The organism is Paraburkholderia sp. EG304, assembly GCF_046543485.1.
Lineage (GTDB): Bacteria > Pseudomonadota > Gammaproteobacteria > Burkholderiales > Burkholderiaceae > Paraburkholderia > Paraburkholderia youngii.
The window spans coordinates 1-56,255 of the sequence record NZ_JBKGUA010000039.1; the positions used below are offsets into that span (position 1 = coordinate 1).

Genomic DNA, 56,255 nt, shown 5'->3' on the forward strand with positions numbered 1-56,255 from the left:
CGGCCGGGTCTGTTTGCTCACTGGATTCTGGCGCAGAACGGTGGGCAATAGGAGCCGGATGAATTGAGAGATTCACGTCCGGTTCTGAGAGGGCCTGCGGGTGCGATTCCCGCGGGCTACTCACCTAATGCAAGGTTGACAGCCATTAGTGGCGAGGACGCAGATGAAATTGCTGATTGTTGAAGACGAGCACAAGGTAGTGGACTACCTGCGCTCCGGTTTGACAGAGCAGGGCTGGGTCGTCGACGTCGCGCTCGACGGCGAGGAGGGTACGCATCTGGCCACCGAATTCGATTACGACGTGATCGTCCTCGACGTGATGCTACCCAAGCGCGACGGCTTCAGCGTGCTGAAGGCGCTTCGCATGCGCAAGTCGACGCCGGTCATCATGCTGACCGCGCGCGACCACGTGAACGATCGCGTGCGCGGCCTGCGCGAAGGCGCCGACGACTACCTGACCAAACCGTTCTCGTTCCTCGAACTCGTCGAGCGCCTGCATGCGCTTGCGCGCCGCACGCGTTCGCAGGAGTCCACGCTGATTTCGGTCGGCGATCTGTTCGTCGATCTGATCGGACGCCGCGCGACCCGCGACGGCGTGCGCCTCGACCTGACCGCGAAAGAGTTTCAACTGCTCAGCGTGCTCGCGCGCCGCCAGGGCGACATTCTGTCGAAGACCGCGATCACCGAGCTCGTATGGGACGTCAATTTCGACAGCCACACGAACGTCGTCGAAACCGCGATCAAGCGGCTGCGCGCGAAACTCGACGGCCCGTTCCCGTCGAAGCTGCTGCACACGGTGCGTGGCATGGGCTACGTGCTCGAAGTGCGCGAAGAGGCCGAGTCATCATGAACCGCTCGATTGCCCGCCGCCTTGCGTCGATGTTCGCGCTGGTGGCGCTGTTCGTTTTTACGCTCGTCGGCAGCGGGCTCTTTCTGGTGCTGCGCTCGCAGCTCGAACATCATCTGCGCGAGTCGCTCGACGATCGCACGCAGATCGCGCGCATCATCGTCTCTCACGCGGTGACGCCGGAAAAATGGCGGATGGCCCGCGAAAAACTCGCCGACATGACGCCGCACGACAGCAGCACCATGTACTCGGTGACGAGCGCGGAGCCGAACTTCCACTTCGGCACCCCGGTGCAGGGGGCCGTCAGGAAGAGCTGGCCCGGCGGCTACGCGCGCATCGCGCCAGAGGGCGGCGGCCCCGACATGCTGACCTCGACGGTGATCCTGCCCGCCAATGGCGCGCGGCCTGCGGTGCAGTTGCAGGTCGCGGCGAGCTATTCGCCGAACCTGCGCACGATGCGCGTGTTCGGCTCGGCACTCGCGGCGCTGTCGGCGCTCGGCAGTCTCGCGGTGCTGCTGCTCAGCTACTCGGTTACGCGCATCGGCCTCGCGCCGCTCACGCGTCTGACGCGCGACGCATCCGCGGTCAGCCCGAACAACCGCTCGCAGCGGCTCAATACCGCGTCCTTGCCGCTCGAACTGAACGATCTCGCCAACTCGTTCAACGGCGCGCTCGAACGGCTCGACGGCGCCTACGGCCGCCTCGAATCGTTCAACGCGGACGTCGCGCACGAACTGCGCACGCCGGTGACGATCCTGATCGGCCAGACGGAGGTCGCGCTGACGCGCAACCGCTCGGTCGACGATCTGCGTCACACGCTGCAATCCAACCTCGAAGAATTCGAGCGGATGCGCGCGATCATCAACGACATGCTGTTCCTCGCGCGCGCCGACCAGGGCGAACGCGCGACCGGCCTGATCGAGGTGTCGCTCGCGGCGGAAGTCGCGCATACGCTGGAGTTTCTGGAGATTCCGCTCGAAGAGGCGCGCGTGCATGCGAAGTTGCAGGGCGATGCGTACGCGCGCGTGAACCGCTCGCTATTCGGCCGCGCGTGCGCGAACCTGCTGATGAACGCGATCCAGCACTGCGAGCCGGGCGCGACGATCAGCGTGACGATCGCGCGCGGCGAAGGTGCGATGCGCGACCAGGTGCGCGTCGTCGTGGCGAATCCGGGGCAGCCGATCGCGCCGGACGTCCTTGAACATCTGTTCGACCGTTTTTATCGCGCGGAAGTCTCGCGCACCAATAGCCGCGAAAACCACGGGCTCGGACTCGCGATCGTGAAGGCGATCGCCGAGATGCATCGTGGCACCGTATCCGCGCACAGCGCGAACGGCATCAACACGTTCTCGTTTTCGGTGGCGGCGTCTGTGATCTCCACGTCCGGCGATATACCGGCCGCGCGTGCGAACGCGAGCGCGAATGCCAATGCCAATGCGGCCGGCGTCGCCGCCGATACCGCCTACTCGTCGCTCGCGAAAGGCAAGTCGGCCTGAACCGGCAGGCGCGGCTTCAGCGCCTGTTCGCTGGCCGAGCTCAGCGTGCTGATGCGCACGCCCAATAGCCGCAGCTTGCGGTTCAACTGCACGCGTCGCAAACATTCGGTCGCGGCGCGGCGGATTTCGGTTGCGTCGGCGGTCGGTTCGTCGAGCGTCAGGTCGCGCGTGACGGTGCGGAAATCGTCGTAACGCAGCTTGATGCCGATCGTGCGGCCCACGTAGCCCTTACGCACCAGATCGTCGGCGACCCGCACGCACAGCCCCGTAAACGCGCTGGATAACGCCGGCCGATCGTGACGCGGATGCAGATCGCGCTCGAACGTGGTCTCGCGGCTGATCGACTTCGGCTCCGATTCGACCACCACCGGCCGCTCGTCGTGACCCTGCGCGACTTCCATCAGCCACGCGGAATAGCTGCGCCCGAAATTGTCCTGCAACAGCCCGGCGTCGGCGGCGGCCAGATCGCCGACCGTCGCGAGGCCGAGCGCGGTCAGCTTCTCCGCCGCCTTCGGGCCGATGCCGTTGACCTTGCGCACCGGCAGCGGCCACACGCGCAGCGGAATGTCGGCCGGCGTGAGGATCGTCAGGCCGTCGGGCTTGTCGAGTTCGGAGCCGATCTTCGCGAGCAGCTTGTTCGGCGCGACGCAGATCGAACAAGTGAGACCAGTGGCCTGATGAACGGCCTCCTTGATGCGCCGCCCGATGTCGGCCGCTTCGCCCGGCAGCTCGGTCAGGTCGATATAGATCTCGTCGATGCCGCGATCCTCGATACGGTCCGTGAACGTCCGGACGGCCGCCTTGAAGAGGCGCGAGTAGTGGCGATACGAATCGAAGTCGGTCGGCAGCAGGATCGCGTCGGGCGCGAGCGCGGCGGCCTTCATCATGCCCATCGCCGAAAACACGCCGAGCGCGCGCGCCTCGTACGTCGAGGTGGTGACGACGCCGCGGCCCGCGTAATCGCGCAGCTTCGCGAAGCGCTTGCTGCCGTCTTCGAGCAGTTGCGGCGCGCTGTTGCGGCCGCCGCCGATCACCACCGCGCGGCCGCGCAGTTCCGGATAGCGCAGCAGTTCGACGGACGCGTAAAACGCGTCCATATCGAGGTGCGCGATGCGGCGGGATGGCGAATTCATGGGAATCGAAGCGGGCGATGGTAATGAACGAAAGCGGTGACGGCGCGCGTCGCGACGCCGCCAGGCCGTAATGGTACCTTGCCGGGCGCGCCACTGGTCGGGCTCGCCGCGGCTGGCCGCATGTGTGGCATTCAACGCAATGTTGAAAAAGCGGCTCCAGTAACTATTCTTCACACTGAAATCCGCAGGTTGCGTGGCGGGTCCACGCGGGTCCGCGACCGCTGCAGCCGATTTCGCCGCGACCGTTCACCACCGGGCTCGACAGATGATCAAGCGCATGTCGCTGATTTCGGCGTATATCGCACTCGGCTGCGCCGCAACGGTGCTGCCGGTCCTGATCAGCATCTATATCGCGAACGAAGACGTCGGCCGCCGCGAGCAGAGAGACTTGAACCTTTACGCGGAAAAGGCCGTGATGCGCACGGAACTGGTCACGTATCAGGGCTTTGCCGCGATCGCGGACCTGCAGGCCGAGCACGCCGAGCCGTGCTCGCCGGAATATCTGAGACGGGCTGCCCACGTGATCTTCAACTACCGCTACGTGCGGGACGCGGGCGCGTACGGCGACGGGCGCTATCTTTGCTCGCCGTTATTGGGCGACGTTCGCGCGCAGAATGTCGAACTGCCGCCGCCGCGCTGGCGCAGCAACGACGGCTACCTGATCTGGTTTCAGCAAAAGAATCCGCTCAGCGACTTGCGCGAGGATATCCAGATCGGGCGCAACGGCGAGTACGTGTCGATCGATCCGCAGTCATATGTCGATGTGATGGACCCAGCGGGACGGCCAATCGCTACGATCAACACGGAGATAAATTCGATCGTTGCACTGTCGACCGGCGCGGACCCCGACGAGATGCTGCATGCATGGAAGCAGGCGGGGCGCGTCGATAGCGATGAATGGAACTACGCGGTGGCACGCTCGGAGACTCGCGCTCTCGGTGTCGTCGTCAAAGGCCGGCGCACCAGCCTGCTCAGGGACTGGCCCGGCCTGCTGGCGACGTGGCTATCGATCGGCGTCGCGATGGGCGCCGCGTTCGGCTGGTTCGCATTCAAACGGATCTCGCGGCAGGTGTCGTTAGAGGCCTCGCTCGAATGGGCGATCTCGCAGAAAACCATCGACGTCGTCTATCAGCCGATCATGAATCTCGCGACCAGTGAATGCGTCGGCGTCGAAGCGCTGGCCAGATGGAATCTGAACGGACGCGATATCTCGCCGAATATCTTCGTTGCATTGGCCGAACAGCACGGCCTGATCCAGTCGCTGACCGACCTCGTGTTCGATGAAGCGCTGCAGGATCTGACAGAGCTATTGCGTTCGCGGCCGTCGTTCTACGTGTCGATCAACGTCAGCGGCGAGGATCTGCGCACGCCGCGCTTTCTGAACCTGATCAACGCGAGGCTCGCCGGAACCGGCCTGCGTCCCGCGCAAATCAGGATCGAAGCGACCGAGCGCAGTTTTCTGAACGCCGATGTGACCCGGCAGACGATTGCGGCCTTCCGAAGCGCCGGCCACCCGGTCTATATCGACGATTTCGGCACCGGCTATTCGAGCCTCGCCTATTTGCAAACCTTCATGATCGACGTGCTGAAGATCGACAAATCGTTCGTCGACACGATCGCCCAGGACGCGGCGTCGAGCATCGTCGCGCCGCATATCATCGAGATGGCGCACGAATTGGGGGTGGAAATCGTCGCGGAGGGGGTCGAGCGCAGCGAGCAGGTCGAGTATCTGGTGCGCCGGGGCGTTCAGTACGGGCAGGGGTGGCTGTTCGCGAAGGCGATGCGGCGCGAGGAACTGCTCGCGTGGCTCGAGGCGCGCCGCGCGTCGCACGCGCCGGCGCAGCCCGCGATCCAGTAGTTCGGCGCCCGGCCGGGCCGGGCGCGATGCGCTTACTGCTTGATGCCTTCGGCCTGGATATGCAGCGTGGTCTTCATGTTGAAGCCGTACGCCTTGCCGAAGTCGATGCCGAAATCGTCGCGATTGAACGTCGCGACCGATTCGGTGCCGCACACTTCGCGCTTGAGCATCGGGTGCTGGATGCACTTGAACGATTCGATCTTCAGGTTGACCGGCTTGGTGACGCCGTGCAGCGTCAGCGTGCCGATCACTTCGACCGGCTTGTCGCCGTCGAAGCGGATCTGCGTGCCCTTGTAGGTCGCGGTCGGGAACTTCGCGGTGTCGAAGAACTTGTCGCCGACCAGCTCCTCGTTGAGCTTGTCGTTGCCGATGCCGACCGAGCTCAGATCGATCGTCGCCTCGACCGTGCCGGTCTTCGCCGCGCGATCGAGCACGACGGTGCCGTTGGCTTTCTGGAACTTGCCGCGCCAGATCGACAGGCCGCCGAAGTGGTCGGTCTCGAAGCTCGGCGACGTGTGCGTCGGATCGAGCAGATAGGTCTCGGCGGCAGCCATCGCGTTGAACGAGCATGCGGCGGCGAGCGCGCCGGCGGCGAGCAGGAGGGATTTCTTCAAGTTGGACTCCAGGGGTCTAAAGGTAATGCGGTGCTGCTGTGTTGAACGTTATTTCTTTGCCGCGACCAGGTGAAATTTGATGACGACTTCGTCGGCGACCACCGACGTGTCCTTCCATTCGCCGGTGCCGACGTCGAACTGCGTGCGCTTGATCGGCAGCGAGCCGTCGAAGGTTTGCGTGGCGCCCTGGCTCGCGATCACGACCGGCACGACGACCGTTTGCGATTTGCCCTTGATGGTCAGCTTGCCGGTCACCTTGTACTGATTGCCGCCGGCCGGCGCGATCGAGCTCGACACGAAGGTCGCGCTCGGGAACGCGCCGCTGTCGAACCATTCCTTGCCTTGCGCCTGCTTGTTGTAGTCGTCGGCGCCGAGGTCGTAGCTTCCGGTGTCGATCGACACGTTGGCGCTGCCCGCGGCCGGCTTCGCCGGATCGAAGTTCAGCTGCGCGGAGAACTTCCTGAACTTGCCGTCGACCGGCACGTTCATCTGTTTGGTCGTCGCGATGACGCTGCTTTTCGCGAGGTCGACGTCGGCGTGCGCGAGGTTCGCGCCGATGAGCGCAAGCGCCGCGAAAGAAGCGAGCGCCGCGCGATGAGCGGAGAGATAAAAGGGTGTCTTCATGATGGTACGCATCCTATCCGAGCTTCGCGGCCTGATTGCACACCGCGAGGAATTTGATTGCCAACCAGTCGTAACCAATCGACAGGCGTTATGCCTTTCTTCAAGCTGTCATGTCGTTATGCATGGGGCTTCAGAAACGGCACCATGCGCGCGAGCAAGCCGTCGCGATCGACGAACTGATGCTTGAGCGCCGCGAGCACATGCATCAGCACGAGCGCGAGCAGCGTGTAATTGAGCAGCACGTGCACGGTGCGCAGCGTGGCCTTCAGCGCCTGATCGGGACCGATGATGGTCGGCAGCGGCACGATGCCCAGATACACGACCTGAATGCCGGCCGCCGAGCTGTAGAAGTAGCCGGACAGCGGAATCGCGAGCATCAGCAGATACAGCAGGCCGTGCACCAGATGCGCGGCGGCCCTCTGCCATGCGGGCGTCGCGGCATCGAGCGCGGGCGCGCGGTGCGTCGCGCGCCACAGCACGCGCAGCAGCGCGAGCGCGAACACGGTCACGCCGATCCATTTGTGCCACGAGAAGTATTTGAGCTTCGTCGGCGTGAAGCCTGGGATATCCGTCATGATCCAGCCGATGTAGAAGCCGCCGATCATCAGCGCGGCAATCAGCCAGTGCAGCGCGATTGCGGCGCCGTGGTAGCGCGTGGGAGCGTGAGCGTGTGTTCGCATCGTGGTTTGTCTGTTGCTGGCGAGTAGCCGTGTGGGAATGCGGATGGTAGGGAGGTCAATAGAAACTGAATAGGGGGTGCGCGGGAACAGATTGTTTCCTCGTTGATGTTAATTGTGTTGAAAGACATGCGCGTGGCAACGCACGCCGGCTGCTATGGTCCGGTTGCTGCGACAACCGCTGTGGTAACTTGTTGCGCCGAAATAACAAGGTTGCGCGTGCTTTGCGCGGCCATCGACCCAACCCATTGTCAGGGCTCAAGCTGTGAATCCTGTTTTTCTTTCCTGGGGCATTGCCGTGCTCGCCACCGCCGGGGTGATCACCCGGCCGTTCAAATGGCCCGAAGCCGTGTGGGCCGTCGCCGGCGCGGTGCTGCTCGTCGTGCTCGGCCTGTTGCCCTTGCATCTCGCGATCGAAGCGATCGGCAAGGGCACCGACGTCTATCTGTTCCTGATCGGCATGATGCTGCTCTCAGAAGTTGGCCGCCGCGAAGGGCTGTTCGACTGGGTCGCGGTGCTCGCGGTCAATCATGCGCGCAGTTCGCCGCGCAAGCTGTTCGTGCTCGTGTATCTGTTCGGCGTGGTGATCACCGCGTTTCTTTCCAACGACGCCACCGCCGTCGTGCTGACGCCCGCCGTGTTCGCGGCGGCGAAGAAAGCGAAGACGCCGCCGCTGCCGCTGCTGTTCGTCTGCGCGTTCGTCGCCAATGCGGCGAGCTTCGTGCTGCCGATTTCGAATCCGGCCAACATCGTGCTGTACGGCAATCACACGCCGCCGCTGGGACCGTGGATGCTGCGCTTCGCGCTGCCGTCGGTGCTGTCGATCGGCGCGACCTTCGTGATGCTGCGCTGGACGCAACGCGACGCGCTCGCTGGCGTCTGCGAGGCGAATCTCGACGCGGTCGAGCTGTCGGCAAGCGGCAAGGTCGCCCTCGCGGGCATCGCGGTGACGGCCGGCGCGCTGCTGACGGTCTCCGCGTACGACATCCAGCTCGGCATGCCCACCGCGATCCTCGGCACGCTGACCGCGCTCGTCGTGCTGATCAAGGAGCGCAAATCACCGCTGCCGATGATCCGCGAAATTTCGTGGAACGTGTTGCCGCTCGTCGCCGGGCTGTTCGTGCTGGTCGAGATGCTCGATCACACCGGCGTGATCAGCACGTTCGCGGGTGCGCTGCGGCGCGCGACCGAACACAACGAAATGGAAGCGGCCGCGTGGGCCGGCACGAGCATCGCGGCGCTCAGCAATCTGATCAACAACCTGCCGTCCGGACTGATCGCGAGTTCGACCGTGATGCAGGCGCAGAGCCCGGAACGGGTGATCGACGCGTTCCTGATCGGCGTCGACCTCGGCCCGAACCTGTCGATCAGCGGCTCGCTCGCGACCATCCTGTGGCTCAACGCGATTCGCCGCGAAGGCGAAGACGTCGGCTTCATGAAGTTCCTGAAGGTCGGCGTGCTGGTGATGGTGCCCGCGCTCGTGCTGGCGCTTGGGGCACGGATTCTAACGGGCTGACGGGACGCCGGACCGGCCCTCGATCCGCGGGCTCGCGCGGGAGCCAACGCGTGTCGCGCCGGCGAGCTGGTCCAGTTGCGCGCCGACCGAGCGCAGCCTCGCTTCGAGGTGAGCGACGCGCTGACGTTGCGCGGGCACCATCGACGACCGGTTCAACGCATGCAGCCGGCGATGCCAGTACGACAGCGGAAAGCGGTCGCGCGCTGAAAGCGCATTGAAAACGACTTCGAGGTGGGCAATTTCCCTGTCGATATCTTGGTAACTCATCGCAAAGGTCCAGGAAAAGATTGGGGATAGAGGCGCGCGAACCTAAAAAGGGAGCAAGCTCCGTTCCATCCCGCCTTAATCTAGTCAAAATCAGCCGTGACGGCGCGAAGCGGCAGATCGGGCGCGCGCCTCGCGCGCTGCGCGATGGTAAGAAGCGGCAAACTCCATGCAAGCTTTACGCGCGACGCCCCACGCGCCGCGGCGGCGCTCTACCTTTCAACCAGACAACGGGAATTCACCAGGCGTGTGCGCCAGGCGCGTGTCCTATGCTGAGTCAACGGCGTGGCCCGGCCGTGGGCGATCGGAACCGCCCGCGCGAGGACCCTGAACGCATTTTCAATGCGGCACGATCACCAGCGGTTGCGCATAGCTGACCGTCGGTGCGGGCACCACCGCATAGTTGGGCGCGGGCGGCACGACCGCAGCGGCGGCTGAGGAGTTCGCCGGTTGTACGGGCGGCGCCGCGACGATGGTCGCGGCCGCCACCGGAACGGCGACAGGCGGCGCCGACACGTACACGGGATTGATCGGCACCGGGTAGTAGACCGGCCGCGGCGGCGGCGCGTAGACCACGGCGGCGGGCAGATACACGACGACTCTCGCGTAGGCAGCGGAAGAACAGGCGAGACCGATGGCGGTGAAAGTCGAGGCACAGGCGAGGCGGATACTCATTTGGGACTCCTGATGCGGGAAAGCCGACGGACGGCAGACGGAACGATACGCAGCAGGCCCGCGAAACGAAACCGCAAACTCATTTCATTCGATGTCACGCTGCACCGGCACCCGGCGCCGTGACATGATTCGACATGATTCTTGAATTGCGATCGCGTGGCGTCTGACCAAGAATTCGGCCTGTCATCGAAACGGATCGCGGCACCCAGCCAGGCGACGGTCGATGTTCCAACCGAAGGAGTCAGTCATGAAGAAGTTGCTCGCCACCGTGCTGCTGTGCTGCGCGTCCACCGTCACGTTCGCTCAGGCCGCCGCGCCGCAAGGTATCACCCCGCAGCGCGTGGAGCGCATGGAGCAGCAGTTGCAGATGCGCTTTTCAACCGCGAACACCACCCACGACGGCAAGCTGACCCGCGACCAGGCGGCGGCTGGCATGCCGATGCTCGCGCGTCATTTCGATGAGATCGACACGCAGAAGGCCGGCTACATCACGCTGCCGCAGATCGAGGCGTTCATGCAGGAACGCGGCGCCGCACACTGAGCGGCTCGGACAGGAGCATTCGAATGGAACGCCCCGCCAGGATCATCGTGCTCGACGACGAAGCCGAGCTGCGCAACATGCTGCTGCGCTTCCTGCGCGGTCACGGTTTCGACGTGCGCGCGGCCGAAGACGGCAAGCGTCTGAACCGCTACCTGGAGCGCGAGCCGTTCGATCTGCTGATCCTCGATCTGATGATCGGCGAAGAGGACGGCCTCGAGATCTGCGCGAAGCTGCGCGCGCAAGGGCAGACCTTGCCGATCCTGATGCTGACCGCGAAGGGCGATCCGCTCGATCGCGTGACCGGCCTCGAAACCGGCGCCGACGACTACCTCGCGAAACCGTTCCTGCCGCGCGAGCTGGTGGCGCGAATCAACGCGCTGCTGCGCCGCCAGAAGATGGCCGCCGGCGACGTCACGGTGACCTCGCAGCGCGTGCGTTTCGGCGACTTCACGCTCGACGTCGGCAAGCAGGAGCTATCGCGCGCGGGTGAGCCGCTCGAGATTCATTCCGCGCAGATGCTGCTGCTGGTCGCGCTCGCGTCGTCGCCGAATCGCGCGGTGAGCCGCGACAATCTGCTCGCGCGAGCGCGAGGGCGCGACCATGACGCGCTCGATCGCAGCATCGACGTGCAGGTGCTGCGGCTGAGGCAGATCGTCGAGGACGACCCGTCGAAGCCGCGTTTCATTCGTACCGTCTGGGGCGTCGGCTATATGCTCGTCGCCGATGTCGAATCATGATGCGCTCACTGTCACGCAGGCTGCTGCCGCGCACGCTGCTCGCGCGCAACATCGCGCTGTTGATCGCGCTCGTGATGCTGAGCCAGATCTGCTCGATCGTCGTGCTGCTGCATTACGTGCAGCGGCCGCGCGTCGAGCGCGCGGCGGCCGTGTTCGCGACCTACGTGACGACGCTCGACAACCTGCTCGCGGCCACTCCGCCCGCCTCGCGCGCGGCGCTGACCGCGCGTCTCGACGCGCGCGAGCAGTTGCCGCCCGAAGCGACCGACACACCGCCGCACGATCTGTTGCACGCGTATCGCACCTATCAGCGCGGCGTGTTCATCGATAGCCTGCAGAAGCACCTGCCCGCGGATATGCCCGCACGCTGGCAGACCGAGGGCGCTCAGCGGCTGTGGATTCGCATGCATGGATCGCTTGCCGGCGCCGGCAACGCGGCGGGTTTGGCGAGCGCGCCGTACTGGATTGCGCTGCCGGTTCCCGAGGACGCGCAGGGCAGCGGCCTCGAAGCGGCGATCTTTCTGTCGTTGGGTCTCGGCGTGCTCGCCGCGCTCGCCGGCTACGCGATCCAGTTGCATCTGAATGAACCCTTGCACGAGCTCACGCAAGCAGCGCGGCGCGTAAGCGCCGGCGATCTGCCCGCGCCGCTGCCGACCGACGGCCCCGCAGAAATCGCCGCCGTGGGCAGCGCTTTCAATCAGATGACGCGCGCGTTACAGGACGCCGAAGCGACGCGCGCGTTGATGCTCGCGGGCATCTCGCACGACATCCGTACGCCGTTGACGAAGCTGCGCCTGTCGATGGCGATGGCGATGCCGCAGGGGGCCGACAGCAGCTTCGTGATCGCCGCCGAATCGTATCTGGATCAGATCGAGACGATCCTGCAGCAGTTCATGGACTACGCGGGCAGCGGCGAGCGCGAGGAAGCGCAGCCCGGCGATCTGAATGCGCTGATCGAACGGCTCGCGGGCGACTTCGCTGGGCTCGGGCACGAGTTCGAACTGACGCTGGGCAGTTTGCCGGCGGTTCCCTATCGGCCGATCAGCATGATGCGGCTGCTGATGAACCTGATGCAGAACGCGATCGTCTATGGCGGCAGCGGGCTTGCGGTGCGCACGTGGGCGACGCAGGACGCGGTGACGGTCGCGGTCGCCGATCGCGGCAAGGGTTTGACGGCAGAGGAACTGGAAAAGCTGAAGGCGCCGTTCCAGCGCGGCCGCAATGCGCGTGCGCACAGCGGCGGCACGGGGCTGGGGCTGTCGATCGTCGAGCGGATCGCACGGCTGCACGGCGGCGGCCTGCAGTTTCATCCGCGCGAAGGGGGCGGCCTCGAAGTGTGGGTCGTATTGCCGGTCAAGACGGCATAACCGCGCAACGGAGGGAGGGTGCGGTGTTGTTGCCGCTCACTCGCGATCAAGCCACGCGTCGAGCCCAACGCGAAACGCGACGCCCGCGATCACCGGCACGGTCAGCATCAGGATGATGCCGAAGTTCGGGATCTCGTCGCCGTACATGATCGGGTTGTACAGCACGACGCCCGACACGATCGCGAACATCGCCACGCCAATGGCGACCATCAGGAGATTGCGCACGGACAGGGACAGCGTTTTCCGCTTCGGCTTGTTGTTCGTGTCGTGAGCGCCGGGTGCTTCGTCGTGTTGGGCAGGCATGATGGTTCTCGTGGCAAAAGATGCGGCATCGGAAGCGGCCGCGGTGGATACCGCGCCCGGCATCATACCCGCGCGCACGGCTGATGCAGTTGGCCGCGCCGTCGCGGGTACCCATCCTTACCCACAATATATGCCATTCCAGGCCACGATTTCAGGCGTCGGCTTGCGGCCCCGCCGAAGGCGCCGCGTGCGCGCACGATGCCGATGCGAGCGCGCAAGCGCTCAGGCCGAGCTCGTCGAGAATCGCGCTCATCAAGCCGGTGCGGCGCCATTGCAGCCACCTGATGTAGCACGTCTGCGACGGCGGAAACGTGCCGGGCAGCCGATGCCATTTCTCGTTGCGCGTGACGATCCACAGAATCGCGTCCAGAATCTCGCGCGGAGGACGCGCGGGCCGGCCCAAACGTTTCTTCGGGTCCTGCTGGAACAGATGACTGATGCGCGCCCACGCGTCATCGGAAAGAGGAAGATCTAACATGCCGCCAACGCCTAACTGACCGGTTCCCGGCGATCTTACGGTTTGGGCGGTTCCTTCTAATTCCGGATTTACGCGTGGTTTGGCCCGCTGAACCGCCAATTGCTTCGCCTCCGATGATGCTAGCGTTGCCTTCGGCGGCCTACACCCGCAGCCCGCGACTCTTCAGCCGATAAACCAGCTGCGGCCGCGTAATCCCCAGCGTGCGCGCGGCCGCCGACAGATTGCCCTGCGCGCGCTGCACCGCGCTTTTCAGCAGCGCGGTTTCGATATCGTCGAGCGAGGTCGGATCGATGTCGCCGCTCGCGCCCAGCAGTAGATCGTTCACTTTTCTGACCACGCGTTCCGCTTCGCCGCTGCCGCCCGCCTGCTGATCGAGCAGCGAGCCCGACGGCATCAGCGAGCCGTTGGTGCCGAGGCCGAACATCTGCGCGTCGATGGTTTCGCCGCTCGTGAACAGGTGGCCGATGTCGATCGCCCCGCCGTCCGGCGCGAGAATCACGCCGCGCTCGACCAGGTTCTCCATCTCGCGGATATTGCCCGGCCAGCCGTAGCTCAATAGCGCATCGAGCGCGCGGCCGGTGAAGCCGGTCACGTCGCGCCCGTGACGTTCGCGGAATTTGTGCAGCATGTGATTGAGCAGCACCGGCAAGTCCTCGCGCCGCTCGCGCAGCGACGGCACGCGAATCGGAAACACGTTGAGCCTGAAATACAGATCTTCCCTGAAGCGTCCGGCGCGAATCTCGTCCTTCAGGTCGAGGTTCGTCGCCGCGATCACACGCACGTTGACGCGGCGCGTCTGCGTATCGCCGACCCGTTCGATCTCGCCTTCCTGCAACGCGCGCAGCAGCTTGCCCTGCGCGGTCAGGCTCAGAATGCCGATCTCGTCGAGAAACAGCGTGCCGCCGTCGGCACGTTCGAAGCGGCCCGGCCGGCTGTGTGTCGCATCGGTAAAGCCGCCGCGCTCGACGCCGAACAGCTCCGACTCGACCAGCGCCTCCGGGATCGCCGCGCAATTGACCGCGACGAACGGACCGTCGCTGCATGCGCTGATCCGATGCAGCGTGCGCGCGCATACCTCCTTGCCGACGCCGCTCTCGCCGAGAAACAGCACGGTCGCGCGCGTGCTCGCGACGCGCCGGATCATATGGCAGACGGCATTGAAACCGGGCGACGCACCGACCATGTTGTCGTCGCCGAATGCGGTCGGCGTGGGCGGCGGGGTGCCGCCGAGCAGGGCGACGGCTGGGGCGTGCCTGGCCTCACGTTTGACCGCCGCGGCCGACAGCCCCTGCGTGAAGGACTGCGCCTGCATGAAGCGCAGATCGTCGGCGGCTTCGTCGCCCCATTCCTCGACCGGCTTGCCGACGATCCGGCATTGCGATTGCCCGAGCGCGCGGCACTCGACCTCGCGATAGATGACCGGGCGTCCAATGAACACGCTCGTATAGCCCGACGCATAACCGATCTGCGTCCAGCACACGGGCTCCGCACCGATTCCGTAGATACGGATGTGCTCCTCGTCTTCCGCGCAGTTCTTCCAGATGAACTCGCCGTAGTACTGGCCTTTCTCGACGTCGATTTCGAGCCGCACCGGCTCGACCACGGTCATGCCTTCGAGCATGTGCAATTGCGGGCCGACCGCGAACATTTCGGTAATCGAACTATCCGGACGCGCCTTGCGCGCGAGTTCGGCGTCGCGTGCACCCGAGTTGTAGCCCATGCGCGTGAGCAGGCCGCGCGCCGCGTCGATACCGAGACTGTCGATCAGCTCGCGACGCATCACGCCGACCGAGCCCGTGTGCACGAGCAGCATGCGCTGATCGCCGAGCCAGATGCGCCCGTCGCCGGGCGCGAAGTGCAGCCGGGACATCAGGTCCGCGATGTCTGGATAGCGCAGGCTGTCCACACAGTCGCCCTTGGGCGAGACCATCGACATGCGCGGGCTCGCCGCGGGCTTGCTTCGGGTGGCCATCTGAATTCGTCTCCAACTGCTTGTCTATGTGGATTGCCGGCAAATGCCGGCCGTCAGTATGCAATGCCACGCGCGGTGCTGTATCGCGAATCGCGCGACGAGCGCCTCCGGGTGTTCCCTGATAACGAATTGATCGGTTACGCAACGCGTGCAAGCGGCCGTTTCGATCATTTGATCGAGCCCGCGCCCGCGCGCGTTTCGCCGCGCCTGCGCCGCGCGAATCGCCGCTCTATGTTTGGGCATTGATTCACAAGGGATTGTGCGCCTTTCGCCGCACGGAGCGCGGTCTTTCCGGGTTCGTTGGCATAGCAGTTGCGTTAATAGGCGCGCTGCCGCCGATTTGAACCAAAACGTGCAGTGACGGATAACGCAAAACCATCTGGAGACACTGATGCCCTCGCATACACCCCACGCCGAACCGGTCTCGCGACCCTTCGACGTCACGCGGCGCTATGTCCGCGTGCGCGAGCAGCGCGACGACGGTTTCGTCGAGTTCGATTTTTCGATTGGCGATCCTGGCCTGAGCGTCGAGCTCGTGATGAGCGCTCACGACTTCGCGTCTTTTTGCGCGAATCATCGCGTGTGCCAATTGAGCGACGACGAAGCCGCGGCGCTCGATCTCGAACAACTGAAGTGGCGCTACGGCGAGCCGGGTGTCAGCGAATGAAGCGCGCATGACCGTCGAAGGCCCCGCATAACAGACAAGGAGACACCGCATGCAGATCGACATCAAGACGTCCTCGGTTCAGCAGATCCGCCAGACTTTCTCGCACGTCGCGAGAAGGCTCGGCGCGGATAAACCAGCGTCGCGCTATCAGGAAGCGACGCTGGAGCTGCAGCCCGAAGACAACTTTCATTATCGCCCGCTGTGGCAGCCGGACTTCGCGCTCTACGACAAAGGCCGCACGGCGATCCGCATGAACGACTGGTACGCGTTCAAGGACCCGCGCCAGTACTACTACGGCGCGTACACGATCGCGCGCGCCCGGCAGCAGGATGCGATGGAAAAGAATATCGAGTTCGTCACGCGGCGGCGTCTGCTCGCCGACTTGCCCGACGACGCGAGAGCGCGGATCGCCGCGCTGATGGTGCCGCTGCGCCATATCGAATGGGCGGCCAATACCAATAACTGCTTCGTGACCGGTTACGGCTGGGGCACCGCGATCACGCAGGCGACGATGTTTCATGCGATGGACCGGCTCGGCATCGCGCAGTACCTGTCGCGTATCGGTCTGCTGCTCGATGGCAATTCGGGCGCGTCACTGGTCGTTGGCAAGGCGCATTGGCTCGACGATCCGCTGTGGCAGGCCCTGCGCCGGCTGGTCGAGGACACGATGGTCGTGCAGGACTGGTTCGAAACCTTCGTCGCGCAGAACGTCGTGCTCGATGGTCTGCTGTATCCGCTCGTGTATCGGCATATCGACCAGCGTCTGTCGCGCGACTACGGCGCGGCAATCGGCATGTTGAACGAGTTCGCGAGCACCTGGTACGACGAAACGAGCCGCTGGGTCGATGCGACGTTGAAGACCGCGGTGGCGGAGTCGACGGATAACGCTGTGCTGCTCGGCCGGTGGATCGCGCAGTGGCGCTCGCGCGTACTCGATGCGCTGTGCCCGCTGGCAGTGGAAGCGCTCGGCGCGGACGAAGCCGAGGCGGCGTTCGCCGATATCGCCCAGGCGTTCGATGCGCGTATGCAGAAGCAGGGTGTGCCGCTCGTGGCGGAGCACGCAGAACAGCAAGCCGGGGAGGCCAAACATGGCTGATTCCGTATTCATCGCATTTCAGGCCAACGACGACTCGCGCCCGATCATCGAGGCGATCGAGGCGGACAACCCGCACGCCGTCGTCAACGCGTTTCCGGCGATGGTCAAGATCGACGCGGTCGGTCGGCTCGTGATCCGGCGCGAGTCGATCGAGGAGCGCATCGGCCGCGACTTCGATCTGCGCGAGCTGCAACTCAATCTTATTTCGCTCGGCGGCAACATCGACGAGACCGACGACGAATTCATTCTCGAATGGAAGGCCTGAGCGGCCGCGATCAATCGCATGGGAGACGCACGATGAGCACCACGAATACGACGCCGAAAAAGCTGAGCATCAAGGAAAACTACGCGATGCTGACGCGCGGCCTTGGCTGGGACACGACCTATCAGCCGATGGACGAGGTCTTTCCATACGACCGCTTCGAAGGCATCAAGGTCCACGACTGGGACAAATGGGAAGACCCGTTCCGTCTGACGATGGACGCCTACTGGAAATATCAGGGTGAAAAGGAACGCAAGCTGTACGCGATCATCGACGCGTTCCAGCAGAACAACGGCCAGTTCAACGTGACGGACCCGCGCTATATCAACGCGCTGAAGCTGTTCCTGACCGGCGTGAGTCCGCTCGAATATGCGGCGCACCGCGGCTTCGCGCTGGCCGGCCGCAACTTTCGCGCCGCCGGCGCGCGTATCGCGTGTCAGATGCAGGCGATCGACGAGCTGCGTCACGCGCAGACACAGGTTCATACGATCAGCCATTACAACAAGTTCTTCAACGGCTTTCACGACTTCAAGCACATGCACGACCGGGTCTGGTATCTGTCGGTGCCGAAGTCGTATTTCGAAGACGCGATGAGCGCCGGCCCGTTCGAGTTCGTTACCGCGATCTCGTTCTCGTTCGAATACGTGCTGACCAATCTGCTGTTCATGCCGTTTATGTCGGGTGCCGCCTTCAACGGCGACATGGCGACGGTGACGTTCGGCTTCTCCGCGCAGTCCGACGAATCGCGCCATATGACGCTCGGACTCGAAGTGGTGAAGTTCCTGCTCGAACAGGACCCGGGCAACGTGCCGATCATCCAGAAGTGGATCGACAAATGGTTCTGGCGCGGCTACCGGCTGCTGACGCTCGTCGCGATGATGATGGACTACATGCAGCCGAAGCGGATCATGTCGTGGCAGGAAGCATGGGAAACCTACTTCGAGAAGAACGGCGGCGCGCTGTTTCACGACCTCGAACGCTACGGCATTCGCATGCCGAAGTATCACGAGGTCGCGTCGAAGGAGAAGGATCGCATTTCACACGAGGCGTGGGGCATCTTCTACAACTACACGCACGCGGCGGCGATGCACACATGGATTCCGTCGGATGACGAAATGAACTGGCTCGCCGAAAAGTATCCGGCGACGTTCGACAGGCTGTATCGTCCGCGCTTCGAGTACTGGCGCGAGCAGCAGCAAGCGGGCAAGCGCTTCTACAACAACACGCTGCCGATGTTGTGCCAGGTCTGCCAGGTCCCGATGGCCTTCACCGAGCCCGACGATCCGACCAAAACCTGCTACCGCGAAAGCGACTATCTCGGCAACAAGTATCACTTCTGCTCGGACGGCTGCAAGGACATCTTCGACAACGAGCCGGAGAAATACGTTCAGGCCTGGTTGCCGGTGCATCAGATCTATCAGGGCAACTGCTTCGAGAAAGACGCGGACCCGAGCGCCGCCGATTTCGATCCGCTCGCCGAAGTGCTGCGCTATTACCACATCAACGTCGGCGCGGACGGCCACGAATTCGAGGATTCGCCCGACAGGAAGAACTGGCTGCGCTGGACCGGCAAGCCGAGTCACGGCGGCGAAGGGACCAAGGAAAGCGCAACCGATACCGCATCGCAAAGCACGCCGGCCGCGCAGGCTGCGTGATTCGCCCACGCCAACCGAATACCAAGGAGACACACCATGTCAGTTATTGCGCTCAGAGAAGGCTACACGGGCGAAGTGAAAGACCGGGAGGAGAACTTCCACGGCAACCGGCTGCTGTTCATCGGCTGGGAAGATCATTTGATGTTCTGTGCGCCGCATTGCATTCCGGTGCCGCCGACAATGACGTTCGCGACGCTCGCGAACGACGTGCTGCCCGGCATCTATTCCGCGCATCCCGACTGGGAGAAGGTGATGCTCGACGATATCGAATGGTTCCGCTCGAACGAGCGCTTTACGCCCGTGTTCGATCGGACGCTCGAAGAAAACGGCTTGCGTCACAAGGCGCTGATCCGTTTTCGCACGCCGGGTCTGACCGGCATTCGCGGATCGTGCAGCTAGGCCGCGGGTTCACCGGATCAGAGAAACAGGAGACGCTGACATGAGCTACCAGCTAACCATCGAGCCGATCGGCCATACGATCGAGATCGCCGAGGAACAGACCATTCTCGACGCCTGCCTGCGCGCCGGCGTCTGGCTGCCGCACGCGTGCTGCCACGGTTTGTGCGCGACCTGCAAGGTGCAGGTGGTCGACGGCGAGATCGAGCACGGCAATGCGTCGCCGTTCGCGTTGATGGATTTCGAGCGCGACGAACGCAAGTGCCTCGCGTGCTGCGCGACCGCCCAATCGGATCTGACGATCGAAGCCGATATCGACGAGGACGCCGACGCGCGCCACTTCCCGGTCCGCGATTTCACCGGCCGCGTGAAGGACAGCATCGATCTGACGCCGACGATCAAGGGCATCTTCGTCGAACTGGACGGCGACGGCATCGAATTTCAGGCGGGGCAGTACGTGAACGTGCAGATTCCCGGCGAGGACACGCCGCGCGCGTTTTCGCTCGCCGGCAAACCGGGTTCGTCGACGCTGATCGAACTGAACGTGCGGCGCGTGCCGGGCGGCAAAGGCACCGGCTATCTTCACGAAGCGCTGAAGCCCGGCGACGCGCTGCGTTTCAGCGGTCCGTTCGGCCGCTTCTTCGTGCGTGCGTCGGACCCGCAGCCCGTGATCCTGATCGCGGGCGGCTCGGGATTGTCGAGTCCGCGTTCGATGCTGCTCGATCTGCTCGAACAGGGCGACACGCGGCCGATCACGCTGGTGTACGGCGCGCGCGATCGCGCGGAGCTGTACTACCACGACGAGTTCGCCGAGCTTGCCGAGCGGCACGCGAACTTCACCTATGTGCCGGCGCTGTCGAACGAGGCCGAAGGCAGTGCATGGGAGGGTTTTCGCGGCTTCGTCCACGAGGCCGCGAAGGCGCATTTCGGCGGCGATTTTCGTGGCCACAAGGCGTATCTGTGCGGACCGCCGGTGATGATCGAAGCGTCGATCCGCGCGCTGATGCAGGGGCAGTTGTTCGAGCGCGACATCTACACGGAGAAATTCCTCAGCAATGCGGACGGCGCCGAAGCGCTCGCGAAAAGCCCGTTATTCAGGTCGATCTGAAGCATCATGAAGACACCTACGCCACGGCGGCAGAGGTTCGGTATTTAGATCAGGACGTCGCTTCGGTGTGATCGAGCCATTGCGCGAACTCGTGCCGCAACTGCGCGATATCGAGCGGCTTGCCGAGCAGCCGCGCACCCGGAATCGCCGCCCCGATCTCCGCGCTGCGACCGTAGCCCGACACCAGCAGCACGCGGATTGCGGGCTGCACTTGCCGCACGGCGCGCGCGAGTTCGTCGCCGGACATACCGGGCAGCGTGAGGTCGGTCAACAGCACGTCGTAGTGTTGCGCGGTCGCGAGCGGCAGCGCTGCTTCCGCGCTCGCGACCGCGGTGCACGCGAGACCTAGCGCGCCGAGCAGTTCGCCAAGCGCCTCGCGCGATTCGCTGTCGTCCTCGACGAACAGCACGCGTGCGGCTTCCTGGGCCGCGCGCGGCTGGGTCGCCTTTGGCGGCTTTTTCTTCGGCTCTTTTTTCGACGTTTTCTGCGGTGCATTCGTGACGCCGTACGTGTTGACGGCTTCGTACGCCGCGGGCGGAACGCATGCGGCGATACCCGCTTCTCGCATCTCGGCCGCGCGGTCCGCGCTGGCGGCGCCCGCACGTAGAACGTTACGCACCATGCGGGCGAGATCGTCGCGCCGGTACGGCTTCGACAGCAGCGTGATACCCGCGTCGAGCTTGCCGTGGTGGACGATTTCGTCGCGCGTATAGCCCGATGTGAACAGCGTGGGCAGAGGCGGCGTGCGCGCGGCCGCGCGTTGCGCGAGTTCGACGCTCTTCAGCTTGCCGGGCATCACGACGTCGGTAAACAGCAGATCGATCGGCATGTCGCTGTCGATAAACTCGAGCGCCGCGTCGCCGTTCGATGCGGTCAGCACCTTATAGCCGAGCTGCGCGAGCATTTCGACGGCGGTCAGCCGCACGTCGGCATCGTCCTCGACGACGAGTATCGTTTCGCCGCCGCCGACCGACGCCGCGGCGCCGTCGACGGTCTCCGGCGTCTCCGCCTCGCAGCAGCGCGGAAAGAACAGCGACACCGTCGTGCCGCGTCCCACTTCGCTTTCTATCGACACCTGTCCGCCGCTTTGCCGCGCGAAGCCGAACACCATGGACAGGCCAAGGCCGGTGCCGTGGCCGTCGGGCTTGGTCGTGAAGAACGGTTCGAACACGTGTTGCAGCACTTCGGGCGGCATCCCCGAACCGGTGTCGGCAACCGAGAACTCCACGTATTCGCCCGGCGACAGGTCGGGTTTGCCGCGGCAGAACGCGGCGTCGAGCGTGCGGTTGGTCGCGCGCACGGTGAGCACGCCGTCGGCGCGCATCGCGTCGCGTGCATTGATCGCGAGATTGAGCAGCGCGTTTTCGAGCTGGTTGCGGTCGACCTGCACGTTCCACAGATCGTCGCTGAGCACCGTGTCGATCCGCACCGTTTCGCCGAGCGCGCGGTGCAGCATCTCGCTCATGCCGGTCAGCAGGCGGCGCGGATTCAGCACGGTCGGCGACAGCGGCTGACGCCGCGCGAACGCGAGCAGATGCGCGGCGAGCTTCGCGCCGCGTCTGACGGCATCGGTCGCGGCGGAGAGACGCCGCTGGGTGACGGGGTCGTCGTCGGCGTCGGCGGCGAGCATCTGCAGATTGCCGTTGATCACCTGCAGCACGTTGTTGAAGTCGTGCGCGACGCCGCCCGTCAGGCTGCCGATCGCTTCCATCTTCTGCGCCTGGCGCAGCTGCTCCTCGGCGAGCGCGCGCGCCGCGATCGAATCGGCGACGCGCTGCTCGAGTGTTTCGGTCAGCTGAAGAAGCTGCTGTTCGGCGATCTTGCGCTCGTGAATGTCGATCAGCACGCCCGGAAAACGCGTGGGTTCGCCGTGTTCGTCGAACTGGCAGCGGCCGTTCGCCTGCACCCACATATAGCCGCCGTCGGGACGCCGGATCCGGTACTCGGCGCGAAACGGCTCGCCGCTGCGGATCGCTTCGGCGGTCAGGCGGTCGTTGAGCGCCTGGTCGTCGGGATGGATGATCTGCGTGGCGGCATCGCGCGCGACGCCTTTCAACGCTGTATCGCGCCCAAATGAAAAGGTGCGCGCGAAGCGTTCGTCGCCGGTGACCTCGCCCGTGCGCACGTCGAGCACCCAGGTGCCGAGCACCGCGCCGGTGTTCAGCGCAAGCTGCAGGCGTTCGTTGGTCTCGTGCAGTTCGGTTTCGGCTTGCTGGCGCAGGCGCTCGGTGAGCACGCGCCCGGTGGTTTCGACGACCATCGAGAGCACGCCGGCCGGCGCGCCGCTGTCGCCCGCGACCGGGCTGTAGTACAGATCCATCCACACGTCTTCCGGCTTGCCGTCGCGCAGCAGCACGAGCGCCTTGTCGCGATACGACAGCGTGCCGCCGGCGAGACAGGTGACCATGACGTGACGGTTGAAGTCGGCCACTTCCGGCCAGCCGTCTTCGACCGGACGGCCGAGCAGATACGGATGCCGGCCGCCCGCGAAGACCGCATAGGCGTCGTTGTAGATCATGTAGCCGGGCTCGTCCCACAGCAGCACGAGCGGCATCGGCGACGCGAGCATCGTCAGGACCGTCGAGTTCAGACTGCGCTGCCAGTTTTCGATCGCGCCGAGGCTGGTCGCACGCCAGTCGAATTCGCTGATGCGTCGCGCCATCTCGCCGCGCCAGCCGGCGCAGCCGTAGTCTTTTGCCGGAAAAGGCATGCAGCGCTCCACCTGAATTCACGTCGAAAATGGTCGGCTCGGGACCGAAGCTTCGAGGGCTTCGGACAGCCTCGCGAGCTGCAATTATTGTATGGCACATCGCCGTACCGTTGATGCTTCGAGAACGCTATTCGGGGTTTTGCCGGGTAAGCAGCCATGTCCGAAAACGTACCGATTCGGCACGTCGTTCGATGCATGGGCAACATTTACCGCGAGGCGCGTTTGCAGCGCAGCGAAAGCGGAAGAAGCGCCCGCTTTTCCGGCGTGGATCGATACGCGACGTACGCGCTATGCGAGGCAGTGCGAATGAACGCGGGGCGTCAGTTAGACAACGACAGATACTGCGAGGTCAACGGCACCGGCGGGAACGGCTGCAAACCGGTCTGCTTGTTGAAGCTATAGCGCACGTACACGGCCGCAAGCCACTCGCGATATTCATAAGCGTTGCCGAACGACGCGGTTGCCCCGACCGCGAGCTGCGGCGCGAGCTGATATTCGCCAACGCCGCTGATCGAATACGACACGCCGGTCTTGCTCTGCCCCGGGTAGACGGCGGTCAGACCGTTGCCGAGGGCTTGCGCGGCGGCGGCCGCGTCGCCCTGGCGCGACGAGCCGTCGTTCAGCGGGAAGTAGTTCGACGCATCCTCGCGGTAATGCTGCACGCCGATCGAGCCTTTCACGTCGTACGTAAACAGGCCTGCGCGGCCCGACCATTCGACCGGCAGATTCAGGATCACGTACTGCTGCGGACTGAAGTAGCCGCCCTGGCCGTACGTGAAGAACGACAGATTGCGGTTGTAGCCCATGATCGTCGTGTTCACGCCGACCGTCAGCGTCTGGTCGGCGTCTTTCAGCAGACGCGTGTAGACGCCGCCGCCACCCTTGACCGCGTTGTTGCTCGGCACGTTGTTGCCCATGTAGTGCTGATACGACGCGTTCACGTACAGGCCGCTCGTGCCGTCGTCCCACGCGAGGCTGGCGCGCGCGCCGGTCGACGTGACGCCGCCCCATTCGAGGCCGGCGGCCGCATCGCGCGCGCCCGCATACGACAGCAGGCTGTCCGTCACCGCGCGCCGCGCGACCGCGATCGAGTACGAGACCTTGTCGGTGATGCCGCCGTTGTATTGCGCGCCGCCGACGATGTTGGTCTCGCGAAAGCCGATCGGCGTCACGCCGATATCGCCGCTGATGCTGCGGCTGTCGTAGCCGACCGACAGGCCCACACCGCTCGCGGTCTGGCTGCCGTAGTTGTTGGTGCCGTTTTGCGCGGCGTTCTTTGACGAGTCGGTCGAAAGCCCCGCGCCGAAGCGCGCGAGCGTCGACGTACTGTTCGACGCGGTGCCGGCGTCGAGCGTGACCGGGGTCGCGGTCACGACCACGTGACCGTTGCCCGCCTTGATGCGCCCCTGGATCGGCGCCTCGATGTCGGTCAGCGACGACAGGCCGTCCTCGCCGACGCGATTGCGGAAGATCAGGCCGCCCGACACGGTGCTCGACTGCTCGCGATTGATCTGCGCAAGCTCCTCGGCGACGCCGAGCGTCTGCGCGTTTGCGACGTTCGGCTGCGGGTTGTTCCGCGCGCTGCCGCCGGGCGGGTAGTACGGCTGTGCATAGCCGGCCGGCGGTTGCGGAATGTACGGCTGCTGCGCGTAGTAGCCCTGGTTCGGGTATGGCGGCTGCGGTTGATAGGGCTGCTGCTGCGGGTACGGCTGATACGGCTGATACGGCTGAGCATAGCCCTGCTGCTGCGGATACGGCGGCAGTTGCTGCGCGTAGACCGGCGTCGGCTGGCTCGTTTTCGCGGTGCTCTTCTTCGTGTTCTTCTTCGCGCTGGTGCGGGTCGATCCGTACGGCAGCGGCGTCGCCGACGCGGCGTTGGCCTGCGCTTCGCGCGCGGCTGGCGACATCGGCCATGGAGTGGCCGCATAGCCGTCCTGCGCGCCGTAGGGCTGCTGCGGATACGCCTGCTGCTGCGCATAAGGCTGCGGCTGCGGATAACCCGCGTTGTACTGCTGCTGCGGCATCGGCTGCATCGGCGCTGGGCCTTGCCCCGGATAAGGCTGCAACGGCGTGCCCGACTGGCTCGAGCCATAGGATTCCTGGCCGTAGCCGCCGACCTCGGCGGCGGAGCGGGGCGCTCCATATGGTGCGGCGACGGGGGCGGGCTGCACGGCGGGCGCGTTATAAGGCGTCGCGGCGGGCGCCGTATAAGGCGCGACATACGGCGCGGGCGGAGGGGGCGGCGGATAGTTCGGCACGGTCTGCGTCGGCGAGGAAGACTGCGTGTTCAGGAACGGAAGCGCGGGACGCGCGCCATTGTCGGCATCGCTCGAAGTCGCGATCGCCGTCTTGCCTTCGAAGGGATTGGTGCCCGGCAGCGGCGTCGCGCCGATCTGGCTCATCGCCGCTTCCCAGCCGCGCGGCACGTTGCTGCCTGCGGTTCGGGGCGCGTTCGCGACCAGCGGCGTATTGGCCGCGACCAGCGAGCGTTGCAGATAGGTCGACGCGAGCGACAGATTGCCTTGGGCGCGATACATGCGGCCCACCGTCGCGAGCACGCCCGGATCGTTCGGTGCGAGGGCGAGCGCCTGGTTCGCGAGCGTTTCGGCGTAGCTGAACTGCTTCGAGCCGGCCGCGGCCGAGATCGCCGCCTGCAGCAGGCTCAGGTCGTCGGGGCGACGCTGCAGCGCGACGCGAAAGCTCGTGAGCGCGTTGCGGTCGTCGCCCGCGCTCGCGTACATGCGCCCGAGCGCGGCCTGCAGGTCGGGGTTGTCGGGCATCGCGGCGAGCCATGGCGCGATCACCTCGTAGGCGCTTGCGAGATCGCCGCGCAGGCGTACCGCATCGGCCTGCCGGATGACGATGCCAAGATTCAGGTTGTCGAAGTCGGTGCGCTGCTGCGGCGTCAGCTGCGTGGCCTGCAACTGGCGCATCACGTTGCCGAGCTCGACCTGCTGGCCTGCCGCGGACAGAATGCCCGCGTACTGCAGCAGCAGATCGGTATTGCCGGGCGCCGCGCTCATCGCGGCGCGCACGAGACCCAGCGCGCGGGTCGAATCGCCGGCCTGCTGGTACGCGCCGGCGATCACGCCGATCAGCTCGGGGTTGTTGCCGGCCACCGGCTCGGCGGCGCGCAAGGTCGCGATGGCCTGCTGCGTCTGGCCGTTCTTCGCCATGCGCGTCGCGAGATCGGCCTGCTGATGCACCCACAGCCGATGCTGCAAGGTCGTCATCGCGTCGGTGCGCTGCGCGGGCGCAATGCGGTCGAGCTGCGCGAGACCGGTCGACCAGTCCTGCGTTTCCGCCGACAGCAGCGCACTCGCGTACAGCGCATCGGTCATGTCCGGATGGGTGGCGAGCAGGCCGTCCATCATGCTGCGCGCATTCGCGACGGCGCCCTGGCGCACGTAGATGCGCGCGAGGTCGAGCCGCAGCCACGGATCGTCGGGCTTGTTCAGCAGCGCGTCTTCGAACAGGCTGCGCGCGGTGCCGAGGTCGCCGCGCGCTTCGGCCGCGCGTGCCTGCGCCGCCTGCGCATCGCCGCGCAAACGGTCGATGCCGCCGACCTTCGCCTGTTGCTCCGCGTTCAGCTGATTGGCGAACTGCAGCGCTTCGTCGGCGCGGCCCTGTGCGGCGAGCGCGCCGACGAGGCCGCGAATCGCGTCGGGGTTGTCGGCCTGGCGGCGCAGCGCCATCCGGTACGCCTGCTCGGCGCCGGCCGGGTCGCCGGTCTGAAGCAGCATTTCGCCGAGCTGCACCTGCGCGGTCACGTCCGAAGGATTCAGCGCGATCGCGCGCTCGAACAGCGCCTTCGCCTTCGCGAACTCGCCGTTGCTGCGCGCGCCGATCGCTTCGCTCGTGTAGGTCCAGTAGGTCGCGCTGTCGAGCGCGGTTTTCCAGCGCGCCGGATTGGGGCCGCGCGAGGCGCGCTCCAGGTAGTTGCGCGCGTCCGCGAATCGCTCCTGCTTCAGCGCGGCGATGCCCATGCCGCCGAGCGCGTCGGTATCGTTAGGACTGTTTGCGAGCACCGACGAGAACCTGGCGCGCGCGGTCACGACGTCGTCGCGGTCGAGCGCGGCGAAGCCCTCGGCGATCACGCGGCCGCGCACGTCGGCGGCGGCGTTTTGCTGCGCGCGGGCGCGCGCCGCGGCGTCCTGCTGCACCATCGATTCGTAGCGCGCCTTTACCGCGGCATCTTCACCGGCGGTCTGGAAAAACGATTCGTACAGCGCGGCGTCGGAGGGCCGCGCGTCGAGCCACAGCAGCGCCTGGCGCCAGCTCTTTTTCGCCGCCGCGCCGACCGAGGTGTCCCCCGCGAGCTTCTGCAGCCGCGCGATACCGTCGCGCCGCGTGACGTCGCGATAGGTCAGATGCTGCGCGTACGCGAGTGCGAAGCGCGGGTCGTTCGGGTTGTCGTGCGCGAGCTGTTCGAGGCCGCGGCGCGCTTCGTCCCAGCCCTGCGGCGTCGCCGAGAGCGCCTGGTAATACTCGAGCTGCAACTGCGGCGTGGCGGGCTTGCCGGTCAGCGCGCGCTGATACTCCTGCACCGCGCTCGCGCTTTGGCCGGCTTGCGCGAGCCGGCGCGCTTCGTCGATCGTCTGATCGCGCGGGCTGGCCTGGCCCAGCCGGCGGCCGAGCTCATCGAGATTCGGATAGTTCGGCGCGGCCGCCTTCAGCCGCGCGAGGTATTGCTGCGCGCCGGCGCCGTCCTTGCGGTCGGCCAGCACCATGCCCATGCCGAACAGCGCGTCGGGCTGCTTCGGATCGATGCTGAGTACCTTCTGCCAGGCCTGCTCGGCGAGATCGCCGCGCTGATGCGACTGCCAGTACTTGCCCTGATCGATCAGCACGCTCAGCGGGTCTTTGCTCGCCTGCGCGAGCGCATCGGGCGCGGTCGCGGCCACGCAGTAGACCACGCCGACGGACAGCGCGATGCGCAGCGACACGGCGAGAGCGTTCAATCGCATCCGGCCCTCCAGGCGGGCACGAGGCTGCCGGCTTCATCGAAGCGGTAGCGGCCATCGATGAACCCCGTGCCGAACAGGCCCAGCACACGATCGTAGTACACCGGTTCGCGGCCCGGCACGCTCGCGTCGAGCGCGGCGAGCCGCGTGCGCGCGAGTCCGAGGCCATGCTCGTCGCCCAGCGTCTTGAAGTACGGCGCGAGCGCGCCCCAGTAGCTGAGCGGGCCTTCGCCGCTCGACGCGCCGGTGGTCGACGACACCTTCTCCGGCGGGAAACCGTTCTGCGCGACCTTCGCGCGCATGCCGCCGAGCGCGCCGAGCCACGGCTTCGCGAGCGGATCGGCGGGCGACGCGAGGCCGGCCCACAGATAGACGCGAATCGCGTCGTAGCTGCCGACATCGCCGTTCTTCGGATCGACCGCGAACCGGCCGTTCTGCCACGCCGCCCAGTCGGGCGCGAAGCCTTGTGGCGAGACGGTTTTGACGAACTGATAGGCGTTGTCGGCGAGCTTGGCCCACGGGCCGTCCGGCACCTCGTGCGCGAGCGCGCGCAGCACCGGCAGCGGCAGATAGCTCGGATTCAGACGCGTGACGCTGCCGTTCCTGAAACCCTGCGCGCCCGGCAGCAGCATCGGCCCGAGGCCGGACAGGTTCGCGACTTCGTCGTGAGCGATGCGCTCGGCGAGAGCCTGACCGAGCTGCGTGTAGGCGGGGTTGTGCCACAGGCGGCCGGCTTGCAGCAGGTCATAGGCGATCCAGAGATCGGAATCCGATGCCGAATTCGGATCGAGCACACCGTACGAGCCGTCCGGCTTTTTGCCCCATTGCCATGCGGGCAGGCGCAGGTTCTGCGGATCGAACTGATCGCCCGCGAGATTCGCGCGGGTCCAGCCGAGCAGCTTGTCGAAGGTCGCGCGGTCGTTGGCGACCAGCGCGAAAAAGAGCGCGTAAGACTGGCCTTCCGAGGTGGTCTGCTGGGTCGGTGTCGAGTAGTCAATCACGCGGCCGTCGGCCTGCACGAAACGTTGCACGAAGGTTCGCCACGCGCTCCAGTCACCGCAGGCGGCGCCGTTCTGCGCGGCCTGCGCGGTGCCGCTCGAAGCCGCAAGACTCGCCGACGCCGCGATGCCGATACCGAGCGCCAGCGCAAAAGAGGTCCTTCTGTCGATCCGGAACCGCATACGAGTCATATCCGTTCCATCAGTCCTTCAGTCGACGCGCGGCAAGCGCGCGCAGCGTCCGGTAGCACAGGCCCGCGATGATCAGCGCGGCGAGCACGCCGCCGAACAAAAGCAGCAGCGGATGCGACGACAGCGCCCAGCGCAGATACTCCTGCGGCGACAAATGGCCGACATAGTATGCGGAGCCGTTCGACGTGATGGTGACGTCGCGGCCATGGATCACGGCCATCGCGCCTTGAATCTTCGGCAGCACGTCGGCGTCGAGCAGCGCGGCGGACAGGTCGGCGTCCGACGGACCGGCCGCGCTGATCAGCGCAACCGCGCTGCGGCCGCTCTGCAGCGGCGACTCGAAGCCGGTCAGCAGCGCGGCGCCGCTCGAGCTGACCATCGTCAGATCGGCGCGCGCGGGTGTGCGCTCGACGCCGCGCTCGCCATGCCACCAGTCGCGCAGCTTGAACACGAGGTCGGTGAGCTGGAACGTGTGCGCGTCGCCGTTACTGGAGAACGGCATCGACTTCGACCAGCGCTGCAACAGCGGCTGCTTGCCGGGCGCGCCGAACACCAGCAGGTCCTTGTCCGCGAAGTGGTCGACGTCGGCCGCATGGGTGACGGTCACCCCGGCGACCGGAAAGCCGGTCGATTCGCCCATCCGGCCCATCGTCAGCAGATACAGGCTGTAGTCGCTCGGGTCCGGGGCGTCCGGCAGCACGACGGCGGTCTCGGACAGATCCGCCATCCGCGTGAACGGGAAGCCGCTGTTGGCGAACGCGGCCAGGTCGGGCAGCGCCATGTAGTGCGGGAACGACGACAGGTCGATCGTCGAGTTCGGATCGATCGCGCCGACCACGTTCTGCAGCAGGCGGCCCGCGCATTCGCCGGTGTTCGGGATGTCGTAGTAGAAGTGCAGGCGCAGTTGTGTGCGCGGCGTCATCAAGAGCGGCGGGATGCGGATGTTGCGGCGCGCGTCGGCGGTGCCGTCGGGCATGATCAGGTTGAAGTAGCGGCTCATCTCGAACACCGAGGTCGAGCGTGCCGGAATCGGCAGCGCCTGCACGAAGCCGTTGTTCACGCTGATGTTCAGCGACGAGCGGTCGCGCGCCGGCCGCACCGTGTAGCGGTAGCGCAGGTTGATCGGCGCGCCGCGCGTGTGCCACATGAACAGATCGGGCGCCACACGCATGTTGATGCGCACCGCGTCGGCGTCGTAGCCGAACACGGTCAGGTCTTTCGGATCGGCGAGTTCGCCGAAGCGCACCGCGCGGTCGGTCGCCAGCCAGTTCGGCGCGTCGTAGGGCACGCGCGGCGTGATCGCGTTCAGCGACGTGATCGTCGCGCTCGCGCCGGACAGCGTGCTATGGCCGATGCCGAGCGACTTCGCGGCGGTCTTCAGCTCGGCCTCGTCGCGGCCGAGCACGAGCAGAAGCTTGCCGCGCGCGTTCGCGTCGCGCTCGACCACCGCGATGGTCGGCCCGGTAATCTCGGGAATCGTCACGCCGGCTGGATGCTGGTCGCTGGTCGCGAACACGACCGCGTTGCCCGACAGCGGCGGGCTGTCGAGCTGGGTCGGAAACAGCGCGCCGCGATAGCCGGCGAGCGAGCCGAACCACGACGCGACGATGCCCGCGGCTTCGAGCGTGCCGTTGCCGGGTTTCTGCGCGAACACGAACGGCAGTTCGAGGCGGCGCACGTCGCGGCGGTCGAAGAACGGCTGCGGCAGCGCGGCCAGTTCCGCCTTCGTCGGGAGCGACGCGTAGCTCAGGTCGAGCGAGCTCGCGTTGCTGATCGTCGCCCACAGCGACGAGTTCGCGGGGTCTTCGCAGGCCGTCGTGTAGTGGCCGATCAGTTGCAGGTTCAGGTGATTGAAGTCGGTGATGAAGCGCGGATCGATCGTGATGTCGCGCGCGACCAGCATGCCGGCCTGCTCGTGCGGCAGCGGCAGCGTGGCGGCGACCTCGCCGTTGATCAGGACCTTCAGTTGCGACAGGTTCGCCAGCAGCGCGGGCGAATAGCTGTAGATCAGATGCAGCGTCGCGCCGGTCACGACTTCGTCGCCGCGCACCGAGAACGCAATGCCGTTCTGGCCGTCGACGCCGCGCAGTTGCAGCGGGTCGAGCGCGCCGAAGTCCGCAAACGTTAGCGTTTGACGGCGGCCTCCGGGCACCAGCGTGCCGGGCTCGGCGGTGGTCGGCGTGCGCATGCCGAGCGCCTTCACCGACGAGGCCGCGAGCGCGGGCGTCGGCGTGGCGAGCTGGTCCTGGGCGATCGCGTTCGGATCGAACGGCACCGCCGCGCTCGGCGCGGGCACGTTGCCGACACCGGTCGCGACTTGCGGGCTTTGCGCCGCGCCGGCGGTTGCGGCGGCGGCCGGGGCCGGCTTGGATGCCGGGGCGGCAGCCGGTGCAGCCGCGTAAGCGAGCGGCACGAACGACGCCAGCGCGGTCTGCAGCGCAAGCCAGCAGGCGACGCCTCGCATGATTCGCCGCGAGTGTCGCGAGCCGTGGAGGGCGAACAGACGCGATTGGGGTCCAGTGCTGTTGCGCCCGTGAGCCGGGTGTTCGATCTTGTCGTTCGGCATCCGGTAGCCCATAGATCAGTCTTTCGTTTTTAGCTTCTTGACGTCCGCGGGACGGCTTTTGATCGAACTGCGCAAGTCGTCGTATAGATGCTCGAACAGACCCGCGATGCCGCGCACGCCGACCCTCAGCACATGCGACAGGCCGCGCAGCGGCGTGTCCGTCTCGCGTCCCTCGGCCCAGCCGGTCCACGCGTCCGCGCGGGCGAAGGTGGTCTTCACGAACTCGTACTCCTGTTCGGGCGACATCGACGAAAAGCGCAGGCCCACGCGGCCCGGCTCGGTAAAACTGACGGTGGCGGGAAACGCGTACTCTTCGTCGCCGCGAAACAGCGACACGGTCACGGGCTCCTGCATCGGCACTTCGATCTTGCCGGGCAGCGCGACACCGACGCCGCCTTCCGAGTAGTCGATCGTTTCGCACGCGAGCGTGCGGCCGGTCGAGAACTTCAGCATCACCGGCATCTTCATCGCGACGCGGGGCACCGCGCGGATCTGGCGGCGCTCGCTCGCGGCGGCCACGCTCGCGCCGAGGATCAGCATGTTGTAGCTGGTCCACGCGAGATTGAGCAGCGTGGTCTCGACGATGCTGCGCACGTGCCAGTTCAGATAGATGTGCACGAGACCCACGAGGAAGCCGAGCAGGTTCAGCAGCAGCAAAAACAGGTACGGCCGCGAGATCGACCAATCGAAATAACTCTTCTCGATCACGCCGCCCTTGGCCGTCACGTTGAACTTGCCGAGCTTCGGATTGATCAGCGCGAGCAGCGTCGGCGCGGTGATGTACGACGCGAGCACCGACTCGTACACCTCGGCCCAGAACGAATGGCGGAACATCCGCTGCATCCGCGAGTTCGTGATGCTCGCGTGCATCATGTGCGGCAGCGCGTAGATCGCGATCGTGCTAGCCGCCGCTTCGATCACATGCGCGCCGAAGAACAGGTACGACAGCGGCGCGGTCAGGAACACGAGACGCGGCACGCCGTAGAAGAAGTGCATCATCGCGTTCAGATAGCACAGGCGCTGGCCGATCTTCAGCCCCTTGCCGGTGAGCGGATTGTCGATGCGGAAGATCTGCGTCATGCCGCGCGCCCAGCGGATGCGCTGGCCGATGTGGCCCGACAGGCTTTCGGTCGCGAGGCCGGCGGCCTGCGGAATCGCCAGATACGCGGTGGTGTAGCCAAGGCGGTGCAGCTTCAGTGCGGTGTGCGCGTCCTCGGTCACGGTTTCCACCGCGATGCCGCCGATCTCTTCGACCATGTTCCGGCGCAACAGCGCGCACGAGCCGCAGAAGAACGTCGCGTTCCACAGATCGTTGCCGTCCTGCACGAGGCCGTAGAACAGTTCGCCTTCGTTCGGCACCTTGCGGAAGGTGCCGAGGTTGCGCTCGAACGGGTCGGGGGAGAAGAAATGGTGCGGCGTTTGCAGCATCGACAGCAGCTTGTCGCGCAGGAACCAGCCGAGGCCGATCTGCAGGAACGAGCGGGTCGGGATGTGATCGCAGTCGAAGATCGCGAGGTACTCGCCGGTCGTGATCTTCATCGCCTCGTTGATGTTGCCGGCCTTCGCGTGACGGTTGTTCGTGCGGATCGTCCAGTTCACGCCGACTTCCTCGCAGAACGCCTTGAACTCGGGGCGGCGGCCGTCGTCGAGCACATGGATCGACATCTTGTCGGCCGGGTAGTCGAGCGCGAGCGCCGCGTAGACGGTCGGCTTCACGACCGCGAGCGGCTCGTTGTAGGTCGGGATGAATACGTCGACGGTCGGCCACTCGTCGCGATTGGCGGGCAGCGGCATCGGCTTGCGCTTGAGCGGCCACGCGGTCTGGAAGTAGCCGAGCATCAGCACGAGCGTCGCGTAGAGCTCGGCGGAGACGAGCAGCAAACCCCAGGCGGCGTCGAGCGGCCGCTCCCAGGCGGTCGTTTCGGTCAGACGCCAGTACATGTAGCGGCCCGACGCGACGATCGACAGCATGATCATGACCATCGTCGCGTAGCGGCCGGGCAGACGGCGAAACATCAGCGCGAGCACGAAGCACAGCGTCGCGAAGGTCAGCTGCTGATAGAACTCGAGCGGCACCGTGAACACGAAGTACAGCATGTACAGCGCGAGCAGCGTGACGAGCCCGGTGACGATGCGGCTGTTCCAGAAGTTCGCTTCGATGAAGCGCTCGAACCGTGAAGGCTCGCCGCCCTCGGGTTCGCGGGAGGAGGCTGGGCTGCTCATGCGACGTTCCTCGGCTGGGCGGCGATCGCGTCGAGCGCCGCCATGAGCCACGCGCCGCACGCGCGCAAATCGGCGGCGGCCTGACTCAGCGGATCGTAGTGGATCAGCGTCGTGTCGCAGGCGAGCGCTTCGCTGACGCCTTCGTCGAGATGGATCACGCCGGGGAACACCTTGCCGGCGAGCATCTGGCGCAACACCTTCAGCACGTCCTTGGTCAGCTGGCGCGACTGGTCGATCTGGTTGACCACGTAGCCGACGCCGCCGAAGTCCGCACGCGGCGCCGCGTAGGCTTCGATCAGCCGCTCCATGTGCGGGATCGCCGCGTACGACGCGGCGTCAGCGAGCACGATGTTCAGCGCGAAGGTGGCCGCGCTCAGCGCGGTTCGCGCGTAGACCGACGAGCCGGGCGGCGTGTCGATGATGACGATGTCGGACGCATCGAGCCGCAGGTTCTGCAACGACTGCGCGAGCCATTGCGGATGCTGGTCGATATGCGCCTCGAGGCGGCGGCGGTCATCTTCCAGCAGCGCGCCGTACGGCAGCACGGTCACGCCGTCGATGCCGTCGAACATCACCGTTTGCCACGGGTTGCCGGAGAGCGTTGCACGCGACACGCCGTCGACGCTGTCGAGCGGCACCCCGAAGTGCAGACGCAAGGCGTTCTGCGGATCGAGATCGAGCGCGATCACGCGCCGGCCGCTGTTGGCCAGCACGGAGGCGAGGTTGGCGGCGAGGGTGGTCTTGCCGACCCCGCCTTTGGCGGATACCACGGCAATGACTTTCATGGCCGACGCGGACCGTTGGTGAGCCACGACGGGAAGCCGCCGCGCGCGGGGCCGGCGGGTGGCTGGGCGCCTTGCACGGGCGTGCCGCGCAGACGGTCGAAGAGCGCGTTCAGCGACGTGGGCTGGGGCGCGGGCACGGCAGCTTGCGGCCGCGTGGATGGGTTCTGCGCGGCGAACATCTTGCCGAGGATCGACGGTGGCTGGGCCGGATGCGCGGGCGGGGCGGTGTAGGTGGGTTGCGTGGCCTGTAGCGGTGGCAACGGCGCTGCCGGTGCGGCGCTGACGCTGGGTGCGACCCATGCGGGCGCGATCGGTGGAATCGAGGTTTGCGACGCTGCCAGAGCCGGTGCGGAGACCGGTGGGATCGGCGCGATAGGCGCGATAGGCGCGATAGGCGCGGATGGGGCAGCAGCCGGCACGCCCGGCGCGGCAGCCTCGTCGGTTTCATCAGCGGTACGGAAGCGCGACGCGCCACTCGGCGCCGCCGGCTGCGCGGGACTCACCGGCACAGGAGGAATGTCACGCCGGTGAGGGCGCGTGAAGAGCGGCGCCTTCGCCCGCGTCACCGATGCCATGTCCTTCGGCGTCGTGTCCTCATGGACGGCGACGGGCCGTGGCGCCACGCTCGCCGGCGGCTGCTGTTTCGGGTCGCGAAGCTGGCCGATCGCCGGAATCGCCGGTTGCGTCAGATCGAGCGTGACGAGCAGCGGCCAACGGGTGCGCGCGGTGCGCGCGTCGTTCTCGCGACCGATCTCCTGGTACGCATTGGCGTCGCCGCCGAATTGCTCGAACAGTTTTTCGATGTCGTTCGATGAACTCATGATGCCGCCGTCCGGTACATACCGTGCATTGCCCCGAGCCGATTCCTCGGAGCGCTGTTATTTGAACTGCCTTCCCTGCTTCCACGCGTCGGCTGTATCGACGTCGCACATTTCTTGCATTACTACCGCACTGTCTTGAACCTGATATGTCGTTCTTCAGAGCCGCTGATGCTCAGGCCGGATGACGGCCGAGGCGGAATTCGAGCGAGCTGTCCTCGCCGAACGCGCTCGTCTGCACGACCGACAAACCCTGCGCGCCCAACGCGCTCAACCAGGTCTGATAGGCGCCTTCGAGAAACGCCGGCGTCCAGGCGAGCGCCGCTTCGCCGAAGGCCGGCAGCGGCGCGCAATAGTGAATGATGCGCAGCGACTCGGCCTCATCGGCGAGTGCGACGTATCCCCAATCCATCTGATGCCAGTAAGAGTTCAACACCTGCTCGAGTTCCGCCGTCGATCCGCAGGCGGGCAGCGGATGCGCGAGCGCGAAACGATTGCCGACGCGATGCATCAGCTGACGCAATTCGTCGCGTCCGATTTGCGCCTCGAACTCGCTCGCCAGTGCGCTCAGCATGCCGCGCCATTGCGGTGAGATCTGGCGTTCAAGCAGATAGTCGAGGATTGGGACCATGTTTTCCGGAAGTGGTCGCTACCTGTTGCTCATTCGCAAACGTTTGAGCAATTGAGCAGCGGAGTCGTTCGGCAATCGCGTGCCGCGCCATTTACGTCATTTCTGCCCGATTGTCTGCATTGCGGCACACTCGTCAGAAGTCTACTTAAGACACTGGCTTTTAGCCACATTCCGTTGCTCAGCATATGCGTTTATTGATGCGCATTCGAGACACATGAATTACGTAATTTTTGCTGCTTCAATAAAAATTGAAACGTTTGCTTGTGCTTCGCGCACAAAAAGCTTGCGCAGCAATAGTCGCATTCGCCGACAATTCCGGCACGCTTTGAGCTTAACGCTCTAAATGATGCATTTGGCGGGTGGTAAATCGCGCGAATAGCAACGCGCAATTGCCTGAAACCGTAATGAAAGTTATCGTCGCTTGCTGGCAATGGCCGAGCACGAGCTTCGATTCAAAATAATTCGCAATGGGTAGGCGGCCAAAGCGGCGGGGCGCGATCGAGTGATGGCGGTGTAGTCGAGCGCATAGCAATTCATGCGTCGTTTCACGTTAGCCATAAATGTTTATCGAACGTTTGCCGATAACCATTGGCGGAGTGACCGGAAACCCAGCCTGATCAGCCTCTATGTCTGCCATCCCAACGCAGCACCTGTCCCAGCCGAGTATGCGTGAGCGCTTTCACCGGCGCTCGCTCGAGCATCAGCGGCCGCTTGCCCTCATGAAGCTGGGCTTCACGGTGCTGGCGTTCCTGTCCATGGTGGAGGCGCGCGAACTGGTCAGCGCACCGTCCGCGCCGCTCGTGTACCGGCTACTGTGCGCGGTCGTGCTTGCTCTGCTGGTACTGGCGATCCCGTGCACGAAATCGACGGCGCTGTTCGGCGCGATTTGCGTCGCATACGAGCTGGTGCTGATCGGCGGGCTCGTGCTGAATGAGCAAGGCCTTGCAAATCCGTTGCCGTGGCTGTTGCCCGCGTTCGTCGTGATACCGATCTGCGCGGCGCCGATATGGCTCACGCCCGCGCATTTCGCCACCGGCAGCGCGCTGTTTTACGCGGTGGCCATCGCGCTGCTGCGCGGCAAAACTCATGCGCCCGAGGTCGACGTGGCCGTGTGGACGTGGGTCATCGCGATCGGCGCGCCGACGACGGCGGTGTTCCATTTCGCCTTCTACCATTTCCGCCGCAATCACTTTCTGCTCGAAAGCCAGCTCGCGCAACTCGCCGCAACCGATTCGCTGACCGGCCTGCAAAACCGCCGCTCGTTCGTCAAGCACGCCGAGGGACGACTCGAGACGCTGGCGCCGGGCGCGCGGATCAGCGCGATCTTTCTCGACATCGACAGCTTCAAGTCGCTCAACGACCGCTTCGGCCATGCGGTCGGCGACCACGCGCTGTTTCAGGTCGCGCAGGTGCTGAAGGACGCGGTCGCGCTTTACCACAGCGTGAGCCGCATCGGCGGCGAAGAGTTCGCGCTGCTGATCGACGACGACCTCACCGGCGCGCTGCAATTCGCCGAGCGGCTGCGCCTCGACATCGCCGCGATCGAACGGCCGGACGGCAATCTGACCGCGAGCTTCGGCGTGGCCGAGCACCGGCGCGGCGAAAGCTTCATGGTGCTGCTCGATCGCGCCGACGAAGCGTTGCTGCGCGCGAAGCAGACGGGCCGCAACCGTGTCTGCGCCGAGCGCGCGCGGCCGTTCGACGCGCTGCAGCCGCCGTTCGACGACGTGCTTGCGCCGCGTTACCGCTGGGAAGACTTCTATCTGATCTCGCACTTTCAGCCGCTCTACAGCCTGTCGCATCAGAAGCAGGTCGGCTTCGAGGCGCTGCTGCGCGGCGAGCACGACGACGGCACGCTGGTGCCGCCGGTCGTGATGTTCGCGCCGAAGCCGTCGAGCGACGAAGGCGCGCTCGACCGCGCGAGCCACGCGGTCCATCTCGGCAACGCGCGCCGCGCGCTGCCCGGCGATGCCTGGCTGTTCCTGAACATCTTGCCGTCCACCTTCGTCGCCGACGGCTATGCCGATCAGTTGACGAAAATCGTGCGCGCCGCGGGGCTCGAACCCGAGCGCGTGATTCTGGAGATCCTCGAATCGCATGGCGGCAGCGTCGACGAGATGTCGCGCGCGGCGGCGCGCTATCGCCAGCACGGCTTCCTGATCGCAGTCGACGACTTCGGCGCGGGCCAGTCGAACCTCGACCGGCTGCTGCGGATCCGGCCGGACATCGTGAAGCTCGACGGCGAGCTGATTCGCGCGACCACGCACGGCACCCAGCAGCCGATCCTGCCGAAGCTCGTGTCGCTGCTGCATCAGGCGGGGATGCTAGTGGTCGTCGAAGGTGTCGAGACGACCGACGAGCTGATTCTCGCGGTCGAGTCGAATGTCGATTTCGCGCAGGGCTATCTGCTCGGCCGGCCCGCTGTCGAGATCGCGCCGCCCGAGTCGGTGCACCGCCAGATCGACGATGCATTCGACGTGATCGCGCAGGGCCGCGCGCATCAGTATGCGTTGTTCGAATCCGAGCTGGAGCCGTACCGGGTCGAACTGCGGCGCGCGGCCGACGGCTTGCGCGCCGGCGTCACGATGGACGACGCGTTCGCGCTGCTCGCGACCTTCAAGCGCTGCATCAGCTGCTTCCTTCTCGACGATACCGGCCGCCAGATCGGTCACGAGGTGCGCGGGCCGGCATGGTGCAAGGACGCCGCGTCGCTGCAGCCGGTCGCGAATCCGCGCGATGCGCGCTGGGATCATCGGCCGTACTTCCGCAATGCGGTGCTGCTGCCCGGCGAGGCGATCACCAGTAATCCGTATCTGTCGCTCGCGAGCGGGCGGCCGTGCATCGCGGTGACCCTGGCCGTGCATTTGGCGAGCGGGCGCTGTGTGATGGGGGTCGAGCTGGATTGGTCGGCGCGAGGCTTGCCCTGGCCGGCGGGGGAGTAGGGGAAGGCCGCGAGCGCGGGGCGGGTGAGGCGGCCCGCGGCTTTTGTTGCGTCAATATCCGCCTTTGACACGCGGTGCGACCGTCGCTGTGCTCTTGTACGACGCAGCGAGGTCCGCGGCCGCGCGGCTCAGCAAGCCCGTGTCCGTGCCCACCGCGACGAAGCTCGCGCCCGCTGCCAGATATTCGGCCGCCAGCGCGGGATCAGGTGCGAGCACGCCCGCCGCCTTGCCGGCGCCGCGCACGGTTTCGATGCCGCGGCGAATCGCGTCGCGCACGCGTGCGTCGCCCGGTTTGCCGAGCAATCCCATCGACGCGCTCAGATCCGACGGCCCGAAAAACACGCCATCGACGCCATCCACGCGCGCGATCTCCGCGAGGTTGTCGAGGCTCTGCACGGTCTCCGCCTGCACGATCACGCATAGTTCGTCGACGGCAGTGTTCAGATAGTCGGGCACACGATTCCAGCGCGACGCACGCGCGAGCGCGCTGCCGACGCCGCGGATACCCTGCGGCGGATAACGCGTGGCCGCGACCGCATCGAGCGCCTGCGCGGCCGTGTCGATCATCGGCAGCAGCAGCGTTTGCGCGCCGATGTCGAGCAACTGCTTGATCAGCGCGGCGTCGCTTTTCACCGGCCGCACGACCGGATGCGACGGATACGCAGCGACCGCCTGCAGCTGCGACAGCGTGCTGCGCACGTCGTTCGGCGCGTGCTCGTTGTCGATCAGCAGCCAGTCGAAACCGGCGGTGGCGAGCAGCTCGGTCACGTAGGCGTCGGCGAGCGCGGCCCACAAGCCGAACTGCGGCTTGCCGTCGGCGAGCGCGCGTTTGAAGGGGTTGGTCGGCAAGGACATGTCGTTGCTCTCAGATGAAGTTCAAACCGATGCCGCCGAGCGGGCCATAGTCGACGTGGAACGTGTCGCCCGCGCGGGCCGGAATCGGGCTCGTGAATGAGCCGCTCAGGATGACGTCGCCCGCGTTCAGTGATTCATCGTACGGAGCAATCTTGTTGGCGAGCCACGCGACGCCGGTGGCCGGATGGTTGAGCACCGCCGCCGCGAGCCCGCTTTCCTCGACCGCGCCGTTCTTGTACAGCAGCGCGCCGACCCAGCGCAGGTCGACCTCGAGCGGACGCACGGGCCTGCCGCCGAGCACGACGCCCGCGTTGGCGGCGAAGTCGGAGATCGTGTCGTAGACCTTGCGCGGCGCGCGCGTTTCGCGATCGAACTGCTCGATTCGGGCGTCGATGATTTCGATGGCCGGCGTTACATAGGCGGTCGCGTCGAGCACATCGAACAGCGTGACGCCTGGGCCCTTCAACGGTTTGTTCAGCACGAACGCGAGTTCCACCTCGACGCGCGGCGCGATGAAGCGATCCGTGCGAATGTCCTGGCCGCTGCCGATGAACATGCTGTCGAGCAGCGGCGCGTAGTCGGGTTCGTCGATCTGCGACGAGCGCTGCATCGCGCGCGACGTCAGGCCGATCTTCCTGCCCTTGATCACGTGGCCTTCGGCGAGTTTCAGCTTGACCCACTCGCGTTGAATCGCGTAGCCGTCCTGTACGGTCATCTGTGGATACTGCGCGGAAAAATGGCGCAGCTGCGTGCGGGTCTTTTCCGCGTGATCGAGTTGCGCGGCGAGGTCGCGAATGGTTTGTTCGTCTAGCATGATGTGTCAGCGCTTGAGCCGCGCATGCAGATTGTTGTGCTTCCAGGTGCCGGCTTCGCTGAACTCGTTGATTTCGAGCGACAACGCGAGCCCCTGCCGTTCGAACTCAGGGGCGAAGCACTGCTTGATCAGCGCGAACAGCGCGTCGCCGGTCGCCTTCTTGACGGCCTCCGAGCGACCCGCGCCGATCTTCAGGTTTGCGTGCAGGAACGCGGCGTCGGGGCTCCCATCGGCGATGCAGTACTGTTCGCAGCGCAGCGCGCGCACGCGAATACCGCCGAGCGGATAGACGCGCTCGCCGCTATCGCGCTGCGCGTCGAGGCACTGCGCGAGGTCTTTGCAAAGTTCGCCGAGCCGTTGAGCATCCGCGAGGTTGCCGCTGTATTCGAGTGTCAAGTGAGGCATGGCGATTTCCTCGCGAATGTCAGACGGGTAGCGGCGTGACCGGGAAGATCGCGTTGATCTGACCGGTGCCCGAACTGCCGAAATAAGGCGTGATGACTTCAACCTTGCCGTCGTAACAGTCCCAGCCGAGCGCGCCTAGCAGCATCGCCGTATCGTGCATGCCGCCTTCGCCCCAGCATTTCTCGTTGTAGAGCGGCAGCATGTCGCAGAAGGTCTTCCAGTCGCCGGCTTCCCACATGCGCACCACGCTGCGATCCATCTGTTCGAGGAACGGGCTCCAGACTTTGTGCAAGAACTGATCGGCGGTGCCGTTGTTCGCGAAGTGATGCGACAGCGAGCCGCTCGCGAGAATGGCCACGGTACCGTCATAGCGTTCTTCGATGGCCTTGCGCACCGCGAGGCCGAAGCGCGCGCTGGTCGCGAGGTCGTGCCACATACACCAGCCCGCCACCGACACCGTCTTGAAGTGCTGATCGCTGTTCATATAGCGCATCGGCACCAGCGTGCCGTATTCGAGTTCGAGCGTGGTCGCGCTGTGCGCGCGGCTTTTCACGCCCATTTCGTTGGCGACTTCTGCGATCAGCTCACCGAGCCCGACATTGCCCGGGTACGCGTACGGCATGTTCCTGATGAAATGCGGCAGCTCGTTGCTCGTGTACACGCCTTCGAATTTGGGCGCGCAATTGATGTGGTATTCGCTATTCACGAGCCAGTGCACGTCGAACACGACGATCGTATCGACGCCGAGTTCGCGACAGCGTCGGCCGATTTCGTGGTGTCCGTCGATCGCGGCCTGACGGCAACCTTTGTGCGGACCGTCGAGCTCGGATAAATACAACGACGGCACGTGTGTGACTTTTGCTGCCAGCGCGAGTTTGCCCATCGCGGTCTCCCAGGTTTTTTCGATGTCGCTGTTAGATGCCCCAGCGCGGAATATGATGCGAGCCGAGCGACACGCAGACGTTCTTCGGTTCGAGGAACACTTCATAGCTCCACGTGCCGCCTTCGCGGCCCACACCTGACGCTTTGGTGCCGCCAAACGGCTGACGCAGATCGCGCACGTTCTGGCTGTTCACAAAGCACATGCCCGCTTCGACGGCGGCCGCCACGCGCAACGCGCGGCCCGTATTCTCGGTCCAGATATAGCTCGACAGACCATACGAAATATCGTTGGCGAGACGGATCGCCTCGGCTTCATCGTCGAACGGAATCAGGCACGCGACCGGTCCGAAGATCTCTTCCTGAGCGATCCGCATGCGGTTGTCGACGTCGACGAACACGGTCGGCGTGACGAAATTGCCGTGGCGCAACGCGGCGGGCAAGTCGGGCGCATCGAGGCCGCCGCACGCGAGCGTCGCGCCTTCCTTCGGGCCGAGCTCGATATAGCTGCGTACTTTCGCGAGATGCCCCTGGCTGATCATCGGGCCGACGATCGTGCTGTCCGCGAGCGGATCGCCCACCGTCAGACGCTTCGCGCGCTCGATAAAGCGCTCGGCGAAGTGCGCGTAAATGGAGCGCTGCACGAGAATGCGCGAGCCCGCGGTGCAGCGCTCGCCGTTGTTCGAAAAGATCATGAACACCGCGGCATCTAGCGCGCGTTCGAAGTCGGCGTCGTCGAAGATCACGAACGGCGATTTGCCGCCCAGCTCCATCGAGAACTTCTTCAGGCCCGCGGTTTGCACGATGCGATTGCCGGTCGCGGTCGACCCGGTGAACGACACCGCGTGCACGTCGCGATGCGCGACGAGCGGTTCGCCCGCTTCCTTGCCGTAGCCGTGCACGACGTTCAGCACGCCCGCCGGAATGCCCGCTTCGAGCGCGAGCTTGCCGAGCATCGAGGCGGTCAGCGGCGACAGCTCGCTCATCTTCAGCACGGCGGTATTGCCGAACGCGAGGCACGGCGCGACCTTCCAGGTGGCCGTCATGAACGGCACGTTCCACGGCGAGATCAGCGCGCACACCCCGACCGGATGAAACAGCGTGTAGTTCAGATGCGACTCGGTCGGGTACGTGTGGCCGTCGACGCGCGTGCACATCTCGGCGAAATAGCTGAAGTTGTCGGCCGCGCGTGGCACCAGTTGCTTGCGCGTCTGCGAGATCGTCTGACCGGTGTCCTTCGTTTCGGTCTCCGAGATTTCCGGCACGTGCTTCGTGATCAGCTCGCCGAGCTTGCGGATCAGTTTCGCGCGTTCCGCGGCGGGTTTCGCGGCCCAGGCGGGGAACGCGCCTTTGGCCGCTTGCACGGCCGCATCGACTTCTTTCGCGCCGCCGCGCGCGACTTCGGCGAGCACTTCCTGCGTGGCTGGATTGACGGTTTCGAAGTAGTCACTCGAGGTGCACATCTCGCCGTTGATCAGATGGTCGATCGGCATTGCGTTGTCCTTTTGCTGTTCGCTGGGTTTTTGCTGTCCATCAGAGGCCGAAGTCCGCGTCCGATGCGATCGTGTTGACGAGGCGGCCGAGGCCGTCGATCTCGCACACGACTTCATCGCCCGCGTTGACGTTGACGATGCCTTCGGGCGTGCCGGTCAGGATCACGTCGCCGGGCGCGAGCGTCATGAAGCCGCTCAGGTATTCGATCAGCGCGGGGATGTCGGTGACGAGATCGCGCGTATTGCCGCACTGCTGACGCGCGCCGTTCACGAAGGTGCGCAGCTCGAGTTGCGTGGCGTCGGCGATGTCGGCGGCGTCGACGAACCAGGGGCCGAGCACCGTGCCGCCGTCGCGATTCTTCACGCGCAGATTCGGGCGATAGTAGTTTTCGAGGTAGTCGCGAATCGCGTAGTCGTTCGCGATCATGTAGCCGGCCACGTGCTGCATCGCGTCTTTACGCGCGACGTTTTGCGCGGTTCGCCCGATCACGACCGCGAGCTCGCACTCGTAGTGCATGAACGTGACGCCGGCGGGGCGGCGCGTGACGCCGCGATGGCCGAGTACCGTGCCCGGTCCCTTCAGGAACACCAGCGGTTCTTCCTGCTTGCTGAACTGCAACTCCTTCGCGTGCTCCGCGTAGTTCAGCCCCAGCGCGAAGATCGTGCCGACTTCAATCGGCGCGAGCCAGACCACTTCGTCCTCGCGACGCACGCGACCGTCGGCGAGACGGACACCCTGCTCGTGCGGATACGCTTCGTGAATCGCTCCCGCATAGGCGACGCGGCCGCGCATCATGATTGTTCTCCATGGTGTTGATCGACGCGCACGAACGAGATGGTCAACGGCGGCAGCGTGCCGATCGACAGCGTGGCCGTATCGCCGACATGCGCGACAGGCGAGCCATGCCGCACGCCCAGGGTCAGCACGTCGCCCGCGTTCAGCGTCATGAAGTCGGTGACGTCGGCGAGCAATTGCGCGACGTTGCGCACCGACGATGCGGTGCTCGCCACAAACGGTTCGGCACCGTTCAGCGATATGGCGATGTCGAGCCGATCCGGCGCGGCGACATGGCGGGCGGCGACGAGCGCGGGTCCGATCACGCAGAAGCCGTCGCGTGCGCGCAGCCGTACGTTGGGCCGATACACGTTGGTGTGCGGCACGCTCAGATCGCCGACCAGCGTATAGCCAGCGATATAGTCCGCCGCGCGCTCGACGCCGACGCGCGTCGCGGTGCGGCCGATCACGATGCCGAGCGATGCGCCGACCTCGACGCCGAGCGCGTCATCCGGCACGACCACGCGCGCCCGATGTCCGGCCAGCGTATTGCGCGGCTTCAGATACAGAATCGGCGCTTTCGGCGGCGTCTTGTACGGTGCCGCATGCACTGCGTCGCCCAGCGCGTTCAAGGCGGCGCGATCGTTAAGCAGGACTCCGTACACCGCGCCGCTGACCGGCGCGCGACACGCGACGCCGCGCGCGAGCAACGCGGCCGCGGCGTGCGCGTCGACGTCGCGAGGCAGCGCGTCGCCTTCGGGATGCAGTAGATGATCGGCAAGGGCAAACATATATTCGCAGCCTCGTGGCGAAAGTTCGGCGAAAACACTAAGATGTTAGTAGTATCCTGCTTGATATGATTGACGGTCAATAGGCTGTCAGTTGATCGCGGGTTTTCCCGTAAGCTTCGACAGCTTTTCTTTCCGATTCCTTGCCAACATGTCCGCTGCGTCCACCCGGGTTTTGCACCGCAATCTGCCGATGCTGTTATTACGCGCTCGCGAAAAAATGATGGAGCGCTTTCGTCCGTTGATCACCGCGCACGGACTCACCGAGCAGCAATGGCGAGTGATTCGCGCGCTCAACGAGCACGGCCCGATGGAGCCGCGCCAGATCTCCGACATCTGCACGATTTCGAGCCCGAGCATGGCCGGCGTGCTCGCGCGCATGGAAAGCATGGAGCTCGTGACGAAGGAACGTTTCGCGGAGGATCAGCGGCGCGTACTCGTGTCGCTGACGGATACGAGCATCGAACTGGTACGCGTGATTTCGAAGGATCTCGAGGCGCACTATCGCGAACTCGAGCGCAAGGTGGGACCGGAGATCGTCGAGCGCGTATATCGCGCGGTCGACGATCTGCTGGCGGGGTTGTCGGAAGAGGATGAGTGACGCGGTGGCTTACCAGCCGTAAAACCTCTGCCACGCGACGCTGCTGCCGTCCGGCGCGACCGCGTGATACTCGGGGAACTGCGCGCCGGTCGCGCACGCGTGGTTCGGCAGGATGCGCAGTTTCATACCGATCGGAAAGCGCTGCGCGATGTCGTCGCTCTGTGCATCGGCTTGCGGATCGGCCTGAGCCGCCGCAAGAATCCCGTGCTCCTGGTTGGCGCCGCTCACGACATAGCCCGGCAGCAACGTGCCATTGAGCAAACACGGCTGCCCATAACCGAAATCGTGCGACTGCCGCGAGGTGCCGCGATCGCGGCTTAGCGCCATCCAGCCCGCGTCGAGAATCGCCCAGCCTTTGTCTTCCTGATGACCGATCACGGTCGTGAGTACGCTGAGCGCGATGTCGTCGAGCGTGCAGACGCCCACGTTGTGCATGACCAGATCGAACAGCACGTAGACGCCGGCCCGCACCTCGGTGACGCCTTCGAGATTCCGTGCGGCGAGCGCGGTCGGCGTCGAACCGACGCTGACCGCTGGACACGCGATGCCCGCTTCGCGCAGCCGCTCGGCGGCGCGCACGCAGCCCGCGCGCTCCTGCTCCGCGAGCGCGGCGAGCGCTTCGGGCGTATTCAACTCATAGCTCGAACCCGCATGAGTCATCACGCCGCCGACCTTCACACCGTTCTCGTGCAGAATCCGCCCGACGTCGAGCAGCGTCTGCTGTTCAGGCTGGATTCCCGAGCGATGGCCGTCCGTATCGACCTCGATCCAGACCTCGAACGTTTCGCCGTGCTGGTCGCCGAACGCGGCAAGCGCCGCGGCGGCGGTCGGGTTGTCGACCACCAGCTTCAGATCGCAGCCCTGACGACGCAGCGCGAGCGCGCGCGGCAGCTTCGACGGAACCATGCTGACGGCGTACAGGATGTCGTGGACGCCGGCCGCGTAGAACGCTTCGGCTTCTTTCAGCGTCGATACCGTAATGCCGCGCGCGCCGGCGGCGATCTGCGCGCGCACGACGTCGATGCACTTGGTGGTCTTCACGTGCGGCCGGAACGCGACGCCGAGCGTATTCATCCGCCCTTGCATGCGCGCGATGTTCTTCTGCATCCGCGCGACGTCGATCAACGCGGCCGGGGTTTCGATCTGTTCGAGTTTCATGCTTGCACCTGAGGAACGAGGTGAGGTTTTAGGTTCAATGGCGACGCTCGCGGCCAAAGCTTGTGAGCCACGGCACGAGCCCGTCGAGCGATGCCGCTTCGACCTCGGGCGCTTGCGCACCCGCAACGAGCGGCAGGCCGACCCGGTTGTGCCAGTAGGTCCGCAGACCCACGGCCGCGGTGCCGAACATGTCGTAGCTCGACCCGGCGACGAACGCGGCGCGCCGCGGTTCGACGCCGAGTTTGTCGAGCGCGAGACGGTACGGGAGCGGGTCCGGCTTGTAGACGCCGGCTTCCTCGGCGGTCACGATCGCGTCCCAGCGCACGGGCAACAGCGCGGCCGCCTGCAAGCCGAGCCGCGTGGAGCAGTTGGTGACAACCGCGAGCTTGCAGTGCGGCGCGAGCGCACGCAATGCGTCGAGCGCGCCCGGCCATGGCGTCAGATTCAGCCAGTCCGTTTCGAGCGCGTTCGCGGCCGCTTCGGACAGACCGACTTGCGTGGCGGCTTTCCGCACCAGTTGTTCGTAGGGGACGTAACGGCCGCAGCCGTACGTCAGACGCAGATAGGCGGCACGCCAGGCGCGACCCGCTTCGTCGGAGCCTGCCGCGCGGTTCCACGAGGTCCACGAGTCGAGCAGGGCGGTGAGCAGGTCGAACAGGACCGCGTCGGGGTAGGCGGGGGTGTCGGTGGCGTGGGCGGCAGCAGTCATGATTGCATGTGGGCCGGCTGTTGAAGATGAGTCGATTATAGGTTTTCGATAGGACGTCAGCGTTCAGGGGGGATGACTCTTAGATTCAGACTAACTGAATCATCGCCGCCACGGTGGCAGCGGCCTGAAGCGGCTTTGCAGATACTGCATGAAATGGCGCGTGCGCGCCGGCAGCCCCGTGCGCTGATGCGTGAGCGCGATCACGTTCGCATCCGGCGCTTTCCAGCCCGGCAGCACACGCACCAGTTTGCCCTTCGCAAGATCGTCTGCGACGTCCCATTCGGAGCGCAGAATCACGCCACGCCCCTCACAGGCCCATTGGCGGATCACGTCACCGTCGTTGCAGCTCAGATGCGCGCATACGCGCACGCTGCGGCGCGTGCGGCCCTTGCTGAACTGCCACAGCGACACGTCCTCGTTGTTTTCGCGCAGCACGATGCAGGGCAGCCGGCTCAACGCTTCCGGCGATTCGGGTTGGCCGACTCGCTTGACCAGTGCGGGCGCCGCGCAGACGAAGCGCGCGTTCGGCGCGATCGTATAGCCGATCAGGTTCGACAGCGGCAGCTCGCCGATATGCACGACGATATCGAAGCGATCGAGCGTTTCGGTCAACGGCCGGTCCGACAGCGTCAGCGCGACGTCGATATCGGGGTTCTGCTGCTGGAACTCGCCGATCAGCGGCGCCAGATGGCTTCGTCCGAAACCGAGCGGCGCATTGATCTTCAGCGTGCCGACGAGGCCGCCGCGGCGCGTTTGCAGATCGTCGAACAGCGCGTCGAACTGCGCGATCAGATCGGCGCCGCGCTCGCACAGCAGCAGGCCTTCGTCGGTGAATTGCAGGCGGCGCGCGCTGCGGTTCACGAGCTGCGCGCCGAGCTTCTTTTCGAGTTGCTGCAAACGCTGCGTGACCGCCGACGGCGACAGCGCGAGCCGCCGCGCGGCGGCGATCAGACTGCCGCTCGCGCGCAGTGTGAGCAGGAAGCGTATATCGGCCGAATCGTTCATGAGGGCGAGGTGAGTGCATTGGCGGAAGCGTGGAATCTCGCAGCATAATGCGTCCCGCTCGATCACAGGGTAAAGTGGCGCTTCCGGTCTATTGATTCAATCATTGGAAAAGAAGTCCATGTCGTTGCCTCATGAGTCGTCCGCGAACGACGCAGCGCCCGATACTCCGCTGAAACAGGCGGTTTTTCTGCACACGGGCTGGCGCAGCGCGGGCACGTGGGTGTGGTCGCGGCTGCGCGAACTCGAAGGCGCGGCCGGTTTCTACGAGCCGCTCAGCAACGTGCTCGCCGATCTCAAACTGGCCGACGTGCCCGCGTCGCGGCCGACCTTGACCTCGGGTCACCCGCCGCTGGCCGCGCCATACTTCGACGAATACCGGCCGTTTTTGCGCGAAGACGCGCGCGGCGTCGCGGGTTACGACCGGCGTTTCAGCATCGATCGCTTTACCCGCGAGCCCGATGCGACGTTCCCGTCAATGCAGGCCTATCTGCGCGCGCTGAGCGCACACACGGTCGAGCAGGGCCGCGTGCCGGTGTTCAAGTTTTGCCGCACGGGCGGTCGTCTGCCGTGGCTGAAGCGCGCGTTTGCCGAGGCGCTGCAGGTGGGTGTGCTGCGCAATCCCGCGTCGCAGTTCGCGTCGGGTTGGCTGCTGCGGCAGCAATGGAGCAATGCGTTTTTTGTCGCCGCGCCGTTTCGCGTGCTCGGTCTGAATCAGATCGATCCGCTGGTGAGCGAGGCGATCGGCGTGTGCGGCGTGCGCCTGCCGCCGCTGCCGCCGATGCCCGATGACGCATATGCGCTCGCGTGCGAGCAGTTCGCGCGTACGGTGGACAGCGACAACGCGTATCGCGCGTTCATTGCGTTGTGGATTCTCTGCGCGCTGCGCATGGGTGAGGGCGTCGATCTGCTGATAGATATGGAACGGCTCGGCGAGTCGCGCGACTACGCGAGCGGCCTGAGCGCCGCGTTCGACGCGCAATGCGGCTTGTCACCCGACTTCACGAGCGCGCGCGATCTGGTCGTTGAAACGCGGCGCAGCGCGGCGCGCATGACGGGCATCGACGGCGGCGCGTTGCGCGCCGTGCACTCCGCCGCGCTGAAATTCCTGAAGGCGCAGCCGGGTATCGACCCGGCGTTCGTCGAGGTGGTCCGCCAGAAAATGGTGCTGGCCAACGAGTTGACCGAAACGTGGCGCTAGCCCGCCGCCGACACCGCCGCGCGCAGCCCGAGCAGATAGCTGTCCACGCCGAAGCCGCAAATCTGCCCTTTGACGATCTCCGCGAACACCGACTGATGGCGGAACGCCTCGCGTGCGTGAATGTTCGACATGTGGATCTCGACCACTGGCACCGTCAGGATCGCGAGTGCGTCGCGAATGCCATAGCTGTAGTGCGTCCACGCGCCGGCGTTGATCAGCACGCCGTCGGCGTTGTCGGTGAACGCCTGGTGAATGCGCTCGCACATCGCCGCTTCGCTATTGGTCTGAAAGCTTTCGACCCGCACGCCGAGCTCGTCGCCGAGCGCGCGCAGCCGTGCGTCGATTTCTTCGAGCGTGATCGTGCCGTATTGCGCGGGATCGCGCTTGCCGAACATGTTGTGGTTGATGCCGTGCAGCATCACGAATGTTTTCATAGAGCCATCCTGAGTAATCAACTGTGAAATATCGGCGCCAATTCGGCTTGTTTTAGTGGACCGCCGCCGCGGCAGCGCGGGTCGTATCGACGACCGCACCGGTCTTCGCCGCTTCGACGATCGCCTCGGTGATACGCAGATTCTGCAAACCGTCCTGCGCGCTGACGAGCGGCGGCTCCTTGCCGTGAATCACGCGCACGAAATGCTCGAGCTGCAGCTTTAGCGGGTCGTCGCGCGTCATCTCGGCGACGCTGACGTCGAACGGCTTCCACCACGAGCGGTCCGCGGCTTTGGCGTAGGTCTTCAGGCGCATCGTCGGTACCGCGAGCGAGCCGAAGGTGCCCGCGATCACGTAGCAGTCTTCGTCCGGATACGACGGATAGGCCTTGTTCTCTTGCGACGTTTGCTCCCAGCTGCGCGCGCTCGCGGCGGTATCGGACAGCATGAAGCTGCCGAGCGCGCCGTTCGCGAAACGCAGGTTGATCGCGACCGTATCCTCGACCGGAAAGCCGCGCGTCGCATGCGACGAGAAAGCCTGCACGGCGACGATGTCGCCGCACAGCATGCGCAGGTTGTGCACCTCGTGAATCATGTTCAGAAGGATCGGACCGCCGCCGGGCTGGCGCCGCCAGTCGGCGTCGGCGAAGTACTCGTCGGGTTTGAAGAACACCGCGCTGCCCATCACCGCGACGAGCTTGCCCAGCCGCCCCTCGTCGATCAGCTGCCGCGCGCGCGCCATGATCGGACTGTGCGCGCGATGATGACCGATCAGCAGCGGCACGCCGCTGCGCGCCGCGTCGGCGGCGAGCGTTTCCGCTTCGTCGACGCTCGGCGCGATCGGCTTTTCCAGCAGCGTCGGCACGCGCGCCGCGAGGCAACGCGACGCGTGTTCGACGTGCAGCTGGTTCGGCGTCGCGAGAATCACGCCGTCGGGGCGATCGCGTTCGAGCAGTTCGTCGAGCGTGCGGAACAGCGGCACGCCGGCCTCGGCCGCGAGCGCGGCGGCTGCGGGCGACGGATCGACGATCGCCGACAGCGTGCACGCGTCGCTTTGCTGCGCGACCGCCATATGAGCGCGGCCGATGTAGCCCGCGCCGGCGACGGCGATCCGGGTGCTGGTCATGAGCGGGTTCCCTGAAAGTACTGGTTAAGGCGCGCTAGCCGGCAAGCGGGCTCAAGCAACGGCTTTTTTTCCCGCGGCCATGCTTTGCGCGCGCATCGCGTCGTAGCTGAGCTTGTCCATCGGCACGGCATTCTTTTCGCCGAGGTCGCTGAGACGCACACGGAAGTTCTCGCGCGCGCTCCATGCGGAGATCGCGCATACGATCGTGATGCCGAACGTGATCGCGCCGATCGTCAGCGGCACGTTGTGCGATCCCGGCGGCGCGACGTAGGCGAACAGGGCTGGCAGCAGCGCGGTGATCGTCGTGCCGATGTTCTGGCCGATCGCCATCGCCGAGACGCGCGAACGCGTCGGGAACAGTTCCGGGTAGAAGCTCGGGAAGATCGCGTTGTAGCCTTGATAGATGACGCCCCACATCAGGATCGACATCACCATCGCGAGCGGCACGTTGTGGATGCTGATCGCGTACAGATACGCGAAAGAAAGCAGCCCTGCCCCGAGCGCGCCGACGATGATCGGCAGACGCCGCCCGATCCGGTCGGATAGGTTGCCCACGTACGGAATCACCAGCACCGCGACGATGTTGCCGATCACCGGAATCCACAGATACAGGCTTTTCGAAAAGCCGATCCCGTACGACGGCTGCACCGCGTACGCCGCACCAAAAATCGTCGCGACGACCGGGATCACGTTCATCAGCGAGCACAGCACGACGCGCAGCATGTCGCGCCAGTTGTACTTGAACGCTTCGACGATCGGCGAGCGCGGCACACCGCCGCTCGCGCCTTCCTTCTCGAACGCGGGCGTTTCGTGGACTTCGCGGCGGATGATGTAGCCGGCGATCAGCACGATCGCGCTGAGCAGGAACGGAACGCGCCATCCCCACGAGTTGAACGATGTGTCGTCCATGTAATAGGCGAGCGGCAGGAATACGGCGGCGGCGAGAATCTGGCCGGCCTGCACGCCTTGCAGCGTGAAGCTCGCGTAATAGCCGCGTCGTCCGAATGGCGCGTGCTCGAGGATCATCGAGCTGGCGCCCGAGATTTCACCGGCGACCGCGAAGCCCTGGATCAGCCGCAGCACGACGAGCAGCACCGGCGCGAGAAAGCCGATCTGGTGATAAGTCGGCAGCAAGCCGACCGCCATCGTCGACAGACCCATCAGGAACATGCAGAGCAGCAGTACGTTCTTGCGCCCGTGGGTATCGCCCCAGTGCCCGAGCACGATCGCGCCGATCGGCCGCGCGACGTAGCCGACGCCGTAGGTTGCGAGCGATGCGACGATCGCGATCTTCGGGTTGCCGGAAGGGAAGAACAGTTGAGGAAAGATGAGCGCGGCGGCCTGCGCATAGATGAAGAAGTCGTAGTACTCGAGTGCCGAGCCAATCCAGCCGCTGGCGGTTGCCTTGCGCGCCTGCGAGCTATGTCCGCCACTTGCCGATGCGTTCGTTTGCATGTCGTCTCCTGAATGGGAAATATTTTTGTCAGCTTCTACGGCTGAATCATTGGCGCTTTTAAACGGGCACCGCGCAAGCCAGGATTTTCCTGATCTCGTTGCCGCGGTGCAGCACAACGGTATGGATCGACGCATGTCATACGCCGCCGCGGCACACTGCGGGTTAACCACGGCCTGAGTGCGCCGGGCATTGCATTGGACCGCCGTTCAAACGACCGGCCCTTGCCCAAGCCATCCGTTGCAGCTAGGGTAATAGCGTTATGCGCCGACACAATGCGTCCAGATGCAAAATCAGAATGCGCTCACAGCCACGAATGAATCCTTCCTGCGCGATCTGCAGCTGTTCTGTCATATCGCGCGGCGCGGCAGTTTTGTCGCGGCGTCGACGGAGATGGGGCTGTCGCCGTCGCATGTGAGCAAGCGCATCGCCATGCTCGAAGCCGGTCTCGGCGTGAAGCTGTTTCAGCGCACCACGCGCCGCGTCAGCGTGACGAGTGACGGCGAAGCCGCGCTGCAATGGGCGCAAAAAATTCTCGATGACGTGCAGGGCATGGCCGACGCGTTCGCCTATCGCCGCACCGAGCTGAGCGGTCTGTTGCGTATCAGCACGAGTTTGCGGCTCGGCCGCAAGCACGTGTCGCCGATTCTCGCGATGCTGCGCGAGCGCCACCCGAACCTCGAAATCTGGCTCGAACTGCTGGATCGGCGCGCGGATGTGGTCGGCGAGAACTTCGATATCGACGTGCGCGTGGGCGAAGTCCAGGAGCCGCATCTGATCGCGCACAAGATCGTGGAGAGCGCGCGGATTCTGTGCGCGTCGCCGGCTTATCTCGAGCAGCACGGTGCACCGGTCGAACTCAACGATCTGACCGGCCACGATTGCCTGCTGTTTCGCGGCCGCGACGACCGCTTCGGAGTCTGGCGTCTCAGCGGGCCGCACGGCGAAAAGAGCGTGAAGGTGACGGGCACGGTCGCGTCGAATCTGAGCGACATCGTCGTGCAGTGGGCGAAGCAGGGCTACGGGATCGTGATGGTGTCGGTCTGGGACGTGGCCGAGAGCCTGCGCGCGGGCGAACTGGTGCGTGTGCTGCCCGACTATCAGCAGTCCGCCGATGTGTGGGCGGTGACGGCCGAGCGCTTGTCGTCGTCGGCGCGGATTCAGGTGTGTATCGAGTTTCTCAGGGAGCAGCTGACACGCGGACCGTATGCACTGGTGACGCGCGGCGTGGGCGGACTCTGAGCTGCGCATGCCCGGGTCCCGGGTCCGGCGCCCACACGCTTGCGTGTTTACACGCTCGAAGCCGTATCCTCTTCCGCCGCGTCGAGCTCGCTGCGTTGGAGCGTCGTGACGGAGTCGGGAACGACCGTCGCGGCCGTGACGGGCCGCGGGTCTTCGATGCTGTAACGCAGGCGCCAGCCTTCACGATAGAAGCGCAACTGCCGGTAGCGCATCAGATAGACAAGACCGACGAGCGCCGCGCCGAAGCCCGATGCCGCGCCGACGCCGAGCGCCCAGCGCGGGCCGAAACGGTCGGCAACCCAGCCGACCACCGGCGCGCCGAGCGGTGTGGTGCCGAGCGCGATCGCGAGCAGGATCGCGATGACGCGGCCGCGCATCGCGGGCTCGGTGGTCAGTTGCACGAGGCTATTGGTCGAGGTGGTGAAGGTCTGCGTCGACACGCCGATCACGACCAGCACGATCCCGAACAGCACATAGTTGGGCATCAGCGCGGCTGTCGTGCAGCCGATGCCGAATATCGCCCCCGCGCCGAGCAGCAGCCCGATCGTGGGCCGCGCGCGGCGCGCGGCGAGCAGTGCGCCGGTGACTGAGCCGATTGCCATCGTCGAACTGAGCAGGCCGTACTCGCTGGCGCCGGCACGGAACGCGGTGACGGACATCGTCGAGATGAAGATCGGGAAGTTCAGGCCGAAGGTGCCGATCAGGAACAGCATCAGGAGCGCCGCCTTCAGATCGGGGCGGGTCCACACATATTTGAAGCCTTCGACGAAGCTGCCGCGCGAGCGCACGTTGCGCGGCTTGATATGCAACTGGTCGAGCCGCAGCATGCGCAGCGCGCCGAGCACCGCGACGAACGACAGTGCATTGATCAGAAACACCCAGCCGCTGCCCACCGACGCGATCAGCAGACCGGCGACTGCCGGGCCGAGCATACGCGCGGCGTTGAACGACGTGGAGTTCAGCCCGACCGCGTTGGCCAGATCGCGCTCGCCGACGAGGTCGGATACGAAGGTCTGGCGCGCGGGGGAATCGAACGCGGTCACGCAGCCGAGCAGCCCGGCGAACACGTAGACCTGCCATAGCTGCACGAGCCCCGTGACCGTGAGCAGACCGAGCGCCAGTGCCAGCGTGCCCATCGCCGCCTGCGTCGCGAACAGCAGCTTGCGGCGATCGAAGTGATCGGCCGCGTAGCCGGTGAGCGGCAGCAACAGCATCTGCGGGCCAAATTGCAGCGACATCACGATGCCCACCGCCGTCGCGTTGTGATGCGTAAGCTCGGTGAGCACGAGCCAGTCCTGCGCCGTGCGCTGCATCCACGTGCCGATGTTCGAGACGATCGCGCCGCTCGCCCAGACACGATAGTTGAATATGCGCAGCGAACGGAACGTGGTGCTCACGACAAGGGTGTCCTCAATGCGGGGTGGACTGCATGCGGGTAGTGACTCGCGTCAAGCCGGGCTTGAAGCGCGCGAGCGTTCGAGCAGATCGAGCACTTCCTGCGTCGTGCCGGTTTCGCCCAGGCGCGGGAAGATGCGCGTGATGCTGTTGGCGTGCGCGTCGGCGTTCAGATCGGTCATCGCGTCGACGACGAGCGTGACGTTCAGGCCGGCCTCGCTCGCGAAACGCGCGGTCGATTCGACGCCGATGCTGGTCGCGACACCGACGAGCACCACTTGCGTGACGCCTTGCTGTTGCAGATACGAGGCCAGATCGGTGTTCGTGAAGGCGCCCCACGTGCGCTTCGTGACCAGATGGTCCGACGGCTGCTGCTTCAGTTCGGGCAGCAGATCGGCGAAACCGGCCGGGAAGTCGGCGGAGTGGCGACCCTGCTCGGTGCGGCCCGGTGCACCGGCGGTGACGTTCACGAGCACCACCGGCAGGCCGTGGCGGCGGAACGCGTCGAGCAGCGTAACCGTACGTTCGACGATCTCGCCGGCCGAATAGGGCGCGGTGGGCAACGCGACGACGCCGCGCTGCAGATCGACGACGACCAGTGCGGTTTTGGCATCGAGAGTAGTGAGTGCCATGAAGTGCTCCTGCGAGTGGCGAGACGCGCGTGCGCGCATCGCGAGTTACAAATCGACGAGGCGTTTCAGCAGATCGACGCCCGTCGCGAGCTGTTGCTGTTCGGCTTGCGTGAAGCGCGTTTGAATCGTGCGGCACAGCCAGTCTTCGCGCGCTGCGCGGCTCGCCTTAACCTTCTTGCGA

50 protein-coding genes (1 of these 50 running past the window's edge) are annotated in these 56,255 nt (G+C 65.4%); 17 read left to right on the forward strand and 33 right to left on the reverse strand.

What is annotated here, in order from left to right:
- Window positions 1-163: 163 nt before the first annotated feature.
- Together ACLFKU_RS31795 and ACLFKU_RS31800 are read left to right on the forward strand one after the other, a co-directional pair.
- A complete protein-coding gene (locus ACLFKU_RS31795) occupies window positions 164-850 on the forward strand; it encodes a heavy metal response regulator transcription factor (RefSeq protein ID WP_013091374.1) in 687 nt (228 codons plus the stop codon).
- Window positions 847-2,343 carry a heavy metal sensor histidine kinase gene (locus ACLFKU_RS31800; protein ID WP_410851755.1) on the forward strand — a complete coding sequence of 499 codons (1,497 nt, stop codon included), beginning with the start codon at window positions 847-849 and terminating at the stop codon, window positions 2,341-2,343. Before ACLFKU_RS31795 ends, ACLFKU_RS31800 begins: the two co-directional genes overlap by 4 nt.
- Here the strand turns inward: ACLFKU_RS31800 and dinB are convergent.
- Window positions 2,310-3,476, reverse strand: a complete 1,167-nt coding sequence (gene dinB, locus ACLFKU_RS31805) for a DNA polymerase IV (RefSeq protein WP_368585798.1) — start codon at window positions 3,474-3,476, stop codon at window positions 2,310-2,312. The two genes, ACLFKU_RS31800 and dinB, sit on opposite strands and share 34 nt — an antisense overlap.
- A gap of 277 nt (window positions 3,477-3,753) precedes the next feature.
- Between dinB and ACLFKU_RS31810 the strand changes: the two genes are divergently transcribed.
- Entirely contained in the window at window positions 3,754-5,334 is a 1,581-nt protein-coding gene (locus ACLFKU_RS31810) for an EAL domain-containing protein (RefSeq protein WP_410851756.1), read from the forward strand.
- 32 nt (window positions 5,335-5,366) lie between these two features.
- Here the strand turns inward: ACLFKU_RS31810 and ACLFKU_RS31815 are convergent, their stop codons facing one another.
- From ACLFKU_RS31815 to ACLFKU_RS31825, 3 genes are all read right to left on the reverse strand, one after another.
- Window positions 5,367-5,948 (reverse strand): YceI family protein, encoded by a 582-nt coding sequence (locus ACLFKU_RS31815; protein ID WP_368585796.1) that lies wholly within the window; start codon window positions 5,946-5,948, stop codon window positions 5,367-5,369.
- 48 nt (window positions 5,949-5,996) lie between these two features.
- Complete coding sequence (locus ACLFKU_RS31820; RefSeq protein WP_368585795.1) at window positions 5,997-6,572, reverse strand: YceI family protein; 576 nt, start codon at window positions 6,570-6,572, stop codon at window positions 5,997-5,999.
- Window positions 6,573-6,688: 116 nt separating this feature from the next.
- Window positions 6,689-7,252: a cytochrome b gene (locus tag ACLFKU_RS31825; protein ID WP_410851757.1), complete on the reverse strand. Its 564-nt coding sequence runs from the start codon at window positions 7,250-7,252 to the stop codon at window positions 6,689-6,691.
- A gap of 262 nt (window positions 7,253-7,514) precedes the next feature.
- Here ACLFKU_RS31825 and ACLFKU_RS31830 point away from each other — a divergent pair, with 262 nt between their 5' ends.
- The gene (locus ACLFKU_RS31830; protein ID WP_368585793.1) at window positions 7,515-8,765 is read left to right on the forward strand and encodes an arsenic transporter; all 1,251 of its coding nucleotides are present in this window, start codon (window positions 7,515-7,517) and stop codon (window positions 8,763-8,765) included.
- Here ACLFKU_RS31830 and ACLFKU_RS31835 read toward each other — a convergent pair.
- Complete coding sequence (locus ACLFKU_RS31835) at window positions 8,754-9,032, reverse strand: hypothetical protein (RefSeq protein WP_368585792.1); 279 nt, start codon at window positions 9,030-9,032, stop codon at window positions 8,754-8,756. The genes ACLFKU_RS31830 and ACLFKU_RS31835 overlap by 12 nt on opposite strands.
- A 336-nt stretch (window positions 9,033-9,368) precedes the next feature.
- Window positions 9,369-9,704 (reverse strand): hypothetical protein, encoded by a 336-nt coding sequence (locus ACLFKU_RS31840; RefSeq protein WP_410851758.1) that lies wholly within the window; start codon window positions 9,702-9,704, stop codon window positions 9,369-9,371.
- A gap of 247 nt (window positions 9,705-9,951) precedes the next feature.
- On the opposite strand from ACLFKU_RS31840, the gene ACLFKU_RS31845 reads away from it, so the two are divergent.
- Genes ACLFKU_RS31845 through ACLFKU_RS31855 form a run of 3 tightly spaced genes read left to right on the forward strand, consistent with a single transcriptional unit; the run spans window position 9,952 to window position 12,349 of the window.
- A complete protein-coding gene (locus tag ACLFKU_RS31845; RefSeq protein WP_410851759.1) occupies window positions 9,952-10,245 on the forward strand; it encodes an EF-hand domain-containing protein in 294 nt (97 codons plus the stop codon).
- A 23-nt stretch (window positions 10,246-10,268) separates the two neighbouring features.
- Window positions 10,269-10,982: a response regulator gene (locus ACLFKU_RS31850; RefSeq protein WP_368585789.1), complete on the forward strand. Its 714-nt coding sequence runs from the start codon at window positions 10,269-10,271 to the stop codon at window positions 10,980-10,982.
- Window positions 10,979-12,349, forward strand: a complete 1,371-nt coding sequence (locus ACLFKU_RS31855; protein WP_410851760.1) for an ATP-binding protein — start codon at window positions 10,979-10,981, stop codon at window positions 12,347-12,349. The genes ACLFKU_RS31850 and ACLFKU_RS31855 overlap by 4 nt, the downstream gene beginning before the upstream one ends.
- 36 nt (window positions 12,350-12,385) lie before the next feature.
- On the opposite strand, the gene ACLFKU_RS31860 is transcribed toward ACLFKU_RS31855, so the two are convergent.
- The 3 genes from ACLFKU_RS31860 to ACLFKU_RS31870 form a co-directional block, all read right to left on the reverse strand.
- The gene (locus tag ACLFKU_RS31860) at window positions 12,386-12,652 is read right to left on the reverse strand and encodes a hypothetical protein (protein ID WP_368585787.1); all 267 of its coding nucleotides are present in this window, start codon (window positions 12,650-12,652) and stop codon (window positions 12,386-12,388) included.
- A 151-nt stretch (window positions 12,653-12,803) separates the two neighbouring features.
- A complete protein-coding gene (locus ACLFKU_RS31865) occupies window positions 12,804-13,130 on the reverse strand; it encodes a transposase (RefSeq protein ID WP_410851761.1) in 327 nt (108 codons plus the stop codon).
- 139 nt (window positions 13,131-13,269) lie between these two features.
- Window positions 13,270-15,102: a sigma 54-interacting transcriptional regulator gene (locus tag ACLFKU_RS31870; protein WP_410851762.1), complete on the reverse strand. Its 1,833-nt coding sequence runs from the start codon at window positions 15,100-15,102 to the stop codon at window positions 13,270-13,272.
- Between the two features lie 391 nt (window positions 15,103-15,493).
- Between ACLFKU_RS31870 and ACLFKU_RS31875 the strand changes: the two genes are divergently transcribed.
- From ACLFKU_RS31875 to ACLFKU_RS31900, 6 genes are read left to right on the forward strand one after another with little or no spacing between them, the layout of a single operon-like run.
- Window positions 15,494-15,769, forward strand: a complete 276-nt coding sequence (locus ACLFKU_RS31875) for a phenol hydroxylase subunit (RefSeq protein WP_368585784.1) — start codon at window positions 15,494-15,496, stop codon at window positions 15,767-15,769.
- Between the two features lie 49 nt (window positions 15,770-15,818).
- Window positions 15,819-16,865 carry an aromatic/alkene monooxygenase hydroxylase subunit beta gene (locus ACLFKU_RS31880; RefSeq protein ID WP_410851763.1) on the forward strand — a complete coding sequence of 349 codons (1,047 nt, stop codon included), beginning with the start codon at window positions 15,819-15,821 and terminating at the stop codon, window positions 16,863-16,865.
- Window positions 16,858-17,130: an MmoB/DmpM family protein gene (locus ACLFKU_RS31885; protein WP_129957605.1), complete on the forward strand. Its 273-nt coding sequence runs from the start codon at window positions 16,858-16,860 to the stop codon at window positions 17,128-17,130. Before ACLFKU_RS31880 ends, ACLFKU_RS31885 begins: the two co-directional genes overlap by 8 nt.
- A gap of 32 nt (window positions 17,131-17,162) precedes the next feature.
- A complete protein-coding gene (locus tag ACLFKU_RS31890) occupies window positions 17,163-18,782 on the forward strand; it encodes an aromatic/alkene/methane monooxygenase hydroxylase/oxygenase subunit alpha (protein WP_410851764.1) in 1,620 nt (539 codons plus the stop codon).
- 36 nt (window positions 18,783-18,818) lie between these two features.
- Entirely contained in the window at window positions 18,819-19,181 is a 363-nt protein-coding gene (locus ACLFKU_RS31895; protein WP_410851765.1) for a phenol hydroxylase subunit P4, read from the forward strand.
- 40 nt (window positions 19,182-19,221) lie between these two features.
- Complete coding sequence (locus ACLFKU_RS31900; RefSeq protein ID WP_368585780.1) at window positions 19,222-20,286, forward strand: NADH:ubiquinone reductase (Na(+)-transporting) subunit F; 1,065 nt, start codon at window positions 19,222-19,224, stop codon at window positions 20,284-20,286.
- 49 nt (window positions 20,287-20,335) lie between these two features.
- Here ACLFKU_RS31900 and ACLFKU_RS31905 read toward each other — a convergent pair whose 3' ends face one another.
- The 8 genes from ACLFKU_RS31905 to bcsD all read right to left on the reverse strand — a co-directional run bounded on the left by ACLFKU_RS31905 (window position 20,336) and on the right by bcsD (window position 36,173).
- Complete coding sequence (locus ACLFKU_RS31905) at window positions 20,336-22,996, reverse strand: response regulator (protein WP_410851766.1); 2,661 nt, start codon at window positions 22,994-22,996, stop codon at window positions 20,336-20,338.
- A 320-nt stretch (window positions 22,997-23,316) separates the two neighbouring features.
- Window positions 23,317-27,963, reverse strand: coding sequence for a cellulose synthase subunit BcsC-related outer membrane protein (locus ACLFKU_RS31910; RefSeq protein WP_410851767.1), 4,647 nt, complete (start codon window positions 27,961-27,963; stop codon window positions 23,317-23,319).
- Entirely contained in the window at window positions 27,954-29,141 is a 1,188-nt protein-coding gene (gene bcsZ / locus ACLFKU_RS31915) for a cellulose synthase complex periplasmic endoglucanase BcsZ (RefSeq protein ID WP_410851788.1), read from the reverse strand. The genes ACLFKU_RS31910 and bcsZ overlap by 10 nt, the downstream gene beginning before the upstream one ends.
- 19 nt (window positions 29,142-29,160) lie before the next feature.
- Entirely contained in the window at window positions 29,161-31,728 is a 2,568-nt protein-coding gene (bcsB, locus tag ACLFKU_RS31920; protein ID WP_410851768.1) for a cellulose biosynthesis cyclic di-GMP-binding regulatory protein BcsB, read from the reverse strand.
- A gap of 3 nt (window positions 31,729-31,731) precedes the next feature.
- Window positions 31,732-33,939 carry a UDP-forming cellulose synthase catalytic subunit gene (bcsA, locus tag ACLFKU_RS31925; protein WP_368585978.1) on the reverse strand — a complete coding sequence of 736 codons (2,208 nt, stop codon included), beginning with the start codon at window positions 33,937-33,939 and terminating at the stop codon, window positions 31,732-31,734.
- On the reverse strand, window positions 33,936-34,724 hold the full coding sequence (gene bcsQ / locus ACLFKU_RS31930) for a cellulose biosynthesis protein BcsQ (RefSeq protein WP_410851769.1): 789 nt from the start codon (window positions 34,722-34,724) through the stop codon (window positions 33,936-33,938). The genes bcsA and bcsQ overlap by 4 nt, the downstream gene beginning before the upstream one ends.
- Window positions 34,721-35,545, reverse strand: coding sequence for a cellulose biosynthesis protein BcsP (bcsP, locus tag ACLFKU_RS31935; RefSeq protein WP_410851770.1), 825 nt, complete (start codon window positions 35,543-35,545; stop codon window positions 34,721-34,723). The genes bcsQ and bcsP overlap by 4 nt, the downstream gene beginning before the upstream one ends.
- Before the next feature lie 172 nt (window positions 35,546-35,717).
- Window positions 35,718-36,173, reverse strand: a complete 456-nt coding sequence (bcsD, locus tag ACLFKU_RS31940) for a cellulose biosynthesis protein BcsD (protein WP_410851771.1) — start codon at window positions 36,171-36,173, stop codon at window positions 35,718-35,720.
- Window positions 36,174-36,799: 626 nt separating this feature from the next.
- On the opposite strand from bcsD, the gene ACLFKU_RS31945 reads away from it, so the two are divergent.
- Window positions 36,800-39,115, forward strand: coding sequence for an EAL domain-containing protein (locus tag ACLFKU_RS31945; protein WP_410851772.1), 2,316 nt, complete (start codon window positions 36,800-36,802; stop codon window positions 39,113-39,115).
- Between the two features lie 51 nt (window positions 39,116-39,166).
- On the opposite strand, the gene hpaI is transcribed toward ACLFKU_RS31945, so the two are convergent.
- Genes hpaI through ACLFKU_RS31980 form a run of 7 tightly spaced genes read right to left on the reverse strand, consistent with a single transcriptional unit; the run spans window position 39,167 to window position 45,127 of the window.
- Complete coding sequence (gene hpaI, locus ACLFKU_RS31950) at window positions 39,167-39,970, reverse strand: 4-hydroxy-2-oxoheptanedioate aldolase (RefSeq protein WP_410851773.1); 804 nt, start codon at window positions 39,968-39,970, stop codon at window positions 39,167-39,169.
- 10 nt (window positions 39,971-39,980) lie between these two features.
- A complete protein-coding gene (gene hpaH / locus ACLFKU_RS31955) occupies window positions 39,981-40,784 on the reverse strand; it encodes a 2-oxo-hept-4-ene-1,7-dioate hydratase (RefSeq protein WP_410851774.1) in 804 nt (267 codons plus the stop codon).
- Between the two features lie 6 nt (window positions 40,785-40,790).
- Complete coding sequence (locus tag ACLFKU_RS31960; protein WP_410851775.1) at window positions 40,791-41,189, reverse strand: 5-carboxymethyl-2-hydroxymuconate Delta-isomerase; 399 nt, start codon at window positions 41,187-41,189, stop codon at window positions 40,791-40,793.
- 19 nt (window positions 41,190-41,208) lie between these two features.
- Window positions 41,209-42,072 (reverse strand): 3,4-dihydroxyphenylacetate 2,3-dioxygenase, encoded by an 864-nt coding sequence (gene hpaD / locus ACLFKU_RS31965; RefSeq protein ID WP_410851776.1) that lies wholly within the window; start codon window positions 42,070-42,072, stop codon window positions 41,209-41,211.
- Between the two features lie 31 nt (window positions 42,073-42,103).
- Window positions 42,104-43,561 carry a 5-carboxymethyl-2-hydroxymuconate semialdehyde dehydrogenase gene (gene hpaE, locus ACLFKU_RS31970; RefSeq protein WP_368585987.1) on the reverse strand — a complete coding sequence of 486 codons (1,458 nt, stop codon included), beginning with the start codon at window positions 43,559-43,561 and terminating at the stop codon, window positions 42,104-42,106.
- A gap of 40 nt (window positions 43,562-43,601) precedes the next feature.
- A complete protein-coding gene (locus ACLFKU_RS31975) occupies window positions 43,602-44,357 on the reverse strand; it encodes a fumarylacetoacetate hydrolase family protein (RefSeq protein ID WP_410851777.1) in 756 nt (251 codons plus the stop codon).
- Window positions 44,354-45,127, reverse strand: coding sequence for a fumarylacetoacetate hydrolase family protein (locus ACLFKU_RS31980; RefSeq protein ID WP_410851778.1), 774 nt, complete (start codon window positions 45,125-45,127; stop codon window positions 44,354-44,356). The genes ACLFKU_RS31975 and ACLFKU_RS31980 overlap by 4 nt, the downstream gene beginning before the upstream one ends.
- Before the next feature lie 190 nt (window positions 45,128-45,317).
- Here ACLFKU_RS31980 and hpaR point away from each other — a divergent pair, with 190 nt between their 5' ends.
- A complete protein-coding gene (hpaR, locus tag ACLFKU_RS31985) occupies window positions 45,318-45,725 on the forward strand; it encodes a homoprotocatechuate degradation operon regulator HpaR (protein ID WP_176124839.1) in 408 nt (135 codons plus the stop codon).
- Window positions 45,726-45,734: 9 nt separating this feature from the next.
- On the opposite strand, the gene ACLFKU_RS31990 is transcribed toward hpaR, so the two are convergent.
- The 3 genes from ACLFKU_RS31990 to ACLFKU_RS32000 form a co-directional block, all read right to left on the reverse strand.
- Entirely contained in the window at window positions 45,735-46,883 is a 1,149-nt protein-coding gene (locus ACLFKU_RS31990) for a DSD1 family PLP-dependent enzyme (protein WP_410851779.1), read from the reverse strand.
- Window positions 46,884-46,917: 34 nt separating this feature from the next.
- Window positions 46,918-47,592, reverse strand: coding sequence for an HAD-IA family hydrolase (locus ACLFKU_RS31995; protein ID WP_410851780.1), 675 nt, complete (start codon window positions 47,590-47,592; stop codon window positions 46,918-46,920).
- 99 nt (window positions 47,593-47,691) lie between these two features.
- Entirely contained in the window at window positions 47,692-48,597 is a 906-nt protein-coding gene (locus ACLFKU_RS32000; protein ID WP_410851781.1) for a LysR substrate-binding domain-containing protein, read from the reverse strand.
- Window positions 48,598-48,715: 118 nt separating this feature from the next.
- Here ACLFKU_RS32000 and ACLFKU_RS32005 point away from each other — a divergent pair, with 118 nt between their 5' ends.
- Entirely contained in the window at window positions 48,716-49,795 is a 1,080-nt protein-coding gene (locus ACLFKU_RS32005; RefSeq protein ID WP_410851782.1) for a hypothetical protein, read from the forward strand.
- On the opposite strand, the gene aroQ is transcribed toward ACLFKU_RS32005, so the two are convergent.
- Genes aroQ through ACLFKU_RS32020 form a run of 3 tightly spaced genes read right to left on the reverse strand, consistent with a single transcriptional unit; the run spans window position 49,792 to window position 52,807 of the window.
- A complete protein-coding gene (gene aroQ / locus ACLFKU_RS32010; RefSeq protein WP_368585994.1) occupies window positions 49,792-50,229 on the reverse strand; it encodes a type II 3-dehydroquinate dehydratase in 438 nt (145 codons plus the stop codon). The two genes, ACLFKU_RS32005 and aroQ, sit on opposite strands and share 4 nt — an antisense overlap.
- A gap of 52 nt (window positions 50,230-50,281) precedes the next feature.
- Window positions 50,282-51,352 carry a Gfo/Idh/MocA family protein gene (locus ACLFKU_RS32015; RefSeq protein WP_410851783.1) on the reverse strand — a complete coding sequence of 357 codons (1,071 nt, stop codon included), beginning with the start codon at window positions 51,350-51,352 and terminating at the stop codon, window positions 50,282-50,284.
- 51 nt (window positions 51,353-51,403) lie between these two features.
- Window positions 51,404-52,807: an MFS transporter gene (locus ACLFKU_RS32020; RefSeq protein ID WP_368585996.1), complete on the reverse strand. Its 1,404-nt coding sequence runs from the start codon at window positions 52,805-52,807 to the stop codon at window positions 51,404-51,406.
- Window positions 52,808-53,090: 283 nt separating this feature from the next.
- Here ACLFKU_RS32020 and ACLFKU_RS32025 point away from each other — a divergent pair, with 283 nt between their 5' ends.
- A complete protein-coding gene (locus tag ACLFKU_RS32025; RefSeq protein ID WP_368585997.1) occupies window positions 53,091-54,047 on the forward strand; it encodes a LysR family transcriptional regulator in 957 nt (318 codons plus the stop codon).
- A 47-nt stretch (window positions 54,048-54,094) separates the two neighbouring features.
- On the opposite strand, the gene ACLFKU_RS32030 is transcribed toward ACLFKU_RS32025, so the two are convergent.
- The 3 genes in view from ACLFKU_RS32030 to ACLFKU_RS32040 are tightly spaced (at most 51 nt apart) and all read right to left on the reverse strand, a layout consistent with a single transcriptional unit that may run on beyond the window.
- Window positions 54,095-55,444: an MFS transporter gene (locus tag ACLFKU_RS32030; RefSeq protein WP_410851784.1), complete on the reverse strand. Its 1,350-nt coding sequence runs from the start codon at window positions 55,442-55,444 to the stop codon at window positions 54,095-54,097.
- 51 nt (window positions 55,445-55,495) lie between these two features.
- Window positions 55,496-56,074, reverse strand: a complete 579-nt coding sequence (locus ACLFKU_RS32035) for an isochorismatase family protein (RefSeq protein ID WP_368585999.1) — start codon at window positions 56,072-56,074, stop codon at window positions 55,496-55,498.
- A gap of 45 nt (window positions 56,075-56,119) precedes the next feature.
- Window positions 56,120-56,255 carry the final stretch of a MarR family winged helix-turn-helix transcriptional regulator gene (locus tag ACLFKU_RS32040; protein WP_410851785.1) on the reverse strand. It continues 317 nt past the right edge of the window, so 136 of the gene's 453 nt are visible here — the last part of the coding sequence; the start codon falls outside the window, past its right edge; its stop codon occupies window positions 56,120-56,122.

Excerpts from the sequence above, each read along its gene's own strand:
- ACLFKU_RS31795 (WP_013091374.1), top strand. The coding sequence starts at position 164 with ATGAAATTGCTGATTGTTGAAGACGAGCACAAGGTAGTGGACTACCTG.
- ACLFKU_RS31800 (WP_410851755.1), top strand. The coding sequence starts at position 847 with ATGAACCGCTCGATTGCCCGCCGCCTTGCGTCGATGTTCGCGCTGGTG.
- dinB (WP_368585798.1), bottom strand. The coding sequence starts at position 3,476 with ATGAATTCGCCATCCCGCCGCATCGCGCACCTCGATATGGACGCGTTT.
- ACLFKU_RS31810 (WP_410851756.1), top strand. The coding sequence starts at position 3,754 with ATGTCGCTGATTTCGGCGTATATCGCACTCGGCTGCGCCGCAACGGTG.
- ACLFKU_RS31820 (WP_368585795.1), bottom strand. The coding sequence starts at position 6,572 with ATGAAGACACCCTTTTATCTCTCCGCTCATCGCGCGGCGCTCGCTTCT.
- ACLFKU_RS31825 (WP_410851757.1), bottom strand. The coding sequence starts at position 7,252 with ATGCGAACACACGCTCACGCTCCCACGCGCTACCACGGCGCCGCAATC.
- ACLFKU_RS31835 (WP_368585792.1), bottom strand. The coding sequence starts at position 9,032 with ATGAGTTACCAAGATATCGACAGGGAAATTGCCCACCTCGAAGTCGTT.
- ACLFKU_RS31840 (WP_410851758.1), bottom strand. The coding sequence starts at position 9,704 with ATGAGTATCCGCCTCGCCTGTGCCTCGACTTTCACCGCCATCGGTCTC.
- ACLFKU_RS31845 (WP_410851759.1), top strand. The coding sequence starts at position 9,952 with ATGAAGAAGTTGCTCGCCACCGTGCTGCTGTGCTGCGCGTCCACCGTC.
- ACLFKU_RS31850 (WP_368585789.1), top strand. The coding sequence starts at position 10,269 with ATGGAACGCCCCGCCAGGATCATCGTGCTCGACGACGAAGCCGAGCTG.
- ACLFKU_RS31855 (WP_410851760.1), top strand. The coding sequence starts at position 10,979 with ATGATGCGCTCACTGTCACGCAGGCTGCTGCCGCGCACGCTGCTCGCG.
- ACLFKU_RS31860 (WP_368585787.1), bottom strand. The coding sequence starts at position 12,652 with ATGCCTGCCCAACACGACGAAGCACCCGGCGCTCACGACACGAACAAC.
- ACLFKU_RS31865 (WP_410851761.1), bottom strand. The coding sequence starts at position 13,130 with ATGTTAGATCTTCCTCTTTCCGATGACGCGTGGGCGCGCATCAGTCAT.
- ACLFKU_RS31870 (WP_410851762.1), bottom strand. The coding sequence starts at position 15,102 with ATGGCCACCCGAAGCAAGCCCGCGGCGAGCCCGCGCATGTCGATGGTC.
- ACLFKU_RS31875 (WP_368585784.1), top strand. The coding sequence starts at position 15,494 with ATGCCCTCGCATACACCCCACGCCGAACCGGTCTCGCGACCCTTCGAC.
- ACLFKU_RS31880 (WP_410851763.1), top strand. The coding sequence starts at position 15,819 with ATGCAGATCGACATCAAGACGTCCTCGGTTCAGCAGATCCGCCAGACT.
- ACLFKU_RS31885 (WP_129957605.1), top strand. The coding sequence starts at position 16,858 with ATGGCTGATTCCGTATTCATCGCATTTCAGGCCAACGACGACTCGCGC.
- ACLFKU_RS31890 (WP_410851764.1), top strand. The coding sequence starts at position 17,163 with ATGAGCACCACGAATACGACGCCGAAAAAGCTGAGCATCAAGGAAAAC.
- ACLFKU_RS31895 (WP_410851765.1), top strand. The coding sequence starts at position 18,819 with ATGTCAGTTATTGCGCTCAGAGAAGGCTACACGGGCGAAGTGAAAGAC.
- ACLFKU_RS31900 (WP_368585780.1), top strand. The coding sequence starts at position 19,222 with ATGAGCTACCAGCTAACCATCGAGCCGATCGGCCATACGATCGAGATC.
- ACLFKU_RS31905 (WP_410851766.1), bottom strand. The coding sequence starts at position 22,996 with ATGCCTTTTCCGGCAAAAGACTACGGCTGCGCCGGCTGGCGCGGCGAG.
- ACLFKU_RS31910 (WP_410851767.1), bottom strand. The coding sequence starts at position 27,963 with ATGCGATTGAACGCTCTCGCCGTGTCGCTGCGCATCGCGCTGTCCGTC.
- bcsZ (WP_410851788.1), bottom strand. The coding sequence starts at position 29,141 with ATGCGGTTCCGGATCGACAGAAGGACCTCTTTTGCGCTGGCGCTCGGT.
- bcsB (WP_410851768.1), bottom strand. The coding sequence starts at position 31,728 with ATGGGCTACCGGATGCCGAACGACAAGATCGAACACCCGGCTCACGGG.
- bcsA (WP_368585978.1), bottom strand. The coding sequence starts at position 33,939 with ATGAGCAGCCCAGCCTCCTCCCGCGAACCCGAGGGCGGCGAGCCTTCA.
- bcsQ (WP_410851769.1), bottom strand. The coding sequence starts at position 34,724 with ATGAAAGTCATTGCCGTGGTATCCGCCAAAGGCGGGGTCGGCAAGACC.
- bcsP (WP_410851770.1), bottom strand. The coding sequence starts at position 35,545 with ATGAGTTCATCGAACGACATCGAAAAACTGTTCGAGCAATTCGGCGGC.
- bcsD (WP_410851771.1), bottom strand. The coding sequence starts at position 36,173 with ATGGTCCCAATCCTCGACTATCTGCTTGAACGCCAGATCTCACCGCAA.
- ACLFKU_RS31945 (WP_410851772.1), top strand. The coding sequence starts at position 36,800 with ATGTCTGCCATCCCAACGCAGCACCTGTCCCAGCCGAGTATGCGTGAG.
- hpaI (WP_410851773.1), bottom strand. The coding sequence starts at position 39,970 with ATGTCCTTGCCGACCAACCCCTTCAAACGCGCGCTCGCCGACGGCAAG.
- hpaH (WP_410851774.1), bottom strand. The coding sequence starts at position 40,784 with ATGCTAGACGAACAAACCATTCGCGACCTCGCCGCGCAACTCGATCAC.
- ACLFKU_RS31960 (WP_410851775.1), bottom strand. The coding sequence starts at position 41,189 with ATGCCTCACTTGACACTCGAATACAGCGGCAACCTCGCGGATGCTCAA.
- hpaD (WP_410851776.1), bottom strand. The coding sequence starts at position 42,072 with ATGGGCAAACTCGCGCTGGCAGCAAAAGTCACACACGTGCCGTCGTTG.
- hpaE (WP_368585987.1), bottom strand. The coding sequence starts at position 43,561 with ATGCCGATCGACCATCTGATCAACGGCGAGATGTGCACCTCGAGTGAC.
- ACLFKU_RS31975 (WP_410851777.1), bottom strand. The coding sequence starts at position 44,357 with ATGATGCGCGGCCGCGTCGCCTATGCGGGAGCGATTCACGAAGCGTAT.
- ACLFKU_RS31980 (WP_410851778.1), bottom strand. The coding sequence starts at position 45,127 with ATGTTTGCCCTTGCCGATCATCTACTGCATCCCGAAGGCGACGCGCTG.
- hpaR (WP_176124839.1), top strand. The coding sequence starts at position 45,318 with ATGCTGTTATTACGCGCTCGCGAAAAAATGATGGAGCGCTTTCGTCCG.
- ACLFKU_RS31990 (WP_410851779.1), bottom strand. The coding sequence starts at position 46,883 with ATGAAACTCGAACAGATCGAAACCCCGGCCGCGTTGATCGACGTCGCG.
- ACLFKU_RS31995 (WP_410851780.1), bottom strand. The coding sequence starts at position 47,592 with ATGACTGCTGCCGCCCACGCCACCGACACCCCCGCCTACCCCGACGCG.
- ACLFKU_RS32000 (WP_410851781.1), bottom strand. The coding sequence starts at position 48,597 with ATGAACGATTCGGCCGATATACGCTTCCTGCTCACACTGCGCGCGAGC.
- ACLFKU_RS32005 (WP_410851782.1), top strand. The coding sequence starts at position 48,716 with ATGTCGTTGCCTCATGAGTCGTCCGCGAACGACGCAGCGCCCGATACT.
- aroQ (WP_368585994.1), bottom strand. The coding sequence starts at position 50,229 with ATGAAAACATTCGTGATGCTGCACGGCATCAACCACAACATGTTCGGC.
- ACLFKU_RS32015 (WP_410851783.1), bottom strand. The coding sequence starts at position 51,352 with ATGACCAGCACCCGGATCGCCGTCGCCGGCGCGGGCTACATCGGCCGC.
- ACLFKU_RS32020 (WP_368585996.1), bottom strand. The coding sequence starts at position 52,807 with ATGCAAACGAACGCATCGGCAAGTGGCGGACATAGCTCGCAGGCGCGC.
- ACLFKU_RS32025 (WP_368585997.1), top strand. The coding sequence starts at position 53,091 with ATGCAAAATCAGAATGCGCTCACAGCCACGAATGAATCCTTCCTGCGC.
- ACLFKU_RS32035 (WP_368585999.1), bottom strand. The coding sequence starts at position 56,074 with ATGGCACTCACTACTCTCGATGCCAAAACCGCACTGGTCGTCGTCGAT.